Origin of the sequence: Clostridium sp. (assembly GCF_047777555.1) — a bacterium.
Classification (GTDB): domain Bacteria; phylum Bacillota; class Clostridia; order Clostridiales; family Clostridiaceae; genus Clostridium_H.
In genome coordinates this window covers 1-41,435 of sequence record NZ_JBKEEV010000011.1, presented here as the reverse complement: position 1 = coordinate 41,435, position 41,435 = coordinate 1, and the positions used below count along the sequence as shown (strand labels likewise).

Annotated in this window: 38 protein-coding genes, 1 pseudogene, 1 riboswitch and 1 other annotated feature; of the genes and pseudogenes, 12 read left to right on the top strand and 27 right to left on the bottom strand. The window is 31.3% G+C overall.

The features are described from left to right. Positions 1-180 precede the first annotated feature (180 nt). The 4 genes and pseudogenes from ACFWTK_RS12420 to ACFWTK_RS12405 all read left to right on the top strand — a co-directional run bounded on the left by ACFWTK_RS12420 (position 181) and on the right by ACFWTK_RS12405 (position 3,813). Positions 181-825: a YceG family protein gene (locus ACFWTK_RS12420; RefSeq protein WP_415876283.1), complete on the top strand. Its 645-nt coding sequence runs from the start codon at positions 181-183 to the stop codon at positions 823-825. After that, a pseudogene (locus ACFWTK_RS12415) lies at positions 785-877 on the top strand (YceG family protein); the annotation flags it as partial. The gene ACFWTK_RS12420 and the pseudogene ACFWTK_RS12415, both read left to right, overlap by 41 nt. 63 nt (positions 878-940) lie before the next feature. Next, complete coding sequence (locus ACFWTK_RS12410) at positions 941-2,701, top strand: YceG family protein (protein WP_415876282.1); 1,761 nt, start codon at positions 941-943, stop codon at positions 2,699-2,701. 14 nt (positions 2,702-2,715) lie between these two features. Next, positions 2,716-3,813, top strand: coding sequence for a toxic anion resistance protein (locus ACFWTK_RS12405; RefSeq protein WP_415876281.1), 1,098 nt, complete (start codon positions 2,716-2,718; stop codon positions 3,811-3,813). Positions 3,814-3,880: 67 nt separating this feature from the next. On the opposite strand, the gene ACFWTK_RS12400 is transcribed toward ACFWTK_RS12405, so the two are convergent. From ACFWTK_RS12400 to ACFWTK_RS12360, 9 genes are all read right to left on the bottom strand, one after another. Continuing rightward, a complete protein-coding gene (locus tag ACFWTK_RS12400) occupies positions 3,881-4,720 on the bottom strand; it encodes an Mrp/NBP35 family ATP-binding protein (RefSeq protein WP_415876280.1) in 840 nt (279 codons plus the stop codon). An 83-nt stretch (positions 4,721-4,803) separates the two neighbouring features. Next, positions 4,804-5,601 (bottom strand): hypothetical protein, encoded by a 798-nt coding sequence (locus ACFWTK_RS12395; protein ID WP_415876285.1) that lies wholly within the window; start codon positions 5,599-5,601, stop codon positions 4,804-4,806. A gap of 175 nt (positions 5,602-5,776) precedes the next feature. Further along, a complete protein-coding gene (locus ACFWTK_RS12390) occupies positions 5,777-6,361 on the bottom strand; it encodes a PsbP-related protein (protein ID WP_415876279.1) in 585 nt (194 codons plus the stop codon). Between the two features lie 91 nt (positions 6,362-6,452). Next, entirely contained in the window at positions 6,453-7,820 is a 1,368-nt protein-coding gene (locus ACFWTK_RS12385; RefSeq protein ID WP_415876278.1) for a hypothetical protein, read from the bottom strand. A gap of 204 nt (positions 7,821-8,024) precedes the next feature. Then, positions 8,025-8,876, bottom strand: a complete 852-nt coding sequence (gene rsmA / locus ACFWTK_RS12380) for a 16S rRNA (adenine(1518)-N(6)/adenine(1519)-N(6))-dimethyltransferase RsmA (protein ID WP_415876277.1) — start codon at positions 8,874-8,876, stop codon at positions 8,025-8,027. Beyond that, entirely contained in the window at positions 8,857-9,420 is a 564-nt protein-coding gene (gene rnmV, locus ACFWTK_RS12375) for a ribonuclease M5 (protein ID WP_415876284.1), read from the bottom strand. The genes rsmA and rnmV overlap by 20 nt, the downstream gene beginning before the upstream one ends. A 202-nt stretch (positions 9,421-9,622) precedes the next feature. Continuing rightward, entirely contained in the window at positions 9,623-10,663 is a 1,041-nt protein-coding gene (locus ACFWTK_RS12370; RefSeq protein ID WP_415876276.1) for a ubiquitin-like domain-containing protein, read from the bottom strand. Positions 10,664-10,956: 293 nt separating this feature from the next. Further along, positions 10,957-11,724, bottom strand: a complete 768-nt coding sequence (locus tag ACFWTK_RS12365; RefSeq protein WP_415876275.1) for a TatD family hydrolase — start codon at positions 11,722-11,724, stop codon at positions 10,957-10,959. Positions 11,725-11,947: 223 nt separating this feature from the next. Beyond that, positions 11,948-13,474 carry a DUF445 family protein gene (locus ACFWTK_RS12360; protein WP_415876274.1) on the bottom strand — a complete coding sequence of 509 codons (1,527 nt, stop codon included), beginning with the start codon at positions 13,472-13,474 and terminating at the stop codon, positions 11,948-11,950. A gap of 309 nt (positions 13,475-13,783) precedes the next feature. Between ACFWTK_RS12360 and ACFWTK_RS12355 the strand changes: the two genes are divergently transcribed. After that, complete coding sequence (locus ACFWTK_RS12355) at positions 13,784-14,512, top strand: DUF3298 and DUF4163 domain-containing protein (RefSeq protein ID WP_415876273.1); 729 nt, start codon at positions 13,784-13,786, stop codon at positions 14,510-14,512. Positions 14,513-14,666: 154 nt separating this feature from the next. Here the strand turns inward: ACFWTK_RS12355 and metG are convergent, their stop codons facing one another. Together metG and ACFWTK_RS12345 are read right to left on the bottom strand one after the other, a co-directional pair. Next, complete coding sequence (metG, locus tag ACFWTK_RS12350; protein WP_415876272.1) at positions 14,667-16,607, bottom strand: methionine--tRNA ligase; 1,941 nt, start codon at positions 16,605-16,607, stop codon at positions 14,667-14,669. Positions 16,608-16,702: 95 nt separating this feature from the next. Next, positions 16,703-16,951 (bottom strand) — a binding site (T-box leader). Between the two features lie 57 nt (positions 16,952-17,008). Further along, positions 17,009-17,473, bottom strand: a complete 465-nt coding sequence (locus ACFWTK_RS12345; RefSeq protein ID WP_415876271.1) for a hypothetical protein — start codon at positions 17,471-17,473, stop codon at positions 17,009-17,011. A gap of 484 nt (positions 17,474-17,957) precedes the next feature. Between ACFWTK_RS12345 and ACFWTK_RS12340 the strand changes: the two genes are divergently transcribed. Further along, the gene (locus ACFWTK_RS12340; protein ID WP_415876270.1) at positions 17,958-18,884 is read left to right on the top strand and encodes a polysaccharide deacetylase family protein; all 927 of its coding nucleotides are present in this window, start codon (positions 17,958-17,960) and stop codon (positions 18,882-18,884) included. Between the two features lie 61 nt (positions 18,885-18,945). Here ACFWTK_RS12340 and ACFWTK_RS12335 read toward each other — a convergent pair whose 3' ends face one another. From ACFWTK_RS12335 to ribD, 7 genes are all read right to left on the bottom strand, one after another. Continuing rightward, a complete protein-coding gene (locus ACFWTK_RS12335) occupies positions 18,946-20,970 on the bottom strand; it encodes a methyl-accepting chemotaxis protein (protein ID WP_415876269.1) in 2,025 nt (674 codons plus the stop codon). A 212-nt stretch (positions 20,971-21,182) separates the two neighbouring features. Beyond that, a complete protein-coding gene (locus ACFWTK_RS12330) occupies positions 21,183-21,704 on the bottom strand; it encodes a spore maturation protein (RefSeq protein WP_415876268.1) in 522 nt (173 codons plus the stop codon). Between the two features lie 73 nt (positions 21,705-21,777). After that, complete coding sequence (locus ACFWTK_RS12325; protein WP_415876267.1) at positions 21,778-22,353, bottom strand: nucleoside recognition domain-containing protein; 576 nt, start codon at positions 22,351-22,353, stop codon at positions 21,778-21,780. Between the two features lie 150 nt (positions 22,354-22,503). Beyond that, a complete protein-coding gene (gene ribH, locus ACFWTK_RS12320; RefSeq protein WP_415876266.1) occupies positions 22,504-22,965 on the bottom strand; it encodes a 6,7-dimethyl-8-ribityllumazine synthase in 462 nt (153 codons plus the stop codon). Between the two features lies 1 nt (position 22,966). Next, a complete protein-coding gene (locus ACFWTK_RS12315) occupies positions 22,967-24,208 on the bottom strand; it encodes a bifunctional 3,4-dihydroxy-2-butanone-4-phosphate synthase/GTP cyclohydrolase II (protein ID WP_415876265.1) in 1,242 nt (413 codons plus the stop codon). Between the two features lie 15 nt (positions 24,209-24,223). Beyond that, positions 24,224-24,874, bottom strand: a complete 651-nt coding sequence (locus ACFWTK_RS12310; protein ID WP_415876264.1) for a riboflavin synthase — start codon at positions 24,872-24,874, stop codon at positions 24,224-24,226. Positions 24,875-24,881: 7 nt separating this feature from the next. Then, positions 24,882-25,982 (bottom strand): bifunctional diaminohydroxyphosphoribosylaminopyrimidine deaminase/5-amino-6-(5-phosphoribosylamino)uracil reductase RibD, encoded by a 1,101-nt coding sequence (gene ribD / locus ACFWTK_RS12305; protein WP_415876263.1) that lies wholly within the window; start codon positions 25,980-25,982, stop codon positions 24,882-24,884. A gap of 272 nt (positions 25,983-26,254) precedes the next feature. Continuing rightward, positions 26,255-26,384, bottom strand: a riboswitch (FMN riboswitch). Positions 26,385-26,525: 141 nt separating this feature from the next. Between ribD and ACFWTK_RS12300 the strand changes: the two genes are divergently transcribed. Then, positions 26,526-26,768 carry a metal-binding protein gene (locus ACFWTK_RS12300; RefSeq protein ID WP_415876262.1) on the top strand — a complete coding sequence of 81 codons (243 nt, stop codon included), beginning with the start codon at positions 26,526-26,528 and terminating at the stop codon, positions 26,766-26,768. Between the two features lie 69 nt (positions 26,769-26,837). On the opposite strand, the gene pepT is transcribed toward ACFWTK_RS12300, so the two are convergent. The 4 genes from pepT to ACFWTK_RS12280 all read right to left on the bottom strand — a co-directional run bounded on the left by pepT (position 26,838) and on the right by ACFWTK_RS12280 (position 30,322). Continuing rightward, on the bottom strand, positions 26,838-28,064 hold the full coding sequence (gene pepT, locus ACFWTK_RS12295) for a peptidase T (protein ID WP_415876261.1): 1,227 nt from the start codon (positions 28,062-28,064) through the stop codon (positions 26,838-26,840). Between the two features lie 181 nt (positions 28,065-28,245). Beyond that, complete coding sequence (locus ACFWTK_RS12290) at positions 28,246-29,199, bottom strand: DUF6263 family protein (RefSeq protein WP_415876260.1); 954 nt, start codon at positions 29,197-29,199, stop codon at positions 28,246-28,248. 224 nt (positions 29,200-29,423) lie between these two features. After that, on the bottom strand, positions 29,424-29,927 hold the full coding sequence (locus ACFWTK_RS12285) for a Gx transporter family protein (protein WP_415876259.1): 504 nt from the start codon (positions 29,925-29,927) through the stop codon (positions 29,424-29,426). 11 nt (positions 29,928-29,938) lie between these two features. Continuing rightward, positions 29,939-30,322 (bottom strand): NusG domain II-containing protein, encoded by a 384-nt coding sequence (locus ACFWTK_RS12280; RefSeq protein ID WP_415876258.1) that lies wholly within the window; start codon positions 30,320-30,322, stop codon positions 29,939-29,941. 404 nt (positions 30,323-30,726) lie between these two features. On the opposite strand from ACFWTK_RS12280, the gene ACFWTK_RS12275 reads away from it, so the two are divergent. Next, the gene (locus ACFWTK_RS12275) at positions 30,727-31,887 is read left to right on the top strand and encodes a glucose-1-phosphate adenylyltransferase (RefSeq protein WP_415876257.1); all 1,161 of its coding nucleotides are present in this window, start codon (positions 30,727-30,729) and stop codon (positions 31,885-31,887) included. Next, positions 31,888-33,018 carry a glucose-1-phosphate adenylyltransferase subunit GlgD gene (glgD, locus tag ACFWTK_RS12270; RefSeq protein WP_415876256.1) on the top strand — a complete coding sequence of 377 codons (1,131 nt, stop codon included), beginning with the start codon at positions 31,888-31,890 and terminating at the stop codon, positions 33,016-33,018. It begins immediately after the preceding gene. A 127-nt stretch (positions 33,019-33,145) separates the two neighbouring features. Here the strand turns inward: glgD and ACFWTK_RS12265 are convergent, their stop codons facing one another. Together ACFWTK_RS12265 and ACFWTK_RS12260 are read right to left on the bottom strand one after the other, a co-directional pair. Then, positions 33,146-34,597: a DUF5667 domain-containing protein gene (locus tag ACFWTK_RS12265; protein WP_415876255.1), complete on the bottom strand. Its 1,452-nt coding sequence runs from the start codon at positions 34,595-34,597 to the stop codon at positions 33,146-33,148. A gap of 126 nt (positions 34,598-34,723) precedes the next feature. Then, positions 34,724-35,287 (bottom strand): hypothetical protein, encoded by a 564-nt coding sequence (locus ACFWTK_RS12260; protein ID WP_415876254.1) that lies wholly within the window; start codon positions 35,285-35,287, stop codon positions 34,724-34,726. A 272-nt stretch (positions 35,288-35,559) separates the two neighbouring features. Between ACFWTK_RS12260 and ACFWTK_RS12255 the strand changes: the two genes are divergently transcribed. The 3 genes from ACFWTK_RS12255 to ACFWTK_RS12245 are packed head-to-tail and all read left to right on the top strand — an operon-like array spanning position 35,560 to position 37,787. Continuing rightward, positions 35,560-36,252 carry a sigma factor gene (locus tag ACFWTK_RS12255; RefSeq protein WP_415876253.1) on the top strand — a complete coding sequence of 231 codons (693 nt, stop codon included), beginning with the start codon at positions 35,560-35,562 and terminating at the stop codon, positions 36,250-36,252. Continuing rightward, positions 36,245-37,198 carry an anti-sigma factor domain-containing protein gene (locus tag ACFWTK_RS12250; RefSeq protein ID WP_415876252.1) on the top strand — a complete coding sequence of 318 codons (954 nt, stop codon included), beginning with the start codon at positions 36,245-36,247 and terminating at the stop codon, positions 37,196-37,198. The genes ACFWTK_RS12255 and ACFWTK_RS12250 overlap by 8 nt, the downstream gene beginning before the upstream one ends. A gap of 10 nt (positions 37,199-37,208) precedes the next feature. Beyond that, a complete protein-coding gene (locus tag ACFWTK_RS12245) occupies positions 37,209-37,787 on the top strand; it encodes an anti-sigma-I factor RsgI family protein (RefSeq protein WP_415876251.1) in 579 nt (192 codons plus the stop codon). A 54-nt stretch (positions 37,788-37,841) separates the two neighbouring features. On the opposite strand, the gene ACFWTK_RS12240 is transcribed toward ACFWTK_RS12245, so the two are convergent. From ACFWTK_RS12240 to ACFWTK_RS12230, 3 genes are all read right to left on the bottom strand, one after another. Continuing rightward, positions 37,842-39,386: an N-acetylglucosaminidase gene (locus ACFWTK_RS12240; RefSeq protein WP_415876250.1), complete on the bottom strand. Its 1,545-nt coding sequence runs from the start codon at positions 39,384-39,386 to the stop codon at positions 37,842-37,844. Between the two features lie 368 nt (positions 39,387-39,754). Continuing rightward, complete coding sequence (locus ACFWTK_RS12235; RefSeq protein ID WP_415876249.1) at positions 39,755-40,537, bottom strand: sugar phosphate isomerase/epimerase family protein; 783 nt, start codon at positions 40,535-40,537, stop codon at positions 39,755-39,757. A 94-nt stretch (positions 40,538-40,631) separates the two neighbouring features. Next, a partial coding sequence (locus ACFWTK_RS12230; RefSeq protein WP_415876248.1) for an ACT domain-containing protein occupies positions 40,632-41,435 on the bottom strand: 804 nt, incomplete at its 5' end.

Sequence of the window (41,435 nt, the reverse complement as noted above, 5' to 3'; positions counted from 1 at the left end):
CCATACATTTATTGGTAGAGCTTTTAAAATTTTATCTCATAAAATAAGCTAAAAGTTCTTATTTTACTGACTTACCTATGTTGATAGTTAATATAACTTTTCTGTATAATACAATTAATAGGTGACTAAGTTTACACTTTATTAAATTTCAGTTTACTTGAGAGGAAGTAGGAATGAAAAATGATCAATGTACGAAAGTTTATACATCCTTCTCTAAAAAATTCCCATAACGTCTTTAGTGATATACTAACACCACTTAATAAAAGAGTAGGTTTTATAAACGGAAGCTCTCCTATTGTGCCAATTTACTTTTATAGATACATTGGTGTAAAGGAAAATGAAAAAGAATACTATGACAAATTAAACAACCTGGATAAGAAGTTATCTAACCTTAATGGTCTTTATTTTAAATTTATATCTAATATCCCATTTGAAGTCAATTCCATATTAAGCGATAAACTTCAATCTATATGGAATGAAAATCAGCTTGAACCTTTTGATAATGTTAAAATAGAAGCATTAATAACTTCGCTTAAAAAAAGCGGTTCTTTAATTGACGCTAATTCTTCTTTGTTAACTTCATCTATAGAAGAATCCCTTAGCTATGTATTGAACTTGTACTTACAAAAGGAACCTTATGTTAACTTAACCAAAATTAAAAACTTTACTCTTAAGCTGATTACTTGGATAAATAATTTTGCCATGGATTTAGTAAATAACTTTAATCTTGATTCAAAGAGCACTCATGATATCATAAATCCAAAGGTTTTATATCTTTGGCAGCATAAAAAAACACGAGGTTTACTTTTTAATATTTTTATCTAGACTAGGCTTTGATGTTCTTTATATAAATTCTCCTGATGATGGAGACTTCTCCATTATTGATAAAGAGGGACGGTTCTCAAAAATCTCTATACTTCCTGATAAGAGAAATTTGAATATGGATGCTTTACCGAAAAATGCTCCCAGTCATACCTCTTTTAATAGTCCTTCATTAAATTCATCTGTAACATCTGAAAGCTTTAATAAAGATAAATATATAAGCTCCATAACCTGTGTTTATAAAGTTTCTAATGATATACTTACTGATTTTACCTCTTCCTTAAATAAAAGAGGAAATTTTATTGGCAAGCCTATACCCTTAATTCCAATATATTTTTACAGGTATATAGGCATTACAGAAAAGGAATCAGAATACTACAATGCTTTGTATAGAATAGACAAGACCTTAGACACTCTTGGTTCCTTGTACTTTAAGATTACGGCGGACTTACCTGTAGAAAATAATATAGAATTGGTGAATAAAACTGCCCATATATGGAATGCTGTGCCTCAGAATCTCTCTGAAGGTGGAAAATCAAATGAAAAAGTACTTTCTAATATAATAGGAATGTTGATAAACGCTGAAGCTTTTCCAGATCTTAAAGAGGACATAGCTAACTCTTCAATAATAAAAAGCTTTTATAGTATTTTAGAATTATATATGTCTAAAGAACTCAATATAAATCCTGCTAAGATAAAGAACTTTGTAATAAAGATTATTATGTGGATAAACAAGTATGTTCCAGATTTATTTAAAAAGTTCGATTATCTAAAGAATTCTTCTAAGGAAATATATAATCCTAAGATTATGTATTATGGAGATATAAAGAAACATGAAGCTTACTTTTTAATATTTTTATCTCTCATAGGTTGCGATGTTTTATATATTAATTCTAAGGAAGATACAGTCTTTAATGACATAGACAAAGAACAAAAGTATTCTAAGCTTTTAGAATTGCCTAATAGATGTGAGCTTAAGGATTTTCCTAAGGAGGAACTTATAGTAAGACATGAAACTACAGCTTTTAAAGCTTCCCAAGAAATAGAAAATATAATCTATAATGAACAGGATGGTCTCTTTAGACCTTGGCAGTTTGAAAGCTACAAGACCCGCCCTCTTACTCTAAAGACAACTTTTGATGAGCTAAAAATTCTTTGGAATGAAGAGGCAAGAATGCGCCCAGGATTCAAGGTAGAAAACAGTACAGTGTATATTCCAAATTTATTTGCTAAAATCAGCGGTACTCATAGAGATTTAAATATTTATTGGAATGAAATTAAGGAGCTTAGATCTGCAGATAATCTTCTATTTATACCTAAAATCCCTTATGTTAAGGAAACTTATTCTAAATATGATTTATACAGCTTAGAATACTGCTTTAAAGATGGAGTTATAAATAAAGAAAGTCTTTTAAATCATAGATTGTATAGGTTTCATTATTTAAAAACCCCTCTTCAAGATGGTATAATAGATAAGATAAACCAATTAATAAGTCTGCCTATATTTAAAAATTCTGATTCGGTAGAATTTAAGCTAAAAATTCTCATATGCATATTAAATATAGACAAAACTATATTAGAACTGATACAAAAATTTGATTATCCTTTTAAGATTCCAAAGGTTATGATCTATGATAAGGATGAAGCTATATTTACAGAAGAAGATTCTATTGTATTAGCTTTCTTAAACCTCATGGGCTTTGACATAGCCATCTTTACTCCTACAGGCTATAACAATATAGAAGCCAGACTTTATGAAGAATACTATGACATTCATAAGTTAGAAGATGTTAATTTTAACCTAGATATGCCTAACCTGAACTCAATTCGTAAAAGTAAGGGGAAATCAAATTCATTTTGGTCTAACCTATTCAAATAAGAGGAGGAAGTTTTATGCCTGATAATACAAATATAAACAATGAGTTAAATACTGAAAAGATCAACTTAGAAAAAGAAACCAATGAAATATCCTTGAGAGTGAGGAACTCTCCAGAGGTACTTGCAATTGCAAAGCAGCTCGATGTATCAAATGTGGATTCTGTAATGAATTTCGGACAAGACACTGCAGTTGAAATCTCTAGATTTGCTGATCAAATACTACATTCAATTGAAACAACTAAGGTTGAGGATTCAGGAACCTTATTAACTCAGCTTAATAATATAATGGATAAGTTTGATATAAAAGATTTTGAAGAAAAAAAACAAGGTTTCTTTTCTAAACTTTTTAATAAAGCCAAAGATTCTATTGAAGTTCTTTTTAAAAAGTATCATACTATGGGTGGAGAAATCGATAAAGTATATGTTCAACTCAAAAAGTATGAATCAGAAATTAATACATCAAATAATAACTTAGAGCAGATGTTTAATAAAAATATAGAATATTACGAAACCCTTGAAAAATATATTTATGCTGGAAATTTAGTTATTCAAGACTTTAGAAGTAGAATACTTCCTGACCTTCAAAGCAAAGCAGCTAACTCAACAGAACAGATAGACCAAATAAACCTATCTAATGCTTTGCAGGTATTGGAAATGCTTGAACAAAGGGTTTATGATTTGGAACTTGCTAAAAACGTAGCTCTTCAAACAATGCCTCAAATAAAGTTGATACAAAAGGGTAATTACAATTTAGTAAGGAAAATAAACTCTGCTTTTATAGTTACTATTCCTATATTTAAGCAGTGTTTAACTCAAGCTATAACTCTAAAAAGGCAGGCAGTTCAGGCTAAAGCTATGGCTGCATTAGATGAAAAAACAAATGAATTATTGATTAGAAACGCTCAAAACACAGCTCTTCAATCAAAATTAACGGCACAGCTTGCTTCAGGCAGCTCCATAAATATAGAAACCCTTGAAAAAACATGGGAAACTATAGTTAAAGGAATTGAAGAAACAAAACAAATAGAAAACGAAGCTAAACAAAAACGTATTGACGGTCAAAAAAGACTTGAAGCTATACAAAGGGACTTTGAAAACAGAGTAAGAAAATAAGCAGAGTGAAAAAAATAGGCAGTAAAATTTACTACTGCCTACTTTTTTTATCATACTAATTTTAATTTTATAGTCTTTTCATAAAATTATCTATGAGTTCATCATATTCTGATGAACCTTTGATATAGCTTTCCATTGTTCCTTTTTCTAGATTTTCAGCCAAATCTAAATTTATAGGCATTTCTGCAAGAAGTGGAACTCCAAGATATCCAACGTGTTCCTCTGCTGGCTTCTTACTGAATACTCTCACCTTTTCTCCGCAGTTACCGCATTTTATATAGGACATATTTTCTACTACGCCTAATATTTTTATATCCATTTTTTCTATCATGACTACTACCTTTTTAACTATCATAGAAACCATATCTTGAGGAGTTGAAACCACTACCATTCCTGTTATAGGTAAATTTTGCATTATTGTTAAAGCAACATCTCCAGTTCCTGGAGGCATATCTATAAGGAGATAATCTAATTCTCCCCATACTGTATCCCCATACATTTGGTTTAAAACTCCTGTAAGTAAAGGTCCTCTCCAAATTACTGGCTGGTCCTCATCTTCTATAAGAAGATTTAATGACATTACCTTTATTCCACCATCAGTTTCTACAGGAATAAATCTTGGCTCGTTCTCTTCACCTTCATATTGAATCATTTGAGCTCTTTTATCACTTATTCCTAAAATTCTTGGCATAGATGGACCTGTTATATCTGAATCCAGCACTCCTACTTTATATCCTTTTTTGGAAAGCTGTGCTGCTAATATTCCTGTAACTGTGGATTTACCTACTCCGCCTTTACCGCTTATAACCCCTATTATATTTTTTATGTTTCCGTACTTAGGAAGCATCTTTGAACACTCTTTTTCACCACATGTTCCTTTACTTGGACAACTATTGCAGTCGCTCATTTTTTATTCCTCCTCCGTATAAAGCTTATTTTAAATACAGCATTTTCGCTTTATTATCATTATACCATTATAGTATCTAAATTTTAAAAGTTTTTTGGTTTCTTATCTTTAGTAAAATTAAACTTCCAGTAATTCAACTCATATTTATTAACGAAATAATATTTTGTTTCCTTTTTAGTTTCCTTATCATAAAAAGTTATTATACATTTATAGATATCTGTTTTATATCCTTGAGTTTCTATATCCATAGTGATATCATACTTATTTCTATCACCGTTAGTTATTATCTCTTCATTATTCCCTAGTTTTTCCTTAAATTCTTCTATATCCATAGTCAAAATAAACTTAGCAACTTCTTCGTCATTAATGTCTATACCTATTTTCTTATCTTTTCCTACTGTCTTTCTATAATCTTCTATAGCTTTAAGCATAGACGTATAGTAAACCTCATTAAACTTATTAGGTTTTCTTATGTTCCAGAAATTCTTCATTATATCATCATCTAGTCTTTTTGATACAACATATATTTTATCGTCGCCATATAGGTTTCCCAAGTCTTTCTTATCCAATCCAGCCACATAATTAAATTTATGTACCTTATTTACCCCTTCTTGGAATTCCAGTATATAATCAGGCTCTAAGGTGATTTTATTTTCTACTTCCTTTGCCTTTGATAGTATGTCATACAATTCTTTTATTGCATCCTTGTCTGTAATTATAAATGTATATCCTTTATCTCTTTTATTTTGTATCGTTATTTTACTTATTCTGCCTTCGTTTATATATTCAAAATCCTTATTTTTCATTCCCAGCTTTACCTTTAAATCCTCTACTCTTGCACATCCTGTTAAGAAATTACTGACAATCATTACAATCACCATAATGAGTACATTTATCTTCTTATTCACCTATTTTCCCCCTAGTAAACTTTCCATTTTATATTATAAGTACTGCATACTCAAATACTATATAAATCCATACAAAGAACAAAGGAAACACTAGGTTTCCTTATATACAATAAAATTATAATACTTTAATATATGTAAATCAATTAAATTAGCTTTCTTTTATTTCTAAAGTCCTTACTATAGAATCATATAATGTCTTCATGTATTCCCTAAAGTTACTGCTTCTTGTAAAGAAAGAGAACCTGACAAATCCTTTTTTATGTTTAATAAAGTATTCATGGACTGTATAGTCTATATTTCTTGACTTCATAGTGTAATTTATCATATATCCTTCTTTACCACTTACCTTTATATTTGTAATCTTATAGTTTTTTACCTCATTTTGTGATTCAGATACTTTTTTACTTAAATCTAAAAATCCTTTTAAGTCATGTTCATAATTCCAGACCTGTACAAATCCGCTTATTAACAAGTCTTCAGATGTGAAATTATTATGATATACTATTTGCCCTCCTGGGAAAGTTTCTGTGTAAGTTGTCCATTTTGAAGGAAGTTTATAAGATATATTACCATCTAAAGCTTCAAAAGTTCTTAACTCCTTTATATCATTCTGCATAAAGCTTACAGACTTTAACTCTTCTTTAAGCATTTCTCCAACACCAAATAATATGGCCATTAAAGTTATAACCACAAGAAAGACTTGAAGCTTTCTCTTATTCACTACTATTTTCATATAATCCCCCTATAAAAACTTAATTTTACCACCTATCTCAATCAAAAAATGCCAAAACTAACTGCTTAAGTTTAAGCAGTTAGTTAAGAACTCACCTCTTAACTGGAACCACTATTGTTGAATTTCTAAAATCATAGAACATTATCCAATATCCTGCTCTGTCTTCTCTATTATCATTCTTATCTTTTGAAACCCATGTAACAAATCCTGTAGCTCCTCCAAAAGGCTGATCATATATTGATCTAGTTCCAGGTATAGCATATACTAGATATTTCATATTGCCATCCTTGTCACATTTATATCCTACTAGATAATGTCCTTTCCTTTTAATATATGGATAGCAGCTGTTCATAGGATAATACAAGGTTCTATATTTATTAAAATCTTTAGATGGATTAGCATTCATAAATTCCTTACAGCTAATCTTATACCATCTGCACTTTCCAATCTCTGGACATATATTTTTTAATTCTTCCAAACCACTAGCCATGGATCTGAAGAACTTTCCAACTTTTCCTACTGGATAATTCTCCTTATCTTCCTTATTTTCTACTTTGCGTTCTGAGTCAATATACTCTTCTAACTTATCACTAATCTTGGCTTCTTCCTTTTCTACTTGTTCATCCTGTCTTTGAACTTCTGTTTCTATTTCCTTAACTGCATCTTTAATTTCTACATTTTTAATTTCCGTATCGTAAGTCTCTGATTCCTGAACTCTATCTTTATAAATTTTATCTTCTTGCATTGTATTCATTTCAACCTTATCTTTTACTTTGCTATCTTCTTCCTTATATTCTTTTATATCTTCCCTAGGCTGCTTTACACCACTAATACTCTTACCGTCATTTTCCTCAATAATTATGTTCTTAGCAGCTTCTATGTTCTTTTCATACTCATCAAATATATTTTCTTCTCTCTTTATATCAGCTTCCTCTTTTAGAGATTCCGATGTTTTTATATCATCCTTATTATCCTTTGTCTCCTCTTTCTTAACTGCTTCGGGTTTTTTATCTTCCATTCTTTCCTTGTTCTCAATTACAGCATAGCTCTTCCAATCCTCTAGCTTAGTTCCACTTACGAATCCTGTTAATACTCCATGAATAGCAGAACCGTCCATAGTAACTATAGCTGCCCCTTTAATTGTATCCATAGGCACGCTGCAGTTTGCTACATTGTTTGCATCATATTCGTAAGATACATCTGCCCTTCCATAATTATCAATATCTATCTTCCCAAGCTTTATCAATCTCTTATCATTTTTCCTATCGCATATTAACATCATATAATAGGAATCTTTAGTCCTTTTTAAATTCTGAACATAGTATGACACTCTGCATTTATCATTCTTTCTTTCAACTTTTGCGTACCCTGTAGGAAATTTATTATTATCTGTTGAATAGCCTTTTTCATCTTCCTGTAATATGATAAAGTATCTACTATAACTTCTTTTAGCTGCCACCAGTTTACCCCCTATACAACTTAATCAATGATTTACTCATTTTTTCATTATTATAATATATGTAATATATTCAAAAAATAGACAAAAAGTTTAAAAAAAGAAAAGTTCAGCAGTTTTATATGCTAAACTTCTCAAATACTACGCTTATATTATGATTACACACTCTCTTTATTCACTAACTATAACTTTCGAAAGATCAAAGACTTATCTGCCACTAATTTTAATGTTGTAAATACTATCAGCTAAATTTGCAAATTCCTGAAGACTTAAGGTTTCTCCTCTTCTCCTTGAATCTATTCCTGCCTCTTCAAAAGCCTTATCCATTTCTTCAGAATTTAACATTCCTAAACTTTTTATCGCATTTCTTAAAGTTTTTCTTCTCATATTGAAAGACTGTCTTACTACCTTAAAGAATAGGTCTTTATCTTTTACTTCCACCCTAGGCTTATCTAGCTTATCCAATCTTATAACTATGGACTCTACCTTTGGCTGAGGTATAAAACAAGTTGGCGGCACTCTTCTTAATATCTTTGTATCGCAGTAATACTGCACCAATACAGATAGTGAGCCGTAGTCCTTATTATTCGGTTCTGCATTTATTCTTTCTGCAACTTCTTTTTGAATCATTATAGTTAAAGACTTAAAGTTATATCCTTTAGTAAGCAAATTTGCTATTATAGGAGTCGTAACATAATAAGGCAAGTTTGCTACTACCTTAACACTTTTTTCTTCTCCTATTATCTCGTTAAAATCTACTTTCAAAGCATCTTTATGTATAAGTTCGAAATTATCAAAATCTTTAAGTTCTTCCTTTAAAATAGGAATTAAATCAGAATCTAATTCAATTGCACATACCTTTTTAGCCTTAGATAAAAGCTCTCTTGTTAATGTACCTACTCCAGGACCAATTTCTATAATAAAGTCATCATAAGATACCTCTGCACCTTTTACTATGTCTTCTAAAACAGAGTCATCTATTAAAAAGTTTTGCCCCAAACTTTTAGTAAATTTAAAATTATACTTTTTTACAACATCTCTAGTTGTTACCTTCTCCATCTTTTATCTCCTTATTAACCTTCTCCAACGCCTTTATAAATTCTTCTTTCCTTATTCCATAATTATTAAGCCTAGTTATAAATTGTGCAGAATTACAATAACCTATTCCTAATTCTTTTCCTAAAGCTTCTCGTCTTTTCTTTGCTTCTTCGCTTCCTGTAAGTTTAAAAAAGTATAAGTCCTCTGATCCAAATTCATTTCTTTTCTCTTTAACTTCACATTTTGCATTTTGCAAAGCCCTTATTATTGTTTCAGGTGATGCATTTTCAACACCTATATCATCATCCTTAAGTCCTTCTTCTTTAGTTATATAAGCATGTTTTATTCCTTTTACTCTTTTTGATATAATCCTTCTTATCTTTTCACCTGCAAAATCAGGATCCGTAAATACAATTACACCCTGTCTTTTTTGAGCTTCTTTTATTCTTTCTATCACTTTAGAATTAATTCCAAAACCGCCTACTGCTATTATCTCTGCATCTACAGCTCTTTTTACAGCAGTTATATCGTCTCTACCTTCAACTACAATAACTTCTTTTATCATCATGTTAATAAAAGCCTCCACTCACTATTATGTTTCATCTTTTTCTTTATGTATGATATCCTTGGCTTTTAGTAAATTCTCACATAGATACCTTCCTTAATATTTTTAACTATATGTATTATTATGTCAAGCAAAAGAATAAAGATGTACAACTAAAATAAAAAACATATCCACCCAAAAATAAAAATAGAGCGCAAGCGCTCTATTTGATTACATATACATTTACGTATCTTGCTCCCCACCTGTCCACTTGTGCATCGCTGCTAAAGTATAAGTCTATCTTATTACCTTTAATAGCGCTGCCAGTATCCTCGGCAATAGCATAGCCGTATCCTTCTACATATAACTTTGTACCAAGCGGAATAATTTGTGGGTCTACGGCAACAGTACTGTAACCTTCTGGAACTCTTTTAACTCTAGTTCCAGATGCAGTAAGTCCAAAGCCTCTATCCCCAGGGTTCTTACCTGTATCTCTATAGCTTGCTGTATAGGCAGTAGCTCTCATTCTATACTTTTTAGAGTAACTCACACTGCCTCCACGTGAAAGTTTTACCTCTTTCATGGTTCCCATAGCTATTATCTTAGTTGTAGGCTTTTTGACTATTTTCTCTTCTACCACTTCTCTAGATATTTCTTTTCCGTTCTTATATACAACCTTTATATTTACTTCCTTTTCTCCAGCTGTACCTTCTTGTACAACTTTCTTATGTCCTTCTTTTAAAGAACTATCCTTTTTTATCTCAGTAGCAAATTCAATAGGCTCAACCTTTTTTTCTATTTTTGTATTCATCCTTGTAATTGCTATCTTAAGATTATTTTTAATATGTTCTTCTTTGGATGGTGATACTTTGTCCTCTTTTCCTAAAACTACTCCCTCTTCTTCTAATAGTTCCCCGACACTATCTGCATTAGTTAGAATAGTTTTAGTTTTACCATCCATCTCTAGTTCTACATTAACAGCTTTTTCTATTCTTATGGTGTCTCCCGATTTTATCTTGCTGTTTAGGTCTGGTTTTACTATATCCTTTGGACCCAGGACTATGCTATTCTTTTTTAGAATATCTTCTACATTGCTTCTGTATGTCATAACACTAATTTCTTGTCCATCAATTACGATATTTACACTCTTTTCAGCATTAAACAGTCCTATTATGCCACACATAGAGATTAGCACGGCTATAAAAAGTACTTTGGGCCCATTTGAGAAGTAGGTTCTTATGTCGCTTTTAAGTTTTTGTAACATATATAAACCTCCTTGACAAAGGTAACTCAATTATTATACCGTACATATGAAAATCCGTCAAATTAAGTACCTTTTGTCCTTATTGATAAGTTAATAAAAATGCACTATCTGCATAGTTTTCATCTTATAGTTAATTACAGTTGTTTCAACCAAATACATATTATACTATGTATTTTTTTAGTCTGCTATGTTAGATTATTTACAGTTTACCTATTTTTATTCATTAGCTTTGAGACTATATTGAAACAACTCTTATTCATTATTGTGCTAAAAATCTGTAAATATATTTTACACTAGGATTTAATTTTTAGCAAGTTTTTAGCATTATTTATGGTTAAATTTTCCATAAACCCTGGAGAAACTTCCTTTATTTCTGCAATTTTTTCAATTATAAATTTTATGTAGTCTGACTGATTTCGCTTTCCTCTATACGGTGTTGGAGCCATATATGGAGCATCTGTTTCAACCAAAATTCTCTCCATAGGAACTTCTTTTGCTACCTCTATTATCTTTTTAGCATTTTTGAAGGTTATAACTCCTGTAAATCCTATATAATATCCTAACTTTAAGCATTCACGAGCAAACTCAACACTTCCTGAAAAACAATGAACAACCCCTTTAACCTCTGGGAACTCTTTCATGATCTCTAAAGTATCTCCATGGGCTTCTCTATCATGAATTATCACTGGTAAACCTAAATCCTTTGCAAGAGCCATCTGTTTCCTAAATACTTCTTTTTGAACCTCCCTTGGAGGATTCTCCTCCCAATAGTAATCAAGTCCTATTTCACCTATAGCTCTTACCTTTGGGTTTTTAGTCATTTCTCTTATCTCTTCAAGAGTCTCCTCTGTAAGCTCATAAGCATTCTCTGGATGAATCCCCACAGCTGCATAGAAAAAATCATATTTTTCAGCTAACTTCACAGAATCCTTAGCCCCTTGAAAAGATGCCCCGCAGTTCAAAACTGCTATTACCCCATTATTATGTATTTCCTCTATAACCTTTTCTCTATCTCCATCAAAACTATCATCATCATAGTGTGCATGAGAATCAAATATCATAACTTTATCCCTCCAAACCTCTATATTAACCTACACTCCCTAAACTTCTACACTCTCTAAACTGCCTTTCTCAACTTCTTAAATTGTCTTTATCTATCTCACCTAAAAGTTACAGTGAATTGGCGAAATATTTCAACATCACCCATGGGATTTGCATTGTAGAAAGCGTTGAACAAACACTAGACGTGAAGCTTTCCTAAATACAAATCCCATGTGTAATATTCTATATTGCTGCCATGATTGCTGATAAAAGTCCCATTATAAATCCAAGCAATGCTCCAAGGGAAGTGATAGCATTTAATTCTCTGCTTGCGATTTCTAATATGATTTCCTCTGCAAAAGAAACTTCAAAAGAATTAATTTTATCTTCAACTATTTTTCTTATGTCTAAAGCTTCTATAAACTCTACTGCTTTACTTGTTACAAATCTATTAAACAATCCTTCCGAAGTCTTTAGTGCTATTTTTGATATTTGAGCTTCTTTTCCATTTGACAAGTCTGAGATCTTAATGTTTAAAATATTGTCTATAGTTGAATTTGTGTATTCTCTTATTTTTTCTTCTAACTCACTACTATCAATTATCTCATCTATTTTAATTCCTATAAACCTTGTTAAAACTTCTTCTGTATTTATATTGAACTCTGAAAACAGCTCTTGTAAAGTTTCCTTATCTCTAACCTTATCTTCTAAAGCAGATAGTATAGCACTAATAACTTTCTCGTCTATTACCTTATCTATTATAATATCTCCAATAGCCTCTATATTTCTTTCTTTACTTTCCTCTGAAATGTTAGATAAAATATCTCCCACCTTAGTTTTTAGTGCTTTATCAATTAAACTATTAATTAATAGAGCTATTTCTCTTTGATTTTCTTCTTTATCAAGATAATTATCTATAGCTGGAACTAATTTATTATAAATTGTATCTGTGTTTAGGAACATAGCAATCATAGGATTGATATTGATACTTATCATATCTGATAAAAATTTTTTTAGCTTAGTTTGGACTTCTTCTTCTTTTAATGTTTCCTTAATCTTCATAGCTATGTCATAGTTTTTACTATATACATATACTTTTATAGTGCTTATAATCCCAACAGGTATAACTTCCTCTAATGATTTATCTGTATCTTCTAAATTTGAAATCTTGTCTTTTATAAGTTCCTCTATATTTTTCTTAAATTCTTCTGAATTCTTATATTGTGCTGATTTTTTTATTATCTCATTTCTTATATTTTTATAATAATCACTTTCTAATATAATGTTTGGATCTTTAGAAAGTTCTTTTTTTATAACATCTAATACTAATTTTTCCAATTCGCATTTAACCTTATCTTTTCTTATAAATGATATAAAAAATGTAGACATTTTATCTTTTATGTTTTTTATAACTCCATGGAATTTTTCTCCCATTATAATCTTGATTTGTTCTCCTATGGATATAGTTCTTCTTGATATTTCAAGAGCCTTTTCTTCTATCCATGATTCAAACTTTTTATCTATTCCATTGTTTTGTAATGCTTCGAGCATAGTATCACTAGTTAAAAGATGCTCTCCTATTGTATCTGCTACACTCTTTGCAATTCTTTTCTGCTCTTTTGGTATAAGTCCTGGTGTAAAAGGTATTTTTAAACCAAAGATTCTTTTTTCCTCGTGTGGTCTAAATAACATTTTTATAGCTAACCAATTTGTTATGTAACCTATTACAGCCCCTACTACAGCCGAAAATAATATTCTTGTATATGGCATACTTTATCCCTTCCCCTCCTAATTTTAGTACAGAATATTCTAACTTGAATATATTACAATTTTAGCGAAGATTCAACAAGTGTAATTTTACTATAACTAGTTGAGAATTTGAATATATAAATTAAACTTTATATTTATTATAAAAGTATACCCTTCTCTTAATAAGTTACTCTTCATTTATTGTAATTCACTTAATAAATTAATTATTTTTCTCGCTAATATCAGTAAATAAATCCCTTAAAGTGTGAATACTAATATTAAAGTAATTTATAATTGTGAAAGTCAATTTATATGTAGGAGGTTTATGAAATGAAAAAATTATTTTGCCTTGGATTAGCGTCCATAATGCCGCTAACAAGTATACCTTGTTTCAATCTGCATATGACAATTCCAGCAATTGAAACAACAGCCATTATATCAAATTTATATTCTTCTGTTAAGATTGTTGAAAATAAACTTATAAGTAAAGATGACTTAATAGAAATTAACCTACAAATACCAGTGCTTCAAGGCTTGAGTGATTTAAAACTTCAAGAAAAAATTAATTCTATGTTTAAAACAGATATATTAAGTTTTAAAAATGAAATAGAAGAAATGGCAAAAGAATATTCAGACCAGGCAGAAGAGCACGGTATACCTGTTATGCCATGTACTGCTATTACTACATACAAAGTAACTTGTATCAAAGGTAATTTATTAAGTCTTTATATAGATTATTATCAGTATACTGGCGGTGCTCATGGACTTACATTTAGAAAGGCATATAATATAAATTTAACTAATGGAAATAAGTTAACTTTGAAGGACTTATTTAAAGAGGGCACTTTGTATAAGGATATAATTAATAATGAGATCAATAAAAAGATAGAAGAGAATAAAGAAATGTACTTTCCTTCATCCTTTAAAGGCATCTCTGATGACCAAGATTTTTATATTGATGGAAAAAACTTAGTCATATTCTTTCAGCTTTATGACATTGCTCCATACGCCTTTGGAATTCCTGAATTTAAGATACCACTTGATAAATTTAAGATATAAAAAATGTAAAACACTCTCTTTGTAGAAAAGCTTAAGGAAGTGGAGGCGCATGCGGCGCAGTGGAGAAGTGAAGAAATTTAGCCGCTTACTTAGTTTTTTAACTAAGCGAAGCGGCTTCACTTTTAGCTTATGTTATATGTCTAATCTCAGAGTGTTATCTTACAATGCTTCCTGTTGGTAGTTCGCCTGGATCTACTACAAATAGCTTATCTTTTTCATCAGAGGCTGCAAGGATCATTCCTTGTGATAATTCTCCTCTTAGTTTTACAGGTTTCAAATTAGCAACTAGCACAATATACTTACCAACTAGTTCCTCTGGTTTATAATATTTTGCTATTCCTGAAATCACCTGTCTTTCTTCTCCGCCTAAATCTACCTTTAGCTTAAGAAGCTTATTTGCTTTTTTAACAGGCTCACATTCTATTACTTTAGCTACTCTTAAATCGATCTTCTCAAAGTCTTCTATTGTAATTTCAGGCTTTATAGGTTCCATTTTAGGTTCCTCAGAAGCTGCTGCTTTCTCCTTTTGCTGCTCTTTAAGTTTTGAAAGTTCTTCTAGCTTCTTTTCTACATCTATTCTTGGGAAGATAGCTTCTCCTGCTCCTACCTTTGTTCCTGCTTGAGTTCCATCAAAGGAAGCTATACTATCCCAAGTTGCAAGGCTTACATTTAACTGTGTATTTATCTTATCACTTGTTTCTGGTAAGAAAGCAGAAAGCATTACAGATATGATTCTAAGGCTTTCAACTAGATTATATAAAACAGTTCCTAGTCTTTCTTTCTTATCTTCATCCTTAGCAAGCACCCAAGGCATAGTTTCATCAATATATTTATTGCTTCTTCTTACAACTGCCCAAATCTCATCTAAAGCTTCTGGAATCTTTAAAGCATTCATTCTATCTTCAACCTTTGATGGAGCTTCAAGAGCTGTCTTAATTAATTCTGCATCAACTTCTTCTTTAGCAGTTGGTGCTTGAATTACTCCATCAAAATACTTGTTAATCATTGCTATGGTTCTATTTAGAAGGTTTCCAAGATCATTTGCAAGGTCTGAATTTGTCTTCTTTATAAAGATTTCACTTGTGTATAGTCCGTCTTGCCCAAATGGTATCTCATGTAGAAGATAATATCTTACTGCATCTGTTCCAAAATGTTTTACCAAGGTAACTGGATCTACTACATTCCCTTTAGATTTTGACATCTTGCCTCCATCAACTAGCAGCCATCCATGACCAAATACTTGTTTTGGAAGAGGCTGACCTAATGCCATAAGCATAATTGGCCAATAGATTGTATGAAATCTTAAAATATCCTTACCTACAAGGTGAACATTTGCAGGCCAATATTTTTTATACAACTCATCATTTTGCTGGTCATAACCAAGAGCAGTTATATAGTTTGAAAGTGCATCTATCCATACATATATAACATGTTTATCATCAAAAGTTACTGGTATTCCCCAGTTGAAAGAAGTTCTTGATATGCATAAATCTTGAAGTCCTGGTCTTAAAAAGTTATTAAGCATCTCATTCTTTCTTGATTCTGGTTGTATAAACTCTGGATGAGTCTCAATATATTCTATAAGCTTATCAGCATATTTTGACATTCTAAAGAAATAAGCTTCTTCCTTTGTCTTCTCAACTGGTCTGCCGCAGTCTGGGCACTTTCCATCTACAAGCTGAGTTTCTGTCCAGAAAGATTCACAAGGAGTACAGTATAAACCTTCATACTCACCCTTATATATGTCTCCTTGGTCATATAACTTCTTAAATATTCTTTGAACTGCCTCTACATGATAATCATCTGTAGTTCTTATAAATTTATCGTAGCTTATATTCATCATCTTCCATAAATCTTTTATTCCTGCTACGATTTCATCAACATACTCCTTTGGAGTAACACCTTTAGCTTCCGCAAGTCTTTGAATCTTTTGACCATGTTCATCTGTTCCTGTTAAGAAAAAAGTATCATATCCTGTAAGTCTTTTAAATCTAGCTATAGCATCTGCTGCCACTGTAGTATAAGTATTGCCTATATGCAAATTTGCTGATGGATAATAAATTGGCGTAGTTATGTAATAAGTTCCTCTGCTCATTTTTCTTCCTCCTCTTTTGACGAAAATCTTTTCTTATCTTTTTATTTAATTATTTAAATTCTAAATATAAAAAACCTCTAAGCAGAATTATTCCACTTAGAGGCGTAATTTACGCGTTACCACTCTAATTCGTTTTTGATTTACATCAAAAACCTCCATAAGTGACTCCTTAATCTAAATTAATTTTATCACTCTGCAGTATAACGGCTGCATCCGTACAATCCTAAATATTCAGATTGTATGCTCCAAGGCCATCTTCAAAGACTTCCATATCGCTAGCTTTCACCTTTCCTAGCTCTCTTTTAGATACTTCCATCTCCTACTCTTCTCTTCAATGCATTCTACAATTATAAATTTCTTATATAAAATATTATGACAAATTACCTAATATGTCAATATTATTATCTTCTCTCAAAATAATTATTCCACTTTTCCATTTCTCTTTTAGTTTTATATTTTTCATGAAGCAAAACACTTCCTATAGAAATTGCAACAGAACCTGCAATTCCCATTGCTGCTATAACCCTTGATGTTATATGTCTAGACTTTTGAAGCTGGCTCTCTCTATGAATGTTACTTATCTGACTTAAAAGCCTGTATATATCTTTTCTCTCTTCCTGTGATATATCCTCTCTTTTTAGTACATCACTTAATATTTCATTTATTTTATCTAAAGACTCATTATTTTTAACATGTATCTCTTTCTCATTTTCTAGTGCTGTTATTAAATGCTTAATTTCTTCATGTATAGCAAAGCTGCTTAAAGCAACTTCTTTATGTGCTATGTATCCTTCTATAAATCTATTTAATGACTGAGATACAGATTCCATAGAGCTCCTTTTCCTGATTAATTCTTTTCCTATCATAATACCACCTCATTTCTGTAAAACTCTTTATTATAATTATTAACTAATATTGGTATTTTAATCTATTATATTACTTTACTTATCTAAACTCAATAAAATTAGATTATTATGAGCTTTTGCCCTCTTAAGTCCTCTAAAACCAGCCCTATCGACAAGATGATTTTACTTCAGATATTGTTAAATGTTAACTTTAGATTTTAGACAAAATTGTTAATGCAAACTTGTCTAAAGGTGATATAATGGTTATGATATTGTAGCATACAAGCTATTTAAGTTGGAATTAAAAAGTTTATAAAGTTGATGGACAAACCCAATACACTTTTTAATAAATAATAAGAGGATTGGAGGGGAACAAGCACACATTTTACACTAGGGTTATATAATATTACATACGGTTTTATTTTATAACTCTATTGAACGTAATACTGTGAAGGGGTCTATTACGTAAGAAACTATTTAAATACTTATTAAGGGGTGGATAACTTTGAAAAGATCATTTAAAAAAAACAAATTTAAAAGAGTTTCTTTAATATTATTAGGATTTATATTTATATTTTCAATGGGATTTATAGCTGGAAATAAATTTCTAAATAAGCCCGCTTCAGATCCTTCAAACAAATCTTTACAAGCAAATCCTGATACAAATAATAAGGACAATACTAATAATAGCAACAACACACCTGCCACTAATGCTAATAGCACTAATAAAAACGAAGGAACTTCTACAACCAATAATGGGACAAGCACTGATGAAAAGGTTGAGCCTAATAAAAATGACTCAAATGAGACAAAAACTAGTAATACTTCTGAAAATAAAAAAGAAGTTTTCTTAACCTTTGATGATGGTCCAACTACTAATATAACGCCTAGAATACTAGAAACTTTAGATAAATATAATGTTAAAGCTAGCTTCTTTGTTATAGGTAAAAATGCAGAGAAACATCCTGAACTAATTAAAGAAGAAAAGGCAAAAGGACATTTTATTGCTAACCATACTTATTCTCATGAATACGACTATATATACAGCAATACTGATAACTTTTTAAAAGATTTAGAAAAATGCAGACAAGTATTAAATTCTATATTAGGTGAATATGACAGTAAAATAATCCGTTTCCCTGGCGGTTCTTTTGGTTCAAAGAGAGCATCTTATAGAGAAGCTGTAAAAAATGCTGGCTACTCTTATGTAGATTGGAATGCTTTAAATGGAGATGCAGAACGTCTAAATGTTCCAGCTGATGAGCTTATAAATAGAATAAAAGAGACTGTTGGGAAGAAAAATCATGTAGTTATTTTGATGCATGATGCTGCTACTAAGAAAACTACTGCTGATTCTCTTGGTCAAGTAATAGAATATCTAAAGAGCCAAGGTTATGAGTTTAAAACTCTAGACCAGGATACAAAACTATAAAGTTTTTCATAAAAATAGCCCCTTAATTCAAAATTAAGAGGTTATTTTTATATAAACCATTTTACATTTTAAATATTTTTATAGCTTCTGATAAATTCTGTACCATAGAACTCAATCTAGATACAGCATTGTTTAACTCTTGCATTGCTGCTGCCTGTTCCTCTATAGATGCTGATACTTCTTGTGAAGATGCTACTGTTTCTTCGGAAGATGCAGATACATTTTTCATTCCTTCAATAACTTCTTCCTTCTTTTTATTCATACTGGTAAGAATCTTATTTACGTTCTCTATCTTAGTTGTAATATTTTCTATATTCTTTGATATCTTCTCAAAAATGCTTCCCGTTTCATTAACAGATTGAGTTTGCTCTCTCACTGCATCCTTCACATTTATCACAATACTTACCGCATCATTAATCTTAGCTTGTATATCCCTAATAATTTCTTCTATTTGCTTTGCTGAATTAGCTGATTGTTCTGCAAGCTTTCTCACCTCTTCAGCTACTACAGCAAACCCTCTTCCTGCTTCTCCTGCTCTTGCAGCCTCAATAGCCGCATTTAAGGCAAGAAGATTTGTTTGATCTGCTATGCTGCTTATGGTTTCTATTATAACTCCAATATTAGAGGAACTTTCCCTCAAATTCTCCATAATTTTGGAAACCTTTTCAACCTCTTTATCGTTCTCCTCTGTCTTCATGAATAGAGTTCTAACTATGGCTTTTGAACTTACATCGGTCTTTAGAACATCCTGTGAATTAATCTTCATTTCTTCTGAATAATTATTTAGATTTTCTATTTCCTCTCCCACCATAGACATCTTATCTAATACAGTTGCAACGCTCTCAGATTGATCTGAAAATCCCTCTGCTATTTTCTGAACTGTTTTTGCAACTTCATCAACAGATTCCAATGTACTTTTAGATGTATTGACCAAGGCATCTGCTGTGGTTGATGCTATGTCTATAGATGAATTAATTTTCATTACCAATTCTCTTATCTTTCCCGTCATGGAATTAAAACTTCCAGCTAACTTGCCAAGTTCATCCTTTGATTTTATATCTAAAGTTACGGTTAAATCTCCATCAGCTGCATGTCCCATAAGTTCAACTAATTGGTTAATAGGTTTTGTAATTCCATTTGAAATTAGAATTCCAATAATCATTGATATTATTATGGCTATTATGGTTACTATGGATATAACCTTAAGCATATTAATTACAGGTTCATTCATATCACTAACATTTCTTGTTGCTGATAGTATCCAGTTTACTTCTGGAACCACAGTATAAGATTGAACCTTAGTCTCTCCATTATATACGTAGTTTTTAACATCAGACTTTACTTCATTCCCTTGTTTGATAGATTCAACTACTTCCTTAATTACACTGCTCTCTGCAGCTTTCATTATAACTTCTTTATTAGGATGAGATAATATGATTCCTGTTGAATCCACTAAATATGCATATCCTGTACTTCCCACTTTTATATTCTTTAGGTACTTACCAAAATAATCTACATACACAGAATTAACCAAAGTTCCTATTACTGTTCCAACTTCGTCTTTAATAGGTGCAGCAAATATAACTATAGTCTTGCCATCTAATTTTGATATCATAGTATTAGTTACATTCATTTTTCCTTCCATTGCTTTTTTAAAATATTCTTCTTCTCCAATATTTAAGTTCAAAGTTTTAGGATTGCTGCTAGCGAATATAACACCATTAGCATCAGCTATAAATAGTTGTTCATGAAACTCCATTTTATTACACTGCTTCTCAAGCAATTTATTTGCTTCTACGATTTTAGAATAATTAGGAGCTTCAGATTTATTACTCAGTATTTCATGTCTTATCCTAGATGCTTCTACAACTTGCTTATTTTCAGACAATAACTCAGTTTGCTTTTTTTCACCCATTATTAATGAGTAAACCATTTCACTTCCTTGAGCACCCACCATTAGCAAGCTGTCCTTGCTCTGTTTTTCAATTGTTCTTGAGCAAAAAAGATAAGCCGTTATGCTAGTAATTCCTAATGCTATAATCAGTAATAATGATATCATAGTTGGCAATTTCTTTTTTATAGTCATATTTTCCCCTCCATTCATTTACAATGCATTAGTGATGATTCCTATAAATGCAGTAAACCCTAAACTTATATGTAAAAAATTTATAATTATGGTTATTAATATTATACATGTAAAAATACGTACAGTAAATACCACTTTACTTTACAAGTTTTATGGGATAATGCTTGCTAGTTTATTATAAGTATTATCCCTTTTCTATTTTGTTTAAAGCTTTATTTAAACATAATTTTTGCTATACTTACAGCAGCTATTACCGCAGTTAAATCTGCCATAACTGCTGCCCACAATGTATGCCTGACCTTTTTTATATTTATTGCCCCAAAATATACAGTAAGTGTATAAAATATGGTTTCAGTAGATCCTATTATTATAGATGCTACAAGCCCTATGTACGTATCTGCTCCATACTGATTTAGTATATCCATGAATACTCCTTGGGCTCCACTTCCTGATAAAGGTTTTATCATCACTAATGGTACAACCTCTGGAGGCAATCCTATAAGCTTTACTATGGGCTTTACAGCATTTATAAAATATCCTAATGCTCCTGACTCTCTAAAAATTCCAACGGCTATTAGCATAGCAAGTAAGTATGGATATATATTAAAGCACAATTTAAGCCCATCCTTTGCTCCCTCAATAAAGCATTCATACACTTTTACCTTTTTAATCATTCCATATATGACTATAGACCCTATTAGTATTGGTATTATGGAGATTATAAAATAATTCACTATGCTCTCCCCCTAAAATTATATTATGTATTATTAATATTCCTCTAATAATTAATAGAGCAAGCACTGCATTCTAAAAGAACTTCTCTAAAATCTTGCAATATATAATTCCCATAATAGCTGCTGTCCCTGTGGTTATCATGGCTGGTATTATCACAATTCCTGGATTGGTTGAGCCACATGCTGCCCTCATGGATATTATAGATGTGGGAACAAGTTGAATACATGCTGCATTAAGAACTAAAAAAAGTGCCATATCATTAGTTGCAGTATCCTTTTCCGGATTTAACTTTTGAAGCTCCTCCATGGCCTTTATTCCAAAAGGAGTAGCCGCATTAGAAAGCCCCAGCATATTTGAAGTTAAATTCAACAATATGCTGCCCATGGCATCTTTATTCTTTGGCGCATCTTTAAATAGCAATCTCAATATTGGCCTTAAAACTACGGCTATTTTGTCTGTAATACCGCTTTTTTGAGCTATTTTCATTATTCCACTCCATAAACTCATCATTCCTGCTAGTCCAATAACCAATTTTACTGATGCCTCTGTAGAACTTATTACTGATTTTGATAGAACTTCTCCCTTTCCAGTAACTAGTCCAAAAATTATTCCAAAACCTAAAAGGAAAAACCAAATTATATTTATCATCTTCATCACCTCTTCTTCAAATATATTTCACTAGTTTAAATATATGTGACTATATATTTATGTATATTAAAATATTAGAAACAGATTCCAAATCAGTAAAAATCAAAAGCTCTTCTTTTTTCAAAGAAGAGCTTTTGATTATTTATCTTATTAAATTTGCTTTAATAAATTAGACATTTCGATAGCTGTAACAGCAGCTTCATAGCCTTTATTACCAGCTTTAGTTCCTGCTCTTTCTATAGCCTGTTCTATAGTGTCAGTTGTTAACACTCCAAATATTACAGGGACTTCTGTATCAAGAGATACACTAGCAATTCCCTTAGAAACTTCATTAGAAACGTAGTCAAAATGGGCAGTAGCCCCTTTTATAACTGCTCCTAGACATATAACCGCATCATATCTTCCTGACTTCGCCATTTTCTTTGCAGCTAGTGGTATTTCAAAGGCCCCAGGAACCCAAGAAATTTCCACTTCATTTTCTTTAACCCCATGTCTCTTTAATCCATCTAATGCACCAGATAATAATTTGCTTCCTATAAATTCATTAAATCTTCCAACTACTATTCCAAACTTTAACCCTTCTGCGACTAAATTTCCTTCGTAAACTTTCATACTATTTAACCTCCATGACCTTTTTGTTTTTTATATCTTTAAAATTTAATATGTGTCCCATTTTTTCTTTCTTTGTTCTTAAATAGAATTGATTTTTAGGATTACACCCTATCTCTATAGGTACCCTATCCACTATCTCTATTCCATAGCCTGATATTCCTGATATTTTCTTTGGATTATTTGTCATAAGCCTTATTCGTGTTATGCCTAAATCCTTAAGTATTTGTGCTCCTATACCATAATCTCTTAAGTCCTCTGGGAATCCTAAAGCCAGATTAGCTTCTACCGTATCCATTCCCCTATCTTGAAGGTGGTAAGCTTTAATCTTATTTATAAGTCCAATTCCACGTCCTTCTTGCCTCATATAAAGCAATACTCCTCTTCCCTCTTTATTTATAGCCTTTAGAGCTGCAGCTAATTGTTCTCCACAATCGCATCTTAAAGAACCAAGAACATCTCCTGTTAAACATTCAGAATGAACCCTGACCAATAAAGGATCTCCATCATCCACATTTCCTTTAACTAAGGCTATATGCTCTTTCCCAGTTAGCTTGTCCATATATCCAATAATCTCAAACTCTCCATATTTTGTAGGCATTTTCGCACTGCCTCGTCTTTCTATCAATGACTCATTTTTTCTTCTGTAGGCAATTAAATCAGCTATAGTTATGATTTTTAAACCATGTACTTTAACATATTCCATAAGATCAGGCACTCTAGCCATAGTACCGTCTTCATTCATAATCTCACATATAACACCTGCTGGAGAGAGACCTGCCAATCTTGCTAAATCGACAGCAGCTTCAGTATGCCCTGCTCTTTTTAAAACTCCCCCATCCTGTGCTCTTAGAGGAAATACATGTCCAGGGCTTTGAAAATCCTCAGGCCCAGATTTAGGGTTTACAGCTTTTAGTATAGTAGCTGCTCTTTCATAGGCTGAAATTCCTGTGCTGCTTTCTACTGAGTCTATGGATACTGTAAAAGCTGTTTCTTTAGGGTCTGTACTGTTGACAACCATTTGGTCAAGTTTCAATTCTTTAAGTCTATCTTTTGTCATAGGCATACAAATAAGCCCTCTTCCAAACCTTGCCATAAAATTGATAGTTTCTGGAGTCGCCTTCTCTGCAGCCATTAAAAGATCTCCTTCATTTTCTCTATCTTCATCATCTACAACTACAATCATTTTTCCTAACTTAATATCTTCAATAGCTTCCTCTATTGTGTTAAATTTATAATTATTCATTTTCTAAACCTCCATCTATAAGAATCCATTTTCTCTTAAAAATTTTTCATCAATACCGCTTTTACATGAACTTATTTCTCTGCTAACTAGAAGTTTTTCAATATATTTCCCAATCATGTCGCATTCCAAATTAACTTTGTCTCCTACCTTTTTATGAGTTAAAGTAGTTTCTTCCTGAGTATGAGGAATAACAGATACTTTAAATTCATTATCATCAACATAAGCTACAGTAAGACTAACTCCATCGATTGCTATAGAGCCTTTTAAAACCACATATTTTAAAATTTCTGAAGATGCTCCTATACTTGCCCATATAGCATTATCCTCTCTTTTTAGTTCATTAATAATTCCAACACCATCTATATGCCCGCTAACTATATGTCCACCAAGCCTATCTCCTACTTTTAAAGCTCTTTCTAAATTAACCTTATTACCCTTTTGAAGATTTCCTAAATTGCTTCTTCTCATAGTCTCAGCCATAACGTCTACAGTGAAACTACTATCATTAAATTCAGTAACAGTAAGACATACCCCATTTGTACTTATACTGTCACCCAGTTTTACATCTTCTAAGACTTTTTCAGCGTGAATTTTTATCCTTGCAGATTTTCTCCCAATAACTACTGTATCAACTCTCCCAATTTCCTCTACTATTCCTGTAAACACTATATTCTCACCTCTTTATGCAGCCTTCTATCACTACATCCTCATTGAACTGAAACACCTTTGTGTCTTGAAGCTTTATAGCATCATCCATACGCCTTATTCCCATACCTCCAACTGGACTTTTAGCTTCATCTCCTCCAATTATCTTAGGAGATATAAAAGAAATAACTTTATCCACAATGCCTTCATTTAAAGCCGAATAATTTAATGCGGCTCCACCTTCTAACAAAACACTATCTATTCCCATATGTCCTAATGCCTTCATAAGATATTTTAAATCTACTTTGTTATCCTTTATTGAAGTAACTATTATCTCTGCACCCATATCTTTTAAGGCTTTTAGCTTTTCTTTTCTAGCTAACTCTGTAACAGCAATTATAGTTTTTGCGTCAGAATCTTTATTTAAATTTAAAACTCTAGCCTCTAAGGGTATTCTCCCTTTAGTATCAACGATAATCCGAGCACCGTCTCTGCCTTTTTTATTTTTTAATCTTGTTGTTAATAATGGATTATCTTTGAGAACTGTCCCTATTCCAACCATAACCCCAGCCACTCTGTGCCTTATCTCATGAACATATTCTCTGGATAATTCATTACTTATCCATTTTGAATCTCCTGTTACAGTTGCTATTTTGCCATCTAAAGTCATAGCGGTTTTCATAATACAAAATGGCAGCTTTGTTGTTATATATTTGATGAAAATTTCGTTAAGCTTTTTTACATCCTCCTCAAGAACCCCTACTTCTACCTCAATGCCATTTTTCAAAAGTATTTCAATACCCCTACCAGAAACTAATTCATTAGGGTCCTTCATTCCAATTACTACTTTTTTTATTCCGCTTTTTACAATAGCATTGGCACAAGGAGGAGTTTTTCCATAGTGCGAGCAAGGTTCTAAGGTTACATACATTGTTGCCCCTCTAACATCTTCCTTGGCACTTTTTAATGCATTAATCTCTGCATGGGGCCCTCCATATTCCGCATGATACCCTTCTCCTATAATTCTGTTATTCTTAACAATAACAGCACCTACTAAAGGATTAGGGTAAGTATAACCAATGCCCTTTTTTGATAGTTCAATGGCCCTTTTCATATAATGGCAATCCACTTAACCACCTCCGATTAAATAAACACATAGTTTAGTAAAATAAAGTTGTACATTCCTAAAGGGATTTATCTGGAAGAAACCCATGAATTAATAGACATGAATATAAATAAATATAAATGAATATACTGATTTCTATTTTTATCTTAATAACCAACAAAGCCCTGAAAATTAAAAATAATTTTCAGGGCTAATTAAAATACCATAATTAATACATGTACAAAAAACTATCAAGACAAATAAATGTCAATGATAATACACATAAAAATAGAATATCAATCCGATTCTTCCATCCAGACTTTACTGTCGGTCCTGGAGTCTCACCAGATCTGCTGCAGTAATCGCTCACTACAGCTCGCGGACTATACCGCCGGTCGGGAATTTCACCCTGCCCTGAAGGATTAGATATACATTATTAAATTGTTTACAATATAAAATTATCACTATTTTATCTCTCTGTCAACAGTAAGATTTATACCTTGTTTTTATATTTTTTAAGTGATACCATTAAGTATATCTAGTTATTCAATAGTTTGGAGGACAAAAATGGTAATACGTGATATTATGAAATATATCGAAAGTGAGTACAAAATTATTAATTCTACTCCTTGTGAAATTTGTGGTAGTTCTTATATAGCCAAAGACTTAGAGATTCATATTATAGATAACATGTCTTATGATGTTTGTATATGTTCTTGCCCAGAATGTGGTCATGAAAAGACCTTTTCATTCCGCGCTCCATTTATAGATGATGATTTATCTAAAACACTTAAGAAAACCATAAATTAATAATAAAAAAGGACTTTAACTTATAATTTGAGTCAAAGTCCTTTTTCTTTTTAGATTATTATTTTTTACTTAATTATTAGTATATATATCTATAATTTTTAAGATTACCTCTACAGCCTTTTCCATTGCAAAAGTCGGTATGAATTCATATTTTCCATGGAAGTTATGTCCACCAGTAAATAGGTTTGGTGTTGGAAGTCCCATAAATGAAAGCCTAGCTCCATCTGTACCTCCTCTTATAGGTGTAACTTTTGGAGTAACACCAACTTCCTCCATAGCTTTAAATGCAGTGTCTACTATATGTTTAACAGGCTCTACTTTTTCTTTCATGTTATAGTATTGGTCCTTCATTTCTAGTATAACTGTGCCCTCACCATACTTTTTGTTTAACTCAGATACTACATTAGCCATAGTATTTTTTCTTTCTTCAAATTTAGCCATATCAAAATCTCTTATTATATATTGAAGTTTTGTTTCTTCAACTTCTCCATTAAATCCTACAAGATGGTAAAATCCTTCATAGCCTTCTGTAAGCTCTGGGACTTCTTGTTTTGGAAGCATTCCCACAAGTTCACTTGCAATAAGCATAGAGTTTATCATCTTTCCTTTTGCAGAACCAGGGTGGACATTTCTTCCTTTAACTACTATTTTAGCTGCAGCAGCATTGAAGTTCTCATATTCAAGTTCTCCTACTGCTCCTCCATCTACAGTATAAGCAAAATCTGCATTGAACTTTTTAACATCAAAATAATCTGCTCCTCTGCCAACCTCTTCATCTGGAGTAAATCCTACCTTTATAGTTCCATGCTTTATTTCAGGGTGCTTCATTAAATATTCAACAGCTGTAACTATTTCTGCAATTCCAGCCTTATCATCTGCACCTAATAGTGTAGTTCCATCTGTAGTAATCAAAGTCTTTCCCTTATATTCCTTTATTTCTGGGAAGTCTGTAGCCCTTAGCACAACATTATTCTCTTTGTTAAGTACAATATCTCCACCATCATAGTTTTCTACAAATTGAGGATTTACATTCTCCCCACTCATATCAGGTGATGTATCCATATGAGCAATAAATCCAATAGTAGGAACCTGTTTTTCTATATTTGATGGAACTGTTGCCATTATATAGCCCTTATCATCTACAGATGCGTCACTTAAACCGATTTCTTTTAATTCCTTCACTAATTCCTTTGCAAAAACCATCTGTCCTTTGGTGCTTGGAACAGTGCTTGATTCTTCATCAGACTTAGTATCAAACTTCACATATCTTAAAAATCTTTCTACTACGTTTTCCATAAATATCTCTCCTTTAATACAATCCTTCTAGTCAAGGCTATATGAAATTAAGCCATGTTTTAGCAAGTTCTACTATAATTATAAGTTCATACTCTATTATTTACAACTGTCCCTTATATACGTATAAAAATCGCCTTTTCTTTAGAGTATTAAGCCAAGAAATTCTATTTTTTAAATCATTTTACTGCCTTAGTACATTAACTGTTATTTTCTCTTCAACGGTAATAGGGTATATTTGAGGTCCCATATTAGGATCATCTGATGCATACTTTACTCTTCCAGAATATTTATTTTCCATTTCAGCTCTTTTTATTAGCCCTGTGTCCTCATTAACACTTATGTTTCCTTTTTGTTCCCCAGTTATTTCTTCATAAGTTATCTTTATATTATTAATAATAATAGGCTCTGCATTCTCCTTACTTTTAATTTTTCCCTCTACTGTAATTTCCGAAGTTCCATCAGCAGTATCTTTTAATTTATACTCACTTCCGGCTTCAACTGGAAACCTATCCGATACTTCTACTCTTTGCTTCCATGTATCCCCCATCTTTACTTCCTTCTCAGGATAAAAGGAGCTTATTCTCTCTATCCTTTTTGTTAATTCTTCATCTCCAAAGTTTTGTTTCATATCTTCTTTTATTTCTTTCCTCTCATTTTCATCTTTTATATTCAATTCATCTAAAACTCCTTTTACTAGCTCATCCATCCCTATTATTTGCTTTACCTTCCCATACTCTCCTATCTTTACCTTAAAGCTTTTTCCTATAAGGGTAGAATATATCTTTGATAATTTGTCTGTATCCTTAGCCATAGTTGGTGAATTATTTATGAGTGTTTGTCCATTCTCCATAGTATTCTTTATGTTTATAGAATCAAAAGTAACCTTAATTTCAGCATTTTTATTATCATCAACATTAGTTACATGACATAAATAAGATGTTTTAACTTTTGACTCCGTTTCTATTTTTTCTCCTGCCACATTGTAAACTACTTTTTCGGTTCTATCTGTCTCTAATTTATATGAATCTCCCTTTTTTAGGTGTAGTAATAGGCCTACAGATTTTTGCATGCAGCCTGAAAAGATGATGCTTAAACTTAGAAAAAAAACACACAGTATTTTCATTCGTTTTTTCATAAAACTTCCTCCTTACATATAGGCTTATATATAGTGTTCCATGTATTTTAAATTTTAATAAACTTTATTCTAAAATAATTAGTCAAACTCAAATATATATTTTAAAACCTTTATACAATATTTTAGAAAATTTCTAATAAAATCTCCAAAAATAAAAAAGCATATTGTAAGAAAATCATTGTTTCCTTATAACATGCTTTAAAATAAAATAGTCTTTAATTTTTTTATAAAGTTATTCTTTTTATAAAAGGTAAAAGATACTTTGCTGTTAATCCTACAAAAAATCCTGTTCCTATAGCGGCTACTAAAAGAATAGGCAAATACGTAACTATCATAGCATTTTCAATTACAAGCCCTGCCACTATAACCTGACCTATATTATGAAATACAGCTCCAACTATACTTATACCTATAATACTTACATTGTCCTTACCTAACTTCTTCATGACATACATAGCTAAAAAGCTTAAAATTCCGCCTGCTATACTATATAAGAAATTAGATAATGTTCCTCCTAAAAGAGTAGCCATTATTATCCTTAAAACTATTATAAGAAATACCTCTTTAAAGCTAAAGATATATAACCCTATCAATGTAATAATGTTGGTTAATCCAAGCTTTGCTCCTGGTGCTATAAACGGCACAGGAAGCATTCTTTCAAAAATGTGCAAAACTAATCCTTGAGCTACTAGCAGTGATATCGCTGTTAACTTTTGTGTTTTTCTCATCATACTACTCCTTATTGAGATATTATGTCTACATCAGAATTGCCACCCTGTCCTTTTATTTCTATAACTACCTTATGAGGCAGACATACTAATACATCCCCCGGGTTTTCCTTAAATCCATCTTTAATGCATATTTTATCTGGGCAATCTGCATCTATGATTCTTACTCCTCCTTTATCTATTTCTATAATATTTTCTCCTAAATCTGTTTTTATGTTTATTATTTCTTTCGGTTTAGATTTATCTAATGTAACCGTTTTATAGAGCTCTCCTTTTACTTTAATTTCAGCATACTTTTTATCATATTTTTTGCTGTAGTTAAGCTTCATAATGACTCCAGAAACTACTGCTACTAAAACAAAAACTATAATTATTATTTTGTCAAATTTTTTCATAAGCTAATTCTCCTTTCAAGGGGAATAAAATAAAATACATATATATTATATATCTATGTTAACCATATTTAAATGGTAGTTTTCAATATAGTAGTTATGTTTTACTACCATAATATGATAAAACTACTATTCATGGACCAAATGAGTATAAATAATGAAGAATTTTCCATTAGTAAATGTATACATCTCCTACCTTAGGAATTTTTCGTCTTGAATTAATTTCCAAATTATTGTAATATATAATAAGATTGTAATATTTTTCCTAAATATATGGTAGTTTTTAAACTATTACTTTATATCGCTTATAAAACTAACTACACACTAAAAATCTAGATAATTTATAGTTCCGCAGCGAACTAATTATTGTCCAATAAGCTTATACTAATCAAATGGTGGTGAAATCAATGATGAAAAAAGAAATGTTAGCTATGATTCTAGCTGGCGGACAAGGTACTAGACTTAAGGCGTTGACTAAAAATAACGCTAAGCCTGCAGTACCTTTTGGAGGTAAATACAGAATAATAGACTTTACCTTAAGTAACTGCTCTAACTCCGGAATAGATACTATCGGCGTTCTAACTCAATATCAACCTCATATCTTAAATTCCCACATTGGCATTGGAAGTCCATGGGATTTAGATAGAAACAGCGGCGGAGTAACTATACTTCCTCCTCACATAGGAAACTATGGAGGTAATTGGTACAGCGGCACTGCAGATGCTATATATCAAAATCTACATTTTGTTGATAAATATGAACCAGAATATCTATTGGTTCTTTCCGGAGATCATATTTATAAAATGGACTACTCTAAAATGCTTAAGTTCCACAAAGAAAAAAATGCTGATACTACAATTGCAGTTATAGATGTACCTATAGAAGAAGCAAGTAGATTTGGAATAATGAATACAGATGATAATGATAAAATATTTGAATTTGAAGAAAAACCAAAGTTTCCAAAGAATAATAAGGCCTCTATGGGAATATATATTTTTAATTGGAAGATTCTTAGAAAGTCCCTTATAGAAGATGCTAAAGATAAGACTTCAAGTCATGATTTTGGTAAAAATATTATTCCTAAGCTTTTGAACTCAGGCTACAATCTTTATGCATACTCATTTAATGGTTACTGGAAAGATGTAGGTACAGTAGAAAGCTTGTGGGAAGCTAATATGGATTTATTAAATCCAGAAAACACACTAAACATTTTCGACAAGGACTGGAAAATATATTCCGTTACTCCTACTAAACCTCCTCAATATATAGGTAATGATGCTAAAATACATAATTCTCTTATAGTTGAAGGATGCACTGTATTTGGTACAGTAAAAAATTCTATATTATTCCCTGGAGTTTATGTAGGTAAAAACAGCGTTATAGAGGGATCTGTGATTATGCCTAATACAAAAATAGGTGAGAATGTTATAATACGCAAGTGTATAATTGGCAGTAGATCTGTTATAAGAAAAAACAGTATACTAGGAAGTTCTGAAGATATAACCCTTATCGGTGATGATGCAGAAATAAAATCAAATTCAGTAATTAGAAATCTTGGGGGTGAGTAAATGATTAAAGATTATATGGGAATTATAAGCCTAAACGAAGAAGATGATCATATAAAAAGTTTGACTGGTAATAGACCTTTAGCCGCAGTGCCTATTGGTGGAAGATATAGATTAATAGATTTTGTTCTTTCAAACATGGTGAATGCTGGGATTACAAATATAGGAATTTTCACTCAAGAAAATTCCAGATCACTACTTGACCATCTTGAATCTGGTAAGCCTTGGGATTTGAACAGAAGAATTAATGGGCTTTTTTTATTTAACTTTAATTTCACATCATATCCTAAAACTAATGATATTTATCTTTTAAAAGATAATATAGATTATCTCTATAGAAGTAAACAAAATAATGTAATATTTTCTTCTTCTAATATGATATGCAATTTAGATTACACTAAAGCCATAAATTTTCACGAAGCACAGAATGCAGACATAACTATAATATACAAGAGTGTAAATAATGCAGATAGTAGTTTTATAAATTGTAATACTCTAAACCTTGACTCTAATAATGTTATAAGTGTTGGCAAAAATGTTGGTATCAAGCCTACATGCAATATATCTACAGATATGTTCATAATGAGCAAGTCAACCTTGATAAATCTTCTTAATGAATGCATATCTACAGGATACTATAATTCCATAAAAGATTGCGTTTATTCTAACACTGCTTCTTTAAATATAAAGGGTTATGAGTTTAATGGATACTTAGAGTGTATAAATTCTATAAATTCATACTATAAAGTTAATATGGATATGCTAAATCCAAAGATTAATAGAGAATTATTTTTTGGTACTGGTGCTATTTATACTAAAGTTACGGACGCACCTCCTACTAAGTATGAAGAAGGCTCTAAGGTGTCAAATTGTTTAATAGCTAACGGATGTATCATAGAAGGTTTTGTAAGAAATAGTGTAATTTCAAGAAGAGTGAGAATTCACAAAGGCGCTCAATTAGATGGATGTATAATACTTCCTAATTGTGAAATCAAGGAAAATGCTAAGCTTTGTGGAGTAATAATTGACAAAAACGTAGTGATTGAGAAAAGCAAGGAACTTAAGGGAGATGCGCAATTCCCTGTAGTCATTGAGAAAAATCCATATCCTTATTCTCTTTTAAAACATGCATAGAGAAGTGGAGAGTGGAGAAGTTTAGAGAGTGTAGGGAGTTTAGAATAAAAAAACTAAGAGAACCATGGGTGGTTGGTTCTCTTAGTTTTTATATATTATTTTGTGCGATGATGGCAATTTAAAAAAGTTATTTGTTTTTGTTTCCTTTAACTTTATTTGATTTTTCTTTTTTAACTTCTTTTTTCTTTTCTTTTAAACTTTTGTTTATATTTTTTTTATTTATCTCTTTTTTAGCATTTTTTAATTTTTCCTTTTTTACTGCTTCTGTTGTTTTTGTTGTAGTGTTATTCTTTTTATCTATTTTATCTACTTTTTTTATAACCTTCTTTAGTTGACCATTTCCATTGTTTGTTTTAACTGCTTTTAGAGCTTCTTTAGCTTCCTCTTTTGTGATATTTCCTTCTTTAACTTCTTTATGTAAGTCTTTTTTCAATTCCTTATTTAATTGTTTTACTTCTTTATTAATTGCTTTAGTGCTTACAAAAGCTGTTTTAAAAGCTGCTTTGGAATCAGCAAATTTTTCGGAGCTGACTTTTAGAGCATCCTCTGCACTCTTAATAGATTCTTCGTTACCTGTTTTCTTTACCTCTTTAACTTTAGCAATACCTTGAACTACTTCTTTTTTAACTATATTTAATTCATGTCTTTTTTCCATCATTTCAATCATAGCTTCTTTTTTAGCTGTTTGCATTTCAATTACAGATGCAATTGTCTCTTTAGCTTTATCAGAAACTTTTTCTTGTACAACCTTCAATACCTCTATAGCCTTCTCTTGCTTTGCAACTACCTTTGCTTCTAGTTCTTTTAGCTCTTTATCTTTTTCTTCATCTACCTGTATCTCTTCTTTACTAACCTCTTCTGAAGTTTTTTCTTCGCTAGTTGAATTTTGCTCTGTAGTTGTTTCAGTTGATTCGCTCTCATCTGCTGTTGTATTTTCTGTAGACTTATTTTCTTCAGCCTCTGCGTTTTCATTAGTTGAAGTTTCTTCTGCTGTATCATTATTAGATGCAGTTGTTTCTTCTGTATTAGCCTCTTGTGACACGTTAGCTTCACTGTTATTTGTAGTTTCATCTACAATCGGATTTTCTGCTGTAGTATCTTTAGCTTCTTCTGTTATATCTGTAGGTTGTGCATCTTTCGAAGCTGTTTCATCTTCTGTAGTTGTTTCCTCTTTTGTAGTTGCTTCGTCTTTTTCAATTGTTTCTTCTTTTGAACTTCCTACTATCCCTTCTCCTTCAGTTTGCGCTATTATTTGTTGAAGTATTTCGTTAGCTGTTGTCATATTACTGCTGTACGCATCAATAGCTCCTTGAGCTAAATCTTCCTTTCCTGATTCAGCCATAACCTGTGATTCTGCAATTCTCTCTGCAGCTATACCTGTTAGTACCTCTACCTTTGCTTTCCCAGTAAAAGTTATAGCTAACTTTACATTTTCTAAAGCTTTATCTACACCGTATAAAACACTATCTGGAGTAATCCCTGCAGTATCTTTTAAAGATTCCACTCCATCTGCTAAAGCAGTTCCTCCAATATTAGAAAGCATGGCCATTGTTATTAAAAATATCTTTAGCTTCTTCATAGTTTCTTCCTCCTGTTTTTCCTATCGTGTTTTTCTGTATATATATACGGGTGGATTTTCTGTTTTAGGGGGGTGTCAAAAAAAATTGTGGAATTTTTAGCTAGAGTGGCAAGTTACAGATTTATATTATTCTATTGTCATAAAAAAGCTAAAAGCATCCTTTGTAAGACCATCTACATTTACTCTATTTTTTACATTTCTTATATGATATATTTGATTTTCATAGTCCTTTGCCTTGTTATCACAAACATAGGCATAATCATAGCTGCCTTCCTTAACCCACCCCATAAATATATAAGTATGAGTTGGCTTACCCTTTTTATTTCCCTTATGATCTGTTGTAAAAACTATATCACCAGGCTTCAGTTTTTTGAAATTATAATTTTTCTTCCAGCCTTCCTTTTCTAAGATGGAAATAAGTTGAGTAGTATTTGCAGTTTCTTTTGGTATGAAGTAATCATTTTTTCTTAAAACCTCTGATACAAAATAAACACAGCTATTTTTAGAGCTTCCATGATTTAAAGCCACTGCATCTGCGAACACCGCCTTCTGATTTTTCTCTACCTTAAGAAAGTTATAAATACTTTCTCTAAGAAATAACTTATTTGTTTTCTTATGCATACTGCTAAACACACTAAAGGCTATTAAAGCTAAAATGACAATCTTTATTATTGATTTTACCTTCTTCACCTAATATTCCTCTCTTTCAAATTGCTTTTAGATAACTATATTCATCTACAATTATATAAAAAAGATTTTACAAATAAGCTAATATAATTCTTACAATTTTCTTAAGAATTTAAAGAGAGATAATGCCTTTATAATTGCTTATAAATTTATTTAATAAACTTTTTTGGTAAAACCTTCAGCCTGTCCACCCCCTTAAATATAGTATAAAATACGTATATATATAAAGAGTTATTATACATTAAATCACACTTAGATGAAAAAGAGGTGATGCAGTGAACATAGCAGAATTAATGAAAAAAAACAGAGATAGATTTATAGAAGAAAATAAAAAATTTATATATAATGCAGCTTATAAAACTTGTAAAAGAAATTTAGACTGGGCTAACGATGAAGAACTTAGCATTGCTCTTATTGCCTTTAACAATGCTTGTAATAACTATAACGAAAAAAAAGGTAATTTTTTCAGCTATACATATGTTATAATAAAAAATTCTCTTATAGATTTCTTTAGGAAGTCCAAAAATACCCCTTATTTATTATTTGATGACGCCACTAATGAAATCGATGAGGATAACTACCTAGATTATAAAGTTTCTCTCAATCAATATGAAATAGATGTTGAAAATCAAAAAAGGGCTGAGGAAATTGCCCTTTTTTCTAAGGAACTTGCAAAATATAAATTAAGCTTTAGTGACCTTGTAAAATCTTCTCCATCTCATATAGATACGAGAAATAATCTTTTGAATTTAGCTTTAACCTGTTCAAATAATGAAGAAATTTTAAGATATATAAAAGACAAGCATCTTCTTCCTGTAAGTCAAATAGCCTTGCTTACTGGAACAAGAAAAAAGTACATAGAAAAATGGCGAAGATATCTGCTTACTTTAATACTGATACTCTCTAGTAACGAGTACCCTTATATAAAATCTTACCTAAATATAAAGGTTGGTGAAAATAATGTTTGATAAAACTGGAATAGTCATGGAGATAAAAAATAAAAAAGCACGTATCTTGACTCCTAGTGGTGAGTTTGCAGAAGTTAAAATTAAAGGGACTGTCCCTGCGATTGGAAGCACATACACAGGGACTCAGACTATGAAAATCCCTTTTTATAAATATGCAGCTGCTGCAGCTTGTCTTATTATATCCGTATCTACAGGAGGAGCTGCATATGCTTATTATACACCTACTGCATCCGTAACTTTAAATACCGATTTAGAGCTTAAATTAAATAGATGGAATAAAATAATAAAAGCTTTACCGTTAAATGAAAACGGAAAGGAATTATTAAGTTCTATGGACTTAGAGAATAGAAATGTTAATGATGGACTATGCCTCATTATAGAAAAATCTGAACCAAATGTATCAAAGATTTCTCTAGATATTACTTCTAAAAAAGATAAGCCAGTAGATTTGTCCAGCTTTAAGGATTCTTCCAAGGAAAAAAAATTAGATGTTCAAATTAATTATAACAAAAGCTCTAGTCCAACTTCTCCTAAATCTGATATAATAATAGGAGATGATAAAAATACAGGTAATTCAAAGGGTAAAAATAGGAAAGGTGCTTTGAAGACAAATTCTAATTCTAGCAGTTCATCAAATAATAAAGTGCAGCAAAAGAAGCTGAATTCTACTAACTCTTCTAAGGGAAATAAAGCTTACAACAGCTCTAATAAGCTTAATATTTCTAACAACAAAAATATACCTAAGAATTTAAAGAACGGTTCTAAAGATAAACTAAAAAATAGCCTTAAAGATAATTCTAAAATAAAATCTAAAAATAATAATCTTCTTAATAAAGGGATAAAGGCTAAAAACTTAAAGAGTATCTTTAAATTTAAAAATGCTAATAGCAAAAATAAAAACACTTATAATCAAAAGAATTCTAAGGCAAGATATAAATCTAAGTAGGTGACTATGGATGAAAAAAAAGACTGGTGTAGTTGTAAAAGTTGATAAGAATTATGTCTGCATAAGGACCATACATGGTGAATTTTACAATGTAAAACTTCAAGACTACGTCCCAAAGATTGGAGATATATATTCTGGTCCTACAGCAGCTCCAAATTCAGTTAGACGCATTATCTTTATAGGACTTATAGCATTATTAATTTTATTTGGAAGAAATATTTATAATCATTTTGGTCCTTCAACTACTGTTATAGTAAGCATACCTCCTACTCTACAGCTAAAGGTTAGCAGCTTGGATAGAATAATCAGTGTTAAAGCTGTCCATTCATCAAGTAGAACCTTAGTTGAATCCTTAAATTTAAAAAATAAATCTTTGGACAAGGGTCTTGAAATGATTTTCAATGAAGCTAAAAACCAAAATATTATAAATCAAAAATACATAGACAATAACGGCACTATTACTATTTATATTTCGGGCAAAAATGGAAAGGACATTGACCTATCTACTTTCATAAAATATGCTAATGAAAGAAAAGTGGATTGTCAAGTAAACTATGATGGAACGGACCTTCTAAATCATGAATACTAATCTAAATAAAAGTTTCAGGGTCAAAACACCATGTTGTGTTCTGACCCTGAATTTTTATTTAAGCTGCGGTATTTCAAATATAGGCTTTACGTCTTTACATTGTTCTATGATCTTAGAAAAGTTTATTCTGGCAATTTGCTTTCTCACCCAGCCTACATCTGTAGCATATTGATGCCATCTTAAATTGTAATTCCATCTCATTTTATAAATAGTATCTTGATTGTATTTAGGATTGCTTATATAGTCATTGCTTATATATTTGGCTCCACCTAATATTGCCTTGTCTACAGTAAACCATCCCTGCTTATATGCATATTCAGAACCATACTTTACAGGATTGCTGTCTATAGCCTTTATTCCAAACATATTATACACCTTTTGAGGTTTTTCCAGCTTAACTCCATCTACTGAGGTTACATCTACTCCAGTAGCTAAAGTTGATGTTCCATTGCCTGTTTCTAATAATGCATGTCCAATTAAATAAATTGGGTTTATATTATTCTCTTTTGCTGCTTGTAAAAATACTGCTCCTTTTCCTTCTAAAACACCTTTTCCACTTAATATGGTATTTAAGTCACTAGCAGGAATCTCCATGTAGCTTAGTTTTAAAAATGCATCCTTGTAGTATTCATCTAAAAAGTTATATGGATTCATGTAGTATTTTATAATTTCTTTGCTAGGTTTCATCCAGCCAGTTTTTTCACTATAAGCTGGCGCGCCCTCTGAGTACTCCTCAAGAGCCGCTTCCTCTAAAGTTTTATCGTATTTTACATATGATATAACAGCATTAGAAGAACTGTCCTTAGTTATATCCTTATCTATAACTCTAAAATATGTAGAATAATAGTTATCAAAATCAGTGTTAGTGTCTTTATTTTGTCCAACTCTTCCTTTACCCTTTATATATACTAAAAGCTTGTACTTTCCTGTATCAAATCCATCTTGTTTCGTAAAAATATATGGAGTTGATGAGCCAAAGATATTTGAGTATCCCTTAGTAAGCTCTATATATGAGGGATTAAAATAAGAATTAGGGTTATCATAGGTCTCATCTGGGTACTTAAATAAATAAACCCTATATTGCACATCTTCTGAAGCAGCTGGAGAAATTCTAAAGCTTGTCCCTTTATTTTGTAATATGGGTTGATTTAAAATCTCAATACCTTTGATACTTGGTAAAGATGTGTAGTTTGTTGAATCTTCATATTGATTAGAAGTAGTAAAATTCATTGTAGTTACTTTGGATAAATTTTTCCCATTCTTATTTTTTATAGCCTTGCTTAATTGAAGGGAATAGGTTTCACCTGGCACATATCCCCCTGTTGGTGGCTGTATGGTTATTGTTTTTGAATCTTTCCCTGGCATTACGGTTACCTTTATATTGTTGCCTTTACTGTCCTTAACCAGTATATTTTCACCATTTATTGTACTTTTATCTAATTCTAAATTAAACTTTGCTATCCAAGGCTTTGTTATACTTACTCCTTGTTTTGCAGGCATGTTAACAACATCTTCACCTGCAGCAAAAGCCGCTATAGGCATAGATGAGAATAAAGCAGCAATCATCACTGTTTTTGCTATATCTAATACTCGCCTCACTTTAACCCCCCCTGTAAAATCAATCATTTATTCCTATCTTTATTTATTATCGATTGTTAATGATACTTTTTAATATGATGCTGTGTAAATAATGTCAAATTTCTTATTTCCTCCATAAGCTTAATTTAAATATAAAGTAATAACTTTCATCTCCTTCCTAAATAATTCTTTACATCTATTTCAATTTTACCACTAATGTAGTACCTCTTCTATAAAAATCTTCTAATAGTCCTTGTTTTTGTCCGCTTATTTTTACATTTTATGAAAAATAAAAATCCGTATGAAATTTGCATTTATGAAAGCTTTTTATTCTTGTTTAATGCTTTCTAAAATACAAATCACATACGGAATATTAAATTTCTATAACTTTAGTTTAATTGTACAGCCGACTCTACGGCTTTCTCTCTTGGTCTTACTTCTATAATATATATGATATCGCTATTCTTCATCTTTTCAAAATGCCACTTAAAATCCACATTTCCCTGCCCTATAACTTGATGATCACTTGAACCATTATTATCATGAAGATGACAAGTTCTTATTCTATCTAAGTGTCTTAAGAAAAATTCAACTTCATTATACTTGTTCTCATAGGAATGTCCTATATCCCAGGTTAAAAATAAGTCTTTCTCTTTAGATATCATTTCATCTAAAGCTTCTTGGACTAGCTTTTGAGGAAAACGTCCTGAGTTTTCAATGCAAAGCTTCACTTTCCCTTTAGAATAATCTATAAGCTTTTTTAAGCTATCATCTAAAACCTTTTTAAAATCATCATAAAAAAGCTCATCCATATACACTTTTCTATCTGTTAAAGTAAAGCAAACCGCTCCGCCAATATGCATGGTAAGCCTGCTAGCTCCTAAATCATATGCAAAATCCATTACCTCTTTAAGCCTTGCTATTCCAGCTTCTCTCATACCCTTTTGAAGTTGAAGAAGAGAAATATCCTCTGGGGCATGGAACGTAAGCTCTATTCCTTTTTCCTTGGCATATTCTTTTACTTTCTTTCTTTCATTAGTATCAAATCTCTCTGGGAAAAATATAGGCATATTTATATTAAGCTCCACAGCACTAAATTTATTATTATATGCATAGTCTATGGTATCATAAATATTCTTCTCTCCTGCTGAAGCTGCATACCCTATCTTCATAAAATCACCTTCATTTCCTAAACTACCGTTTATCCCTTCTCTAATTCTAAACTAAGCAAAGCGCCTAAACTGATCCAAGTGCTCCACTTGCGCTTTATAATATAATAGTCTTTGCTTCAATTACATTTTCTAGCTGCTTAAACTTATCAAGAGATTCCTTTGAAATCTCACTATCTACGTTAAGAATCATAATAGCCATTTCTCCCTTTACTTTTCTTCCAACCTGCATAGTTGCAACATTTATATTTTCCTGACCAACGATTGTTCCTACTTGACCTATAACTCCAGGTACATCTTTGTTTTTTACAAATAACATATATTCACTTGGCTTCACATCTACCTCATAGCCCTCTATTTCAACAAGCTTACCTTCCTGCTTATTAGATACTGTACCTGATAGGGTAAACTTTTCTCCTGCGTTATTGGTTATCTTTATTGTGATTAAGCTTGAATAATTATTATAATGCTCTTTCATCTTTTGCCTTCTTATACTTATGCCGCTTTGCTCTGCTGTCATTTTAGCATTAATATAATTTACTCTATCATTGTTTACTTGTTCCAAAAGTCCTTTTAAGAAAGCAATTTCTAGCATTTCTGTATCAAATTTAACTATATCTCCCCAATATACTATATTTACATTTTTAACAGGATAGCTATTTAATTGATAATATAATTTACCTAGCTTTTCCATAAGTTCAATATAAGGTCTCATTGCTTTAAGCTCATCTGTTGCAATTCCAGGAAGATTAACGGCATTAGGTACAATCTCTCCTTTTATTCCTTTAATGACCTGCTCTGCTATAGTAACTCCCACATTCTGTTGAGCTTCTACAGTAGTAGCCCCTATATGCGGAGTTACAGTAACATTTTTAAATTCATAAAGAGGAGATTCATATCT

Excerpts from the sequence above, each read along its gene's own strand:
- ACFWTK_RS12420 (WP_415876283.1), top strand. The coding sequence starts at position 181 with ATGATCAATGTACGAAAGTTTATACATCCTTCTCTAAAAAATTCCCAT.
- ACFWTK_RS12410 (WP_415876282.1), top strand. The coding sequence starts at position 941 with ATGGATGCTTTACCGAAAAATGCTCCCAGTCATACCTCTTTTAATAGT.
- ACFWTK_RS12405 (WP_415876281.1), top strand. The coding sequence starts at position 2,716 with ATGCCTGATAATACAAATATAAACAATGAGTTAAATACTGAAAAGATC.
- ACFWTK_RS12400 (WP_415876280.1), bottom strand. The coding sequence starts at position 4,720 with ATGAGCGACTGCAATAGTTGTCCAAGTAAAGGAACATGTGGTGAAAAA.
- ACFWTK_RS12395 (WP_415876285.1), bottom strand. The coding sequence starts at position 5,601 with ATGGTGATTGTAATGATTGTCAGTAATTTCTTAACAGGATGTGCAAGA.
- ACFWTK_RS12390 (WP_415876279.1), bottom strand. The coding sequence starts at position 6,361 with ATGAAAATAGTAGTGAATAAGAGAAAGCTTCAAGTCTTTCTTGTGGTT.
- rsmA (WP_415876277.1), bottom strand. The coding sequence starts at position 8,876 with ATGGAGAAGGTAACAACTAGAGATGTTGTAAAAAAGTATAATTTTAAA.
- rnmV (WP_415876284.1), bottom strand. The coding sequence starts at position 9,420 with ATGATAAAAGAAGTTATTGTAGTTGAAGGTAGAGACGATATAACTGCT.
- ACFWTK_RS12370 (WP_415876276.1), bottom strand. The coding sequence starts at position 10,663 with ATGTTACAAAAACTTAAAAGCGACATAAGAACCTACTTCTCAAATGGG.
- ACFWTK_RS12365 (WP_415876275.1), bottom strand. The coding sequence starts at position 11,724 with ATGATATTTGATTCTCATGCACACTATGATGATGATAGTTTTGATGGA.
- ACFWTK_RS12360 (WP_415876274.1), bottom strand. The coding sequence starts at position 13,474 with ATGCCATATACAAGAATATTATTTTCGGCTGTAGTAGGGGCTGTAATA.
- ACFWTK_RS12355 (WP_415876273.1), top strand. The coding sequence starts at position 13,784 with ATGAAAAAATTATTTTGCCTTGGATTAGCGTCCATAATGCCGCTAACA.
- metG (WP_415876272.1), bottom strand. The coding sequence starts at position 16,607 with ATGAGCAGAGGAACTTATTACATAACTACGCCAATTTATTATCCATCA.
- ACFWTK_RS12345 (WP_415876271.1), bottom strand. The coding sequence starts at position 17,473 with ATGATAGGAAAAGAATTAATCAGGAAAAGGAGCTCTATGGAATCTGTA.
- ACFWTK_RS12335 (WP_415876269.1), bottom strand. The coding sequence starts at position 20,970 with ATGACTATAAAAAAGAAATTGCCAACTATGATATCATTATTACTGATT.
- ACFWTK_RS12325 (WP_415876267.1), bottom strand. The coding sequence starts at position 22,353 with ATGATAAATATAATTTGGTTTTTCCTTTTAGGTTTTGGAATAATTTTT.
- ribH (WP_415876266.1), bottom strand. The coding sequence starts at position 22,965 with ATGAAAGTTTACGAAGGAAATTTAGTCGCAGAAGGGTTAAAGTTTGGA.
- ACFWTK_RS12315 (WP_415876265.1), bottom strand. The coding sequence starts at position 24,208 with ATGAATAATTATAAATTTAACACAATAGAGGAAGCTATTGAAGATATT.
- ACFWTK_RS12300 (WP_415876262.1), top strand. The coding sequence starts at position 26,526 with ATGGTAATACGTGATATTATGAAATATATCGAAAGTGAGTACAAAATT.
- pepT (WP_415876261.1), bottom strand. The coding sequence starts at position 28,064 with ATGGAAAACGTAGTAGAAAGATTTTTAAGATATGTGAAGTTTGATACT.
- ACFWTK_RS12290 (WP_415876260.1), bottom strand. The coding sequence starts at position 29,199 with ATGAAAAAACGAATGAAAATACTGTGTGTTTTTTTTCTAAGTTTAAGC.
- ACFWTK_RS12285 (WP_415876259.1), bottom strand. The coding sequence starts at position 29,927 with ATGAGAAAAACACAAAAGTTAACAGCGATATCACTGCTAGTAGCTCAA.
- ACFWTK_RS12280 (WP_415876258.1), bottom strand. The coding sequence starts at position 30,322 with ATGAAAAAATTTGACAAAATAATAATTATAGTTTTTGTTTTAGTAGCA.
- ACFWTK_RS12275 (WP_415876257.1), top strand. The coding sequence starts at position 30,727 with ATGATGAAAAAAGAAATGTTAGCTATGATTCTAGCTGGCGGACAAGGT.
- glgD (WP_415876256.1), top strand. The coding sequence starts at position 31,888 with ATGATTAAAGATTATATGGGAATTATAAGCCTAAACGAAGAAGATGAT.
- ACFWTK_RS12265 (WP_415876255.1), bottom strand. The coding sequence starts at position 34,597 with ATGAAGAAGCTAAAGATATTTTTAATAACAATGGCCATGCTTTCTAAT.
- ACFWTK_RS12250 (WP_415876252.1), top strand. The coding sequence starts at position 36,245 with ATGTTTGATAAAACTGGAATAGTCATGGAGATAAAAAATAAAAAAGCA.
- ACFWTK_RS12245 (WP_415876251.1), top strand. The coding sequence starts at position 37,209 with ATGAAAAAAAAGACTGGTGTAGTTGTAAAAGTTGATAAGAATTATGTC.
- ACFWTK_RS12235 (WP_415876249.1), bottom strand. The coding sequence starts at position 40,537 with ATGAAGATAGGGTATGCAGCTTCAGCAGGAGAGAAGAATATTTATGAT.